This window comes from Streptomyces antarcticus (genome assembly GCF_026627255.1).
Lineage (GTDB): Bacteria > Actinomycetota > Actinomycetes > Streptomycetales > Streptomycetaceae > Streptomyces > Streptomyces antarcticus.
The window spans coordinates 253592-309191 of the sequence record NZ_JAPNLM010000004.1 but is presented as its reverse complement, the minus strand read 5'-3'; the positions used below and the strand labels follow the sequence as shown (position 1 = coordinate 309191).

Annotated in this window: 52 protein-coding genes, 2 pseudogenes and 1 riboswitch (2 of these 55 cut by a window edge); of the genes and pseudogenes, 23 read left to right on the top strand and 31 right to left on the bottom strand. The window is 74.4% G+C overall.

Annotated features, from left to right (window positions below; all coding sequences use genetic code 11):
• The 4 genes and pseudogenes from OTB16_RS09390 to OTB16_RS09375 form a co-directional block, all read right to left on the bottom strand.
• A pseudogene (locus tag OTB16_RS09390) lies at positions 1-233 on the bottom strand (LLM class flavin-dependent oxidoreductase); its annotated part reaches 432 nt to the left of the window's first position; the annotation flags it as partial.
• A gap of 115 nt (positions 234-348) precedes the next feature.
• Positions 349-4353 carry a SpoIIE family protein phosphatase gene (locus OTB16_RS09385; RefSeq protein ID WP_267719521.1) on the bottom strand — a complete coding sequence of 1335 codons (4005 nt, stop codon included), beginning with the start codon at positions 4351-4353 and terminating at the stop codon, positions 349-351.
• 203 nt (positions 4354-4556) lie between these two features.
• A complete protein-coding gene (locus tag OTB16_RS09380; RefSeq protein WP_267719520.1) occupies positions 4557-4877 on the bottom strand; it encodes an STAS domain-containing protein in 321 nt (106 codons plus the stop codon).
• A gap of 54 nt (positions 4878-4931) precedes the next feature.
• Entirely contained in the window at positions 4932-5156 is a 225-nt protein-coding gene (locus OTB16_RS09375; RefSeq protein ID WP_267719519.1) for a DUF6059 family protein, read from the bottom strand.
• Positions 5157-5461: 305 nt separating this feature from the next.
• Between OTB16_RS09375 and OTB16_RS09370 the strand changes: the two genes are divergently transcribed.
• Positions 5462-5785 (top strand): DUF427 domain-containing protein, encoded by a 324-nt coding sequence (locus OTB16_RS09370; RefSeq protein ID WP_267719518.1) that lies wholly within the window; start codon positions 5462-5464, stop codon positions 5783-5785.
• Between the two features lie 131 nt (positions 5786-5916).
• Positions 5917-6315: an SsgA family sporulation/cell division regulator gene (locus OTB16_RS09365; RefSeq protein ID WP_267719517.1), complete on the top strand. Its 399-nt coding sequence runs from the start codon at positions 5917-5919 to the stop codon at positions 6313-6315.
• Between the two features lie 418 nt (positions 6316-6733).
• Here the strand turns inward: OTB16_RS09365 and OTB16_RS09360 are convergent, their stop codons facing one another.
• Positions 6734-7003 carry a hypothetical protein gene (locus tag OTB16_RS09360; RefSeq protein WP_267719516.1) on the bottom strand — a complete coding sequence of 90 codons (270 nt, stop codon included), beginning with the start codon at positions 7001-7003 and terminating at the stop codon, positions 6734-6736.
• Positions 7004-7114: 111 nt separating this feature from the next.
• Positions 7115-8086 (bottom strand): zinc-binding dehydrogenase, encoded by a 972-nt coding sequence (locus tag OTB16_RS09355; protein ID WP_267719515.1) that lies wholly within the window; start codon positions 8084-8086, stop codon positions 7115-7117.
• 248 nt (positions 8087-8334) lie between these two features.
• Between OTB16_RS09355 and OTB16_RS09350 the strand changes: the two genes are divergently transcribed.
• From OTB16_RS09350 to OTB16_RS09340, 3 genes are all read left to right on the top strand, one after another.
• Complete coding sequence (locus OTB16_RS09350) at positions 8335-9831, top strand: MFS transporter (protein ID WP_420717653.1); 1497 nt, start codon at positions 8335-8337, stop codon at positions 9829-9831.
• A gap of 121 nt (positions 9832-9952) precedes the next feature.
• Positions 9953-10711: a response regulator transcription factor gene (locus OTB16_RS09345; RefSeq protein ID WP_267719514.1), complete on the top strand. Its 759-nt coding sequence runs from the start codon at positions 9953-9955 to the stop codon at positions 10709-10711.
• Positions 10708-12177 carry a sensor histidine kinase gene (locus tag OTB16_RS09340; RefSeq protein ID WP_267719513.1) on the top strand — a complete coding sequence of 490 codons (1470 nt, stop codon included), beginning with the start codon at positions 10708-10710 and terminating at the stop codon, positions 12175-12177. The genes OTB16_RS09345 and OTB16_RS09340 overlap by 4 nt, the downstream gene beginning before the upstream one ends.
• A 59-nt stretch (positions 12178-12236) precedes the next feature.
• Here OTB16_RS09340 and OTB16_RS09335 read toward each other — a convergent pair whose 3' ends face one another.
• Positions 12237-13205 carry a TAXI family TRAP transporter solute-binding subunit gene (locus tag OTB16_RS09335; protein ID WP_267719511.1) on the bottom strand — a complete coding sequence of 323 codons (969 nt, stop codon included), beginning with the start codon at positions 13203-13205 and terminating at the stop codon, positions 12237-12239.
• 268 nt (positions 13206-13473) lie between these two features.
• On the opposite strand from OTB16_RS09335, the gene OTB16_RS09330 reads away from it, so the two are divergent.
• Both OTB16_RS09330 and OTB16_RS09325 read left to right on the top strand, forming a co-directional pair.
• A complete protein-coding gene (locus OTB16_RS09330) occupies positions 13474-15201 on the top strand; it encodes a glycosyltransferase family 2 protein (protein ID WP_267719510.1) in 1728 nt (575 codons plus the stop codon).
• A gap of 14 nt (positions 15202-15215) precedes the next feature.
• On the top strand, positions 15216-18254 hold the full coding sequence (locus OTB16_RS09325) for an SGNH hydrolase domain-containing protein (RefSeq protein WP_267719636.1): 3039 nt from the start codon (positions 15216-15218) through the stop codon (positions 18252-18254).
• A gap of 77 nt (positions 18255-18331) precedes the next feature.
• Here OTB16_RS09325 and OTB16_RS09320 read toward each other — a convergent pair whose 3' ends face one another.
• Both OTB16_RS09320 and OTB16_RS09315 read right to left on the bottom strand, forming a co-directional pair.
• Positions 18332-18580, bottom strand: coding sequence for a hypothetical protein (locus OTB16_RS09320; RefSeq protein WP_267719509.1), 249 nt, complete (start codon positions 18578-18580; stop codon positions 18332-18334).
• Positions 18581-18701: 121 nt separating this feature from the next.
• Positions 18702-19088, bottom strand: a complete 387-nt coding sequence (locus tag OTB16_RS09315) for a hypothetical protein (protein ID WP_267719649.1) — start codon at positions 19086-19088, stop codon at positions 18702-18704.
• Between OTB16_RS09315 and OTB16_RS09310 the strand changes: the two are divergent.
• Positions 19051-19377: pseudogene (locus OTB16_RS09310) on the top strand (RNA polymerase sigma factor); the annotation flags it as partial. The gene OTB16_RS09315 and the pseudogene OTB16_RS09310 sit on opposite strands and share 38 nt — an antisense overlap.
• Before the next feature lie 978 nt (positions 19378-20355).
• Here OTB16_RS09310 and OTB16_RS09305 read toward each other — a convergent pair.
• From OTB16_RS09305 to OTB16_RS09260, 10 genes are all read right to left on the bottom strand, one after another.
• On the bottom strand, positions 20356-20553 hold the full coding sequence (locus tag OTB16_RS09305; protein WP_267719508.1) for a hypothetical protein: 198 nt from the start codon (positions 20551-20553) through the stop codon (positions 20356-20358).
• A 690-nt stretch (positions 20554-21243) separates the two neighbouring features.
• Positions 21244-21552, bottom strand: coding sequence for a hypothetical protein (locus OTB16_RS09300; RefSeq protein WP_267719507.1), 309 nt, complete (start codon positions 21550-21552; stop codon positions 21244-21246).
• Between the two features lie 115 nt (positions 21553-21667).
• Positions 21668-22789: a glutamate--cysteine ligase gene (locus tag OTB16_RS09295; RefSeq protein WP_267719506.1), complete on the bottom strand. Its 1122-nt coding sequence runs from the start codon at positions 22787-22789 to the stop codon at positions 21668-21670.
• Positions 22790-23059: 270 nt separating this feature from the next.
• Positions 23060-23374 carry a GNAT family N-acetyltransferase gene (locus tag OTB16_RS09290; RefSeq protein ID WP_267719505.1) on the bottom strand — a complete coding sequence of 105 codons (315 nt, stop codon included), beginning with the start codon at positions 23372-23374 and terminating at the stop codon, positions 23060-23062.
• Between the two features lie 501 nt (positions 23375-23875).
• Positions 23876-24304: a hypothetical protein gene (locus tag OTB16_RS09285; protein ID WP_267719504.1), complete on the bottom strand. Its 429-nt coding sequence runs from the start codon at positions 24302-24304 to the stop codon at positions 23876-23878.
• Between the two features lie 156 nt (positions 24305-24460).
• Positions 24461-24700 (bottom strand): hypothetical protein, encoded by a 240-nt coding sequence (locus OTB16_RS09280; RefSeq protein WP_267719503.1) that lies wholly within the window; start codon positions 24698-24700, stop codon positions 24461-24463.
• 103 nt (positions 24701-24803) lie between these two features.
• The gene (locus OTB16_RS09275; RefSeq protein ID WP_267719502.1) at positions 24804-25196 is read right to left on the bottom strand and encodes a DUF3662 domain-containing protein; all 393 of its coding nucleotides are present in this window, start codon (positions 25194-25196) and stop codon (positions 24804-24806) included.
• Between the two features lie 136 nt (positions 25197-25332).
• Positions 25333-25659: a hypothetical protein gene (locus OTB16_RS09270; RefSeq protein WP_267719501.1), complete on the bottom strand. Its 327-nt coding sequence runs from the start codon at positions 25657-25659 to the stop codon at positions 25333-25335.
• Between the two features lie 64 nt (positions 25660-25723).
• Positions 25724-26782: a vWA domain-containing protein gene (locus OTB16_RS09265; RefSeq protein WP_267719500.1), complete on the bottom strand. Its 1059-nt coding sequence runs from the start codon at positions 26780-26782 to the stop codon at positions 25724-25726.
• Positions 26783-26877: 95 nt separating this feature from the next.
• Positions 26878-28158 carry a cation:proton antiporter gene (locus tag OTB16_RS09260; protein WP_267719499.1) on the bottom strand — a complete coding sequence of 427 codons (1281 nt, stop codon included), beginning with the start codon at positions 28156-28158 and terminating at the stop codon, positions 26878-26880.
• 512 nt (positions 28159-28670) lie between these two features.
• Here OTB16_RS09260 and OTB16_RS09255 point away from each other — a divergent pair.
• The 6 genes from OTB16_RS09255 to OTB16_RS09230 all read left to right on the top strand — a co-directional run bounded on the left by OTB16_RS09255 (position 28671) and on the right by OTB16_RS09230 (position 33120).
• The gene (locus OTB16_RS09255) at positions 28671-28901 is read left to right on the top strand and encodes a hypothetical protein (RefSeq protein WP_267719498.1); all 231 of its coding nucleotides are present in this window, start codon (positions 28671-28673) and stop codon (positions 28899-28901) included.
• 14 nt (positions 28902-28915) lie between these two features.
• Positions 28916-29383: a hypothetical protein gene (locus OTB16_RS09250; RefSeq protein WP_267719497.1), complete on the top strand. Its 468-nt coding sequence runs from the start codon at positions 28916-28918 to the stop codon at positions 29381-29383.
• Between the two features lie 64 nt (positions 29384-29447).
• Positions 29448-29834 (top strand): TraR/DksA family transcriptional regulator, encoded by a 387-nt coding sequence (locus OTB16_RS09245; protein ID WP_267719496.1) that lies wholly within the window; start codon positions 29448-29450, stop codon positions 29832-29834.
• 71 nt (positions 29835-29905) lie between these two features.
• Positions 29906-30086, top strand: a riboswitch (cobalamin riboswitch).
• 30 nt (positions 30087-30116) lie between these two features.
• A complete protein-coding gene (locus OTB16_RS09240) occupies positions 30117-31178 on the top strand; it encodes an ABC transporter substrate-binding protein (protein ID WP_267719495.1) in 1062 nt (353 codons plus the stop codon).
• Positions 31175-32302 (top strand): FecCD family ABC transporter permease, encoded by a 1128-nt coding sequence (locus tag OTB16_RS09235; protein WP_267840813.1) that lies wholly within the window; start codon positions 31175-31177, stop codon positions 32300-32302. The genes OTB16_RS09240 and OTB16_RS09235 overlap by 4 nt, the downstream gene beginning before the upstream one ends.
• Complete coding sequence (locus OTB16_RS09230) at positions 32299-33120, top strand: ABC transporter ATP-binding protein (protein ID WP_267719494.1); 822 nt, start codon at positions 32299-32301, stop codon at positions 33118-33120. Before OTB16_RS09235 ends, OTB16_RS09230 begins: the two co-directional genes overlap by 4 nt.
• Positions 33121-33161: 41 nt before the next feature.
• On the opposite strand, the gene OTB16_RS09225 is transcribed toward OTB16_RS09230, so the two are convergent.
• Positions 33162-33887 (bottom strand): ribonuclease H family protein, encoded by a 726-nt coding sequence (locus OTB16_RS09225; protein WP_267719492.1) that lies wholly within the window; start codon positions 33885-33887, stop codon positions 33162-33164.
• A gap of 279 nt (positions 33888-34166) precedes the next feature.
• Here OTB16_RS09225 and OTB16_RS09220 point away from each other — a divergent pair, with 279 nt between their 5' ends.
• From OTB16_RS09220 to OTB16_RS09210, 3 genes are all read left to right on the top strand, one after another.
• Positions 34167-34652, top strand: a complete 486-nt coding sequence (locus tag OTB16_RS09220; RefSeq protein WP_476470162.1) for a cation:proton antiporter regulatory subunit — start codon at positions 34167-34169, stop codon at positions 34650-34652.
• A 6-nt stretch (positions 34653-34658) separates the two neighbouring features.
• A complete protein-coding gene (locus OTB16_RS09215; protein WP_267719490.1) occupies positions 34659-35903 on the top strand; it encodes a cation:proton antiporter in 1245 nt (414 codons plus the stop codon).
• Between the two features lie 389 nt (positions 35904-36292).
• Complete coding sequence (locus OTB16_RS09210; protein ID WP_267719489.1) at positions 36293-37504, top strand: mannosyltransferase family protein; 1212 nt, start codon at positions 36293-36295, stop codon at positions 37502-37504.
• A 155-nt stretch (positions 37505-37659) separates the two neighbouring features.
• Here the strand turns inward: OTB16_RS09210 and OTB16_RS09205 are convergent, their stop codons facing one another.
• Positions 37660-38490, bottom strand: coding sequence for a LysR substrate-binding domain-containing protein (locus tag OTB16_RS09205; RefSeq protein WP_267719488.1), 831 nt, complete (start codon positions 38488-38490; stop codon positions 37660-37662).
• A 58-nt stretch (positions 38491-38548) separates the two neighbouring features.
• On the opposite strand from OTB16_RS09205, the gene OTB16_RS09200 reads away from it, so the two are divergent.
• A complete protein-coding gene (locus OTB16_RS09200; protein ID WP_267719486.1) occupies positions 38549-38953 on the top strand; it encodes a DUF5997 family protein in 405 nt (134 codons plus the stop codon).
• A gap of 110 nt (positions 38954-39063) precedes the next feature.
• Here the strand turns inward: OTB16_RS09200 and OTB16_RS09195 are convergent, their stop codons facing one another.
• Entirely contained in the window at positions 39064-39645 is a 582-nt protein-coding gene (locus OTB16_RS09195) for a 2'-5' RNA ligase family protein (RefSeq protein ID WP_267719485.1), read from the bottom strand.
• 344 nt (positions 39646-39989) lie between these two features.
• Between OTB16_RS09195 and OTB16_RS09190 the strand changes: the two genes are divergently transcribed.
• Entirely contained in the window at positions 39990-40193 is a 204-nt protein-coding gene (locus OTB16_RS09190) for a cold-shock protein (RefSeq protein WP_267719484.1), read from the top strand.
• Between the two features lie 54 nt (positions 40194-40247).
• On the opposite strand, the gene OTB16_RS09185 is transcribed toward OTB16_RS09190, so the two are convergent.
• From OTB16_RS09185 to OTB16_RS09155, 7 genes are all read right to left on the bottom strand, one after another.
• A complete protein-coding gene (locus tag OTB16_RS09185) occupies positions 40248-42044 on the bottom strand; it encodes a serine/threonine-protein kinase (protein ID WP_267719483.1) in 1797 nt (598 codons plus the stop codon).
• A 130-nt stretch (positions 42045-42174) separates the two neighbouring features.
• On the bottom strand, positions 42175-42906 hold the full coding sequence (locus OTB16_RS09180; RefSeq protein ID WP_267719634.1) for an SDR family NAD(P)-dependent oxidoreductase: 732 nt from the start codon (positions 42904-42906) through the stop codon (positions 42175-42177).
• A gap of 562 nt (positions 42907-43468) precedes the next feature.
• A complete protein-coding gene (locus OTB16_RS09175) occupies positions 43469-44650 on the bottom strand; it encodes an anhydro-N-acetylmuramic acid kinase (protein ID WP_267719482.1) in 1182 nt (393 codons plus the stop codon).
• On the bottom strand, positions 44647-46110 hold the full coding sequence (locus OTB16_RS09170) for an MFS transporter (protein ID WP_267719481.1): 1464 nt from the start codon (positions 46108-46110) through the stop codon (positions 44647-44649). The genes OTB16_RS09175 and OTB16_RS09170 overlap by 4 nt, the downstream gene beginning before the upstream one ends.
• 269 nt (positions 46111-46379) lie before the next feature.
• Positions 46380-47270: an ATP-grasp domain-containing protein gene (locus OTB16_RS09165; protein ID WP_267719480.1), complete on the bottom strand. Its 891-nt coding sequence runs from the start codon at positions 47268-47270 to the stop codon at positions 46380-46382.
• 84 nt (positions 47271-47354) lie between these two features.
• The gene (locus OTB16_RS09160) at positions 47355-48749 is read right to left on the bottom strand and encodes an NADP-dependent succinic semialdehyde dehydrogenase (protein WP_267719479.1); all 1395 of its coding nucleotides are present in this window, start codon (positions 48747-48749) and stop codon (positions 47355-47357) included.
• 125 nt (positions 48750-48874) lie between these two features.
• The gene (locus OTB16_RS09155; protein ID WP_267719478.1) at positions 48875-49606 is read right to left on the bottom strand and encodes an SOS response-associated peptidase; all 732 of its coding nucleotides are present in this window, start codon (positions 49604-49606) and stop codon (positions 48875-48877) included.
• A gap of 166 nt (positions 49607-49772) precedes the next feature.
• Between OTB16_RS09155 and OTB16_RS09150 the strand changes: the two genes are divergently transcribed.
• A complete protein-coding gene (locus OTB16_RS09150; RefSeq protein ID WP_267719477.1) occupies positions 49773-51140 on the top strand; it encodes an NAD(P)/FAD-dependent oxidoreductase in 1368 nt (455 codons plus the stop codon).
• 52 nt (positions 51141-51192) lie between these two features.
• On the opposite strand, the gene OTB16_RS09145 is transcribed toward OTB16_RS09150, so the two are convergent.
• Positions 51193-51432, bottom strand: coding sequence for a chaplin (locus OTB16_RS09145; RefSeq protein WP_267719476.1), 240 nt, complete (start codon positions 51430-51432; stop codon positions 51193-51195).
• 198 nt (positions 51433-51630) lie between these two features.
• Here OTB16_RS09145 and OTB16_RS09140 point away from each other — a divergent pair, with 198 nt between their 5' ends.
• A complete protein-coding gene (locus tag OTB16_RS09140; protein ID WP_267719475.1) occupies positions 51631-52251 on the top strand; it encodes an L-threonylcarbamoyladenylate synthase in 621 nt (206 codons plus the stop codon).
• Between the two features lie 125 nt (positions 52252-52376).
• Here the strand turns inward: OTB16_RS09140 and OTB16_RS09135 are convergent, their stop codons facing one another.
• The gene (locus OTB16_RS09135; RefSeq protein WP_267719474.1) at positions 52377-53762 is read right to left on the bottom strand and encodes a L,D-transpeptidase; all 1386 of its coding nucleotides are present in this window, start codon (positions 53760-53762) and stop codon (positions 52377-52379) included.
• Between the two features lie 335 nt (positions 53763-54097).
• Here OTB16_RS09135 and OTB16_RS09130 point away from each other — a divergent pair, with 335 nt between their 5' ends.
• A complete protein-coding gene (locus OTB16_RS09130) occupies positions 54098-55039 on the top strand; it encodes an endonuclease/exonuclease/phosphatase family protein (RefSeq protein ID WP_267719473.1) in 942 nt (313 codons plus the stop codon).
• 412 nt (positions 55040-55451) lie between these two features.
• Positions 55452-55600, top strand: the start of a protein-coding gene (locus OTB16_RS09125; protein WP_267719472.1) for a tyrosine-protein phosphatase. Its footprint extends 619 nt past the window's final position; the window shows 149 of its 768 coding nt (coding positions 1-149); it begins with the start codon at positions 55452-55454; its stop codon lies off the right edge, out of view.

Sequence of the window (55600 nt, the reverse complement as noted above, 5' to 3'; positions counted from 1 at the left end):
CTGGCTGGAGACGAGCAGCGGGTGGCGGCCGAAGATCGGAATCGCGGAGGTGCCGACCTCCAGGCCCGGCACCTCCCGGCCGACGATCGCCGCGAGCTGCGCGGAGTCGGCGCCGAAGTCTGCCCGAACCAGGCGGACCGCAGCCCGGCGGCAGCGGCCTCCCGGGCGAGGAGCATGGTGGCGTCGATCTGGTTCCCGGGGCCGGATGCGTGGAGTGCCGATCCCACAGTCATGTCATGGAGAACGGCGGTCGGCCCGGCCCATTCCTGCTCTCGTGTGACGGTTTCCTGTGAGGTGTGTGTACGGGCGCGGTGCGTGCGCGGGCGGCCGCACGGACGCGGTCCGGCGTCACTCCGGCACCGCTTCCCCGCCGGGCGGGCGGTGTTCGCCGGGTCGGCGAGGAAACCGGTGGCCGGAGCGGTAGACGAGGAGGGCCACGTCGTCCTCGTGGTGCTCGTCACCGAGCAGGGCGGTGCAGATGTGGTCGGCGACGAGATCGGGTGCCAGTCTCAAGGCCCCCTTGAGGGCGGTGGCCGCCCGGTCGATGCCGACGTTGATGACCTCACCCCGGCGCTCGACCAGACCGTCCGTGTAGAGCAGGACGGTGGAGTCGTCGGGGATCGCGGCCGTCGCCTCAGGGCGTTCTCGGCCGGTGACGACGGCGAGCGGCACGGACTGGGCGGCGTAGAGCCGGTGGACGGTTCCGTCCGGTTCGGCGACGAGGCCGGGCATGTGGCCGGCGCTGCTGTAGCGCGCGCTCCGGGCCTCCGGGTCGATCACCGCGCAGAAGACGGTGGTGCAGAAGGCCCCGGGGAGCAGTGCGGCGAACCGGTCCAGGGCCGTCAGGACCCCGGCCGGGCCGTTGTTCTCCAGCAGCAGGGCCCTGGCCGCGCTGCGGAGCTGCCCCATGGTGGTGGCGGCGGACAGGCCGCTGCCGACCACGTCGCCGACCACCACGCCGTAGCGGCGGCCGGGCAGTTCGAGGACGTCGTACCAGTCTCCCCCCACCTCCAGGGTGGAACTGGCGGGTTCGTAGCGGACGGCGAACCCCGCGGGCAGGTCGGCCGGACCCAGGATCGCGCGCTGGAGGGCGAGGGCGACCTGACGGTGCTCGTCGTTGACCCGCGCGCGGCCCAGCGCCCGCTGCAGATGGCCGGTGAGCTGGACCATCAGGGTGCGGTCGGCGAGGGTGAAGGGGCGCGGGCGGTCGAATTCGAGCCACAGCAGCGCGTGGTCGGCGCCGTCGTACAGGGGTGCGCCGACGGCGGTCACCGTCGTCGGGGATCCGGTCGGGGATCCGGTCGGGGTCCCGTGACCGGCGGTGGTGAACAGGGTCCCGGCGCGGGCGTGTTCGGCGGCGGCGCCGGGCGGCAGGGCGGGGCCCGAGGGATGCTCCGGGCCGGTGGTGGCGGTGAGGCCGGGCACCTCCGCCGGTCCCTCGGTGCCGGGGCTCCCGGAGGGGGCGTACCGCAGGAGGGACACGCGCTCCGCCTGCCAGCAGTCGCGGAACTCGGCCAGGCCGACCCGCACCACGTGCGCGCAGTCGTCGACTCCGGCGAGGAGTCCCGCCAACCGGGCCACCGCGGCGTCGCGTTCGGCGGTGAGGTGCTGCGCGGTGACGTCGCGCAGGGTGCCGACCAGGAGATGCGTCCCGCTGTCGCCGTTCCGGTCGTGCAGGCTGTCCAGGGCGACGTCGACCCACAGGCGGTGCCCGTCCCGGTGGCGCAGGGGCAGCACGAAGCGTCCGTGTCCGTGGGCCCGGACGGTCTCCAGGGCGGCCTCCACGAGGGCGTACCCCTCCGGGTCCTGGTCGGCGGTCGGCCACCAGGGGTGCGGGACGGGCCAGGGCAGGTGCGGCGCCTCGTAGCCGAGGAGCTGGGTGAAAGCCGCGTTGACCTCGATGACGGCGTGGTCGGCCCGTGCGACGAAGAAGCCGTCCTGCATGGCGTTGACCAGGGCGGTGCGCCATGCGGACTCGTGGTTGCGCAGGCGTGCCAGGTTCAGGTTCGAGCGGACCCGGGCCAGCAGGTCGGTGGAGGAGAACGGTTTGGCCAGGTAGTCGTCGGCCCCGGCGGCGAGTCCCTCGGCCGCGGCGGCCTCCCCGGCACGGGCGGACAGGAACACCAGCGGGGTGCGGGCCGTCGCCGGATCGGCGCGCAGGGCGCGCAGGAGGGCGAAGCCGTCCAGGCCGGGCATCATGACGTCGGCGAGGACGAGGTCGGGCCGCAGGCGGCGGGCCTGGCGCAGTGCCTCGTGCCCGTCGGCGGCCACGACGACCCGGTATCCGGGCTCCAGCAGGCTGGCCAGATAGGTGCGGAGGTCGGCGTTGTCCTCGGCGATGAGCACGGTGTCGCTCCCATCCTCGCCGTCGGGCACGGGCGGCCCGGCGCCGGCGCCCCCGCGGAAGACCGGGTCCGGGGTGTGGTCCGGGGCGGGCACCGCGGTGGGCGCGGGGGCCGGAGCCGGCGCGGGGACCGGGGCGGCAGCCGGAGCACCCCACTGGGCGACCTCGGCGACGTAGTCCTCGACGACGGTGCCCGCGGGCGCGTTCAGGGCCGGTTCCCCGGTCGGGTGCGCGGGGACGCGGACGGTGAAGGCGGTTCCCCCGCCCGGGCGGCCGGCGGCCTCGACGCCGCCCCCGTGGAGTTCGGCCAGTTCCCTGACCAGGGCCAGCCCGACGCCCGAACCCTCGTGGGACCGGCCGGCCGCCCCGCCCACCTGCCGGAACCGCTCGAAGACGTACGCGAGTTCCTCGGGCGGGATGCCCATGCCGGTGTCGGCCACCTCCAGTTCGGCCCATCCGTCCCGGATCCGCAGCGCGACCCGGATCTCTCCGTCCGGCGTGAACTTGACCGCGTTGGACAGCAGGTTGAGCAGGATCCGCTCCCACAGGACGGGGTCGACGAGCACGGCTCCCCGGTCCGCGGGGCAGTCGACGGTGAACCGGAGCCGCATCCGTTCCACGGCCGGCGCGAAGGATCCGGCGATGCCGCGCGTCAGCGCGCCGAGTTCCACCGCGACGGGTTCCAGGACCAGTCGGCCGGCCTCCAGGCGGCTGAAGTCGAGCAGGGTGTCGACCATCCGGCGCAGCCGCCCTGCGTTGCGGTGGATGATCTCCAGGCGTTCGCGGTGGGCTGGCGGGAGGGGGTACCGGGTGTCGGCGAGGGCGTCCTGGGCGGGTCCCGCGATCAGGGTCAGCGGGGTGCGCAGTTCGTGGCTGACCCCGGTGAAGAACTTGGTCTTGGCCCGGTCGAGCTCCGCCAGTTCCTCGGCCCGCCGCAGCTGGGCGGCCATGGCCCCGGCGTCGGAGACGGCCGCCGCCAGGTGGCTGGCCGCGAGGTTCAGGAAGCCCCGGTAGGCGTCGTCCAGCACCAAGTCGGGGCTGACTCCGAGGACCACCGCCCCGCGCGGCCGCTCGCCCGCCGTCGTGACGAGGGGCAGGACCACCGCGGCGTCGGCGGGCGCGCCGTCCGGCGGCGGCGCCCATCCCGGCACCGGTCCGGCCAGTCCCGTACGGGTTCCCGTGACTCCGGCGGAGACGGCCTGCCAGATCCAGGCGCCCCCGGCGGCGTCGTGTTCCGCGGACGCGGAGACCGTGCGCGGCAGCGGGCCCGAGAGAGGCGGCGGGGCGGCGTCAGGGTCGCCCAGACCGTACGAGGCCACGGCCCGGGCCCGGCCGCCGTCCTCGTCCAGCACGTAGACGACGCCGAAGGGCACGTCGTCGCGGTGGGCGTCGAGGACACGCACCGCGGCCGCGCAGGCCTCCGCGACATCGGAGATCCGCGCGGACCGGGCCTCGCCGAGTTCGCGCAGCGTCCGCAGCCGGCGCGTGCCGAGTACCTGGCCGGTGGTCTCGGTGACGACGGTGAACACTCCGCCGATCCCGCCGCCGGCCACGGGGATGGCGCTGTAGGCGAAGGTGAAGTAGACCGCCTCGTCGAAACCGTGGCGGCGCAGCGTCAGCCGGAGGTCCTCGTGGTGGGTGGATTCGCCCCGCGCCATGACGTTGCCGATCATGCTGCCGACGACCGGCCAGGCATCGGCCCAGACCGTCGCGCAGGGTTCGCCCAGAGCGGGGTGCTTGGCGCCGAGGATGGGTACGAAGGCGTCGTTGTAGATCATCGCCAGGTCGGGGCCCCACATGACGAGCATGGGGAAGGGCGAGTTCAGACACACGCCGACGGCGGTGCGCAGCTCCGGGCACCACGTGTCGACCGGACCCAGGACGGTGGTGTTCCACGGGGCGTCCGCCATCAGCCGGTTGAGCGCGCTGTCCGGATCCACCGCGAGGAGCTCCCGCGGGAACCGGGGCGGGTCCTCGTGCCGCTGGGCGCCGGGCACCTCACCCTCCACGGCGTCCGCCTCCCCTCATGTCCGCGTTCACGGCGTTCTGGTACTCCCTGCCAGGTCACGGGGGCGGAGCCGAGTCAATCGGACCCTGGGCTCGTGGGCAAGCCGGGGCGGACGGCGCCGACTCGCGTACGGCGCCTGGCGCCTCCCGCAGAGCGCCTCCCCCAGAGCGCCTCCCGCGGCGCGGCGCCGCCCTCGCGGCGGGGTCAGGACCGCGGGGCTCCCGCGCGCGCCGCCTGGACCGTGGGGAACAGCCGCAGGACGTCCTCGACGCAGACCAGCTGGAACAGTCGGGCCACCACGGGGGACGGCGCGGCGATCCGCAGGTCGACCCGCTGGTTCGTGGTGAGCATCAGGCGCAGGAAGGAGGAGTCGCTGAAGGTGATGCCGCTGGCATCCAGGATCACCGCGCGGTGCGCGGCCGCGGCGGATTCGATCTCGGCGGTCAGCGTGCCGATGGTGTCGGCGTCCAGATCGCCGTGCGGGGCGACGACGGGCAGGGCGGGGAGGTCTGCGCTTGTCGGCATGCGCCGATTATGTCGAAGATCCGCTTCGGCGGCCGCCCGGACCGGGGGAACGCGTCACGGCCGGCCCGGCAGCTCCTTGCGGAGCATCAGTTCGCGCTCGGTCAGCGGATCGCCGGGGCCGAGGCGCTCGGAATGACCGGGCGGCGGTCCGGGCGCCGGCCGCGGCGAGTTGACCCGCTTCATGGAGAAGCTGGGGATGAGCATGCGGCGCTGCACCTCATGATCGGGCGGGTCCATGCCGACGAGCGCGACGAGCTTCGCGGCGGCCCTCCAGGGCACCAGCACCGGAAAGTCGGGCGGGGACCGGTCGGAGGAGAGCCGGGGGCCAACCAGCAGCTGCCGCGTCTCCGCCTACCCGGTGACGGCCCACGCGGTGCGCCCGTCGTAGAGCCGGACCCGCGCGAGCGGTCCTTCCTTCCCCAACTCCTCGTATCCGGGCCGCGGGGCCGCGGGGCGGCGGGGCCGTGGGGCCGTGGGGCCGTGGGGCCGTGGGGCCGTGGGGCCGTGGGGCCGTGGGGCCGTGGGGCCGTGGGGCCGTGGGGCCGTGGGGGAAGAATTCTCCGGCCGTGCGCGCTGAGGGACGTATGACACGTGGACACGACATCACCATCGAGCAGGGCACCGAGCACGTGCGCGTCGTGAAGGACGGGCAGGTCCTGGCCGAGAGCCGGCGGCCCCTGGTGCTGCGCGAGACGGGCTGCCCGCCCCGGTACTACCTGCCGCCCGAGGACGTCCGCACCGACCTGCTGACCTCGTCCGACGGCCGCACGCACTGTCCGTTCAAGGGGGACGCCGGATATTGGTCCGTGCCCGGGGCCACTGACCTCGTCTGGGCGTACGCGGACCCGAAACCGGGCGTCGCCGCGATCAAGGACCACTTCTGCTTCTACGACACCGAGATCGTCTGACCCGGCCGCGGCGGCGCGCGTCGGACCTCGGTGCCGGAGTTCGTTCGGACAGCGCAGCGTGCGCTCGCCGAGACGGGGCATACGGGGGCGGACGAGTAGCCCAGTCCCGGAGGCCCGCCTTGCTGTCCCGAGTGTCCGCTCTGATCGCCGTACGCCTGAACGACGCGGACGGGGACGAAGTACCGCTCCTCGGCCGCTTCTCCTACGACAGCGCCGACCCGTACGCCGTGCGGGCACAGTTCTTCGCCGGGCAAACGGTCCTGCCGTACTGGTGCTTCGACCGCCAGATGCTGGCCGAGGGCCTCCAGCGCCCGGTGGGCGAGGGAGACGTCACCTTCCGACCGCAGCGGACGGCCGGCGGCGAGGAGATCCGCGTCGGCCTGCGCGACTCCGCCGGAGGGCAGGGCGTGGTCCTCCTCGTGAACGCCCGCGCGGTCAAGGGCTTCCTCGAGGAGACGTACGCCGTCACCGCACCGGGCTCCGAGACCTTCGACGCCGACGGGTTCCTCGAGGACCTCCTGGCCCGCTGACCGCCCCCGGCCGCGCCCCTCCGCCTGTGCGCGGGGGCGTGGCCGGGGGCCGACCGGCCCCCCTAGTCAGGAGGCTCCTGGGCCCCGGCACCTCCGGAACCGGCTCCCGTGCCCGTGCCCTCCTCCGTCGCCTTCTCCGCCCCCTTCTCCTCGGCTTCGTCGGGCCGTGGCCCGTCGGACCCGGCGCCCGGAAGGTCGGGAGCGCCTGAACCGGCCGGAGGCAGGTCCGGGGTCACGGCGTCGCGTTTCTCCGGTACGGGAGCCGGAAGTTCCGGCTCTGAAGCGCTGGACATGGCGGTTCTCCTCGCTCGGTTCCCATCGGTGGTACTGGGCTGCGTCTGCCCCGCTCCGGGCGAGGAAACCCCTGCTCCTCACGGGCGTGCCGGGCCGGGTCCGGGGCCGGCCCCGGGCCCTGGGGTCATCCCCCGAGCCGGCGCCCCGTCGCAGCGAGGGTCTCGGCGAGGACGCGCACGGCCTTCGGGCCCACTCCGTGCATCGCCAGCAGTTCGGCGCCCGTCACCTCGTCGCCCTCGGCCGGCGGGAGGCGCAGCCGGACGCGTCCGTCCTGGTCCGCCGAAGCGAGCCACGTGTCCCACACGGTGAAGGAGACCAGGCCGGCGGAGGTGACGCGCTCGCTGGTACCCGGGAGGGAGAGAGCGGTCCTGCGAAGCTGGGCGAGGGTGGTCATACGTCACTCTGACACGCCGGCCGGGGCCCGCGTCCGGCGCTCCGCGCCCGTCCCCCGCCCGTTCGCGTTACATCCCCTGTGCCCCGCATTCCGCTGCGGGGCCGTCCCGCGTCAGACGGTGAGCACCGCCTTGCCCAGCAGCTTCCGTGACTCGATCGCCTCGTGGGCCGCGGCCGCCCGCTCCAGCGGGAACGTGCCGCCGATCACCGGGTGGAGATCGCCCCTGGCCGCCGACCGGAGGACCTCACCGGCGAGCGCGGCGTGCCGCGGAGCCGTCAACTGGACGTCCCCGATGCCGAGCAGCCGTACGCCCCTGGCTTCCGCGCCCGCCCGGTCCACCGGGGCGAAGCCGCCCGTGGGGGCGCCGTGGGCCGAGAACCGGCCGCCGTCCGCGACGAGGGAGAACGCGGCCAGGCCGATCTCACCGCCCACCCCGTCCAGGACGACGTCCGCTCCCCCGCCCCCGAGCTCCCGGCGGGCCCGCTCCACCCAGTCGGGCGCGGCCGCGTCGATGACGGCGTCCGCGCCCAGCTCCCGTACCAGGGCGGTCTTGTGCTCGCCGCGCGCCACGCCGACGACCCGCGCGCCCGCCGCCTTCGCCAGCTGGACCAGTACGGTGCCCATGCCGCCCGACGCGCCCACGACCAGCACCTGTTCCCCGGCGCGGAGGGCCGTGGTGGCCAGCAGCTCCGTCGCCGTCACGCCGTCGTGCACCAGGGCGGCCGCGTCCGTGAGGGAGACCTCGTCCGGCACCGCGGCCAGGGCCTCGACCGGGGCCACGGCCAGCTCCGCGTAACCGCCTGTGGAGCCGATCGAGGCGATGACGCGGCGGCCGGCCCACGCCGGGTCCACGCCCTCGCCGGTGGCGCGGACGGTCCCGGCGATGCCGCCGCCCGGGACGTACGGCGGGGTGATCGGGAAGAACCCCTGGCCCCAACCGGCGCGCACCTGCGTCTCCACGAAGATCGTGTCCACGGCCGCCACGGCGACCAGCACCTGGCCCGGCCCCGCCACGGGGTCCGGCAGCTCCACCGGAACCAGTACCTCCGGGCCGCCGAACTCCCTCGCCTGTGTCGCACGCATAGCGCTCGTCCCTCCGCCCGGGCCTCCGGTCTCTCCGGTGCCCGTGCCAGGAGTCTCCAACGTCAAGCGCGGTTGAGGTCAAGCGGCCGCCGACCACGCAGGGGGACTTCCTTAACGGGACGTTAGATCTGTCGGCCCGGCCTTGTCCGGGTGCGGGGACGACCCGATGCTCTGGTTGCCGCCCGCCCGGCGCCGCGGTGCCGGGTGCGCCTCCGTCCCGCACCACCAGCTTTCCGTCTGGAGCCGCCATGCCTCCGTCCGCCGCCAAGCCACCCGTCCCGCCGCCCTCCCCGACGCCCGCCCCGTCGCCGGTCCCGCCGTCCGCCCGCTCATCCGCGGAGGAGCGCAAGAAGCGCCGCCTGGCGCTGATCGGCGGGTCGCTCGGGAACCTCGTCGAGTGGTACGACTGGTTCGTCTACGCCAGTTTCGCGATCTACTTCGCCGACTCCTTCTTCCCCGGTGACAATCCGACCACGCAGCTGATGAACACGGCGGGGATCTTCGCCGTGGGCTTCCTGATGCGCCCCGTCGGCGGCTGGATCCTCGGCCGCGCGGCCGACCGGCACGGCCGCAAGAGCGCCCTGACGCTCACCGTCACCATGATGTCGGTGGCCGCCCTCCTGATCGCCGTCGCTCCGACCTACGGCCAGGCCGGATACTTCGGCGCGCTGGTGCTGCTGCTGGCGCGGCTGCTCCAGGGGCTGAGCATCGGCGGCGAGTACGCGGCCAGTGCCACGTACCTCACCGAGGCGTCGGCCCGCGACCGGCGGGGGCTCGGTTCGTCGTTCCAGTACGTGTCGATGACCTGCGGCCAGCTGCTCGGGCTCGGCATCCTGATCACGATGCAGCACACGCTCACCACCGACCAGCTGGAGAGCTGGGGATGGCGGATCCCGTTCCTCCTTGGGGCACTGTTCGCGGTGGTCGTCTTCTGGCTGCGGCGCCGGCTCCAGGAGACCGACGCGTTCCGGGAAGAGGCGGCCTCGGCCGGCGCCCACGACGACAGCGCGCGCGGCACGCTGAAGGCCCTGTGGCAGTACCGGCGACAGGCGGGCCTGGTCATGGCGCTGACCCTCGGCGGCACCGTGGCGTACTACACGTACACCACTTACCTCACCAAGTACCTCGTCGGCAGCGCGGGCATGGAGAAGACGACCGCCACCCTGGTCAGCTTCACCGCGCTGACGCTCTTCGCCGTACTCCAGCCGTTCGCCGGGATGCTGTCGGACCGCATCGGCCGCCGCCCCCTGCTCATCACCTTCGCGGTGGGCTGCACGGTCGGCACGTACCCGATCATGACCGCCCTCGGCTCGGCGTCCTCGTACTGGTCCGCCCTGGGGCTGTCCGTGCTGGCCCTGGTGATCGTCACCGGCTACACCTCGATCAACGCGGCGGTCAAGGCCGAGCTGTTCCCGACCCGGGTGCGCGCCCTCGGCGTGGCGCTGCCGTACGCCATCGCCAACGCGCTGTTCGGCGGCACGGCGGAGTACGTCGCGCTGTGGTTCAAGAGCAGCGGCCGCGAGTCGATGTTCTTCTGGTACGTCTCCGGGTGCGCGCTGGTGTCCCTCGTGACCTACGTACTGATGCCCGACACCCGCGATGTCGCGCTCACGCGTGCCGAGGCGGGGGCCGAGGCCGGGGACGGCGCCGGGGCCGCGGCCGGGGACGAGGCCGACGCGGGCCGACCCGGTGGCGGTCCCGGCCAGGACCGGCCGGCGACGGCTCCCGCCGAGTCGGCCCGCTGATCCGGCCGGGTGACCCGGGACGGCCGCTCCCCTAAACTGCTGTCCCGGGACACGGGGCAAGCCGCGCGGGTCACACACCACGAACCGGGCGTCACGAGCCGGGCGTCACGAGGAACTGTCTATGCACGCGCTTCTCGTCGAGGACGACGACCGCATGGCCCAGGCCCTCGCCACGGCGCTCGCCCGGCGCGGGCACACCGTCCGCAGGGTCGGGCGCGCCCTGGACGCCCTGCGGCACGCCCGCGAGGCCGAGTTCGTCCTGCTCGACCTGGGCCTGCCCGACCTGGACGGCCTCGAACTGCTGCGGCTCCTGCGTACGGTCTGCGACGCGCCGCTCATCGTGGTGACCGCGCGCTGCGAGGAGCGCGACATCGTGCAGGGGCTGCGGGCGGGCGCCGACGACTACGTCGTCAAGCCGTTCCGGATGGCGGAGTTGATCGCCCGCATCGACACCGTGCGCCGCCGGACGGACGCCCGGTCCGGCCGCTCGGGAAGCGGGCCCGCGGACGGCGCCGGCCGTCCCGTGCGCTCCGGCGACGTCGAAGTCGACCTGGCGGGACGTACGGTCACGGTGGCCGGGGCCGGGATCCGGTTGACCCGGCGCGAGTTCGACGTACTGGCGCACCTCGCGGCGCGTCCCGACGAGGTCCACTCGCGTGCGGAGATCCTGGACCGGATCTGGGGTGACGCCTTCCTCGCCGCCTCCCGCTCGCTGGACGTCCACGTGGCGGGCATCCGCGCCAAGACGGGCCGCTCCGGACTGGTGCGCACGGTCCGCGGGTTCGGCTACCAGCTCGGCTCCCCGGCCCCGCCCGACGAGCGGGACGTACGGCGTGCCGGGCACGGCGTACCGGACGGCCCACCGGGCGGCGGGCGGTGAGGCGCAGGCTGCTCGCCGTGCTGACGGTCCTGATGGGGGTGTCGGCGCTGCTGCTCTGCGTCCCCCTGGCCGACGCCTACGCCCGGGGGCGCACCGAACACCTGCTCTTGCAACGGCGTTCGGAAGCCGTACGGTTCGCCGACCTGGCCGACCGGATGCGCACCGGCGCCGACCGTGCGGAGCTGTCCGCCGAGATCAGCCGTTACGCGCAGCTGTACGGAGCCGGGGTGGCCGTGGTCGACACGGAGGGAACGACGGTGGCCCGGGCCGGGCCCGGGTCCTCCGGGGAAGCCGGAACCGCCCCCGTGCCGGGAGCCGCCCCCGCGCCGGGAACCTCCGATCCGCCTGGGGCGGATGCCCCCGAAGCCCCGGCGGACGCCTCCGCCGCGGTGTCGGACGCCCGTCGCCGGGCGCTGACCGGCCGGTCCACCGACCGGCTGCCCGTCATCCGCCCGTGGGGGCCGAAGACCGTCGTGCTCGCCGAGCCGGTGGGCCGGGACGAGCGGGTCAGCGGAGCGGTCCTGATGACCGTTCCCACCGGCGCGGCACGCCGGGACGTGACGGTGCGCTGGGCGTTCATCGCCGGGGCGGCGGTCGCCGCCTTCGCGGCGGCGGCCCTGGTGGCGGCGGGGATCTCCCGGTGGCTGATGCGGCCGGTCCTCGATCTGGACCGGGCGGTGGAGGGGCTCACCGCCGGCAGCCTCGGGGTGCGGGCCGCCTCCGATACGGGACCGCCGGAACTGCGCCGTCTGCGGCGGCACTTCAACACCATGGCGGAGGCGGTGGCCGCGTCCATCGGACGTCAGCGCGACTTCGTGGCGGACGCCTCCCACCAGCTGCGCAATCCGCTCGCCACGCTCGTGCTCCAGCTGGAGAACGTCGAGCCGCACATCGAGCCCGGTCCCGGCCGGACCGAACACTCGCGCGCCCTGGACGAGGCGGAGCGCCTGGAGGAGCTGCTCGACGGGCTGCTGGCCCTCGCACGGGTGGAGTCGGGCACGGCGGAGCGGGGAGATCAGGACGTGGCCCGGGCGGTCCACGAGCGGGTCACCGCCTGGGCCCCGGTCTTCCGTGACGCCGGACTGGAGCTGACGGCCTCGTGCCGGCCGGAGGGCCTCCGGGCCCGGTCCCTGCCCGACGCGGCCGGCCGCATCCTGGACGCGCTCCTCGACAACGCGGTCAAGTTCGTGCCGCGCGGCGGCCGCGTGTCGGTGCGCGCGACCCACGGCGCGGACGGATCTGCCGTGGTACGGGTCGCCGACGACGGACCGGGGGTTCCCGAGGAGCAACTGTCCGTGATCGTACGGCGCTTCGCGCGCTCCCCCGCCCACCAGAACGTCCACGGCAGCGGGCTGGGGCTGGCCATCGCCGACGAGATCGCCCGCGCCAGCGGCGGCCGGCTCGACGTCGGCGGCAACGCGCCGCACGGCCTGGCCGTGGAGTTCCGGCTCCCGCCACCCCCGTGACCGCCCCACCCCGGCGCCCCCGCGCCACCCAGCTGCCGCCCCGTCCTTCCCGCGACCGCTCAGCCGTACACGGACCGGTAGTGGTCGACCGCGCCCGGGTGGAGGGGAACGCCCCCGGTGGAGATGGCGAACCGGGGTTCCAGCCGGGCCCCGGCCGTCACCTCCCGCAGCAGGTCGCGCCACCGGCCGAACAGCACCCGCAGCAGCTCCCGTACGGCATCGTCCGGCACGTCCGCACGCGCCAGGAGGTAGTTGCCGACCCCGATGGTGCCCACCGGTTCGGTCATCCCGTACGCCCCCGCCGGAAGCGTGACCGCCTGGTACACGGGGCCGTACCGCTCCCGCAGCGCCCCCACGTAGCCGTCCAGCGGCAGCATCCGCAGCGGGAACGCGCGCGCGAGCGCCGACAGGGCCGGCGTGGGCACGCCGCCGGACCAGAACAGCGCGTCAGCCGAGCCCTCGCGCAGCGCGCCCACCGACGCGTCGAGACCCAGGTGCCGTTCGCGGACCGGCGTGCGGCCGCCGTCCGGTCCGGCCGCCCGCAACACCCGGTCCGCCACCACCTGTACCCCCGACCCCGTGGCCCCCGCGGCGACCGTGCGGCCGGCGAGGTCCGCCACCGATCGCACCGGCCCCCGTGCCGGAACGACGAGGTGCGTGTGGTTCACGTAGACCCGGGCCAGCGCCGTCACCGCAGCGGGACGGGAGAAGGGCTCGCGCCCCGTGACCGCACCCTCGGCCACGTCCGCCATGGCGAGCGCCAGGTCGACGGAACCCTCTTCAAGCCTCCGCAGGTTGTCCACGCTCGCCGCCGTACCGACCGCGGCGATCTCCAGCGGGCCGCCGCCCGCCGCGACGGCCTGCGCCAAGGCCCTGCCGAACGCGTTGTACGGACCGCCCTGCGGTCCGGTGGCCAGGCGCAGCCGCCGCGCGGGGCCGTCGCCCGCCGAACACCCGGACAGCGCCGCGGCGAGGGCGCCGAGTCCGGCGCCCACGGCCCGCCTGCGGTTCCACTGCGCGCTGCTCACGGCGGAAGCGTAACCACCCCGCGCGCCCACCGCGGGCACCCCGGTGCGCAAGACTTCCGGACCTGTTCACCCGCGCGTGGCCCGCACCCTCCCGGACCGGTCGGGTACTGCCGGTCGAATGACGTCGGGGCAGAGGTCTGGACCATGCCGGACTCGCCAATTCCGTGTCTCATTCCGCCCGTTGCCCCACTCTCGCGCAAGTGGTCTATACCTTTGGCATTAGGGTGGGCCATCTGAAACAGGCACATACACAGCCGTGGGGGGCTTTATGACCGTGCATCACCTTCCGCAACCTCCATCCGACGAAGAGCTCTACTGGTACTTCGGCCCGCAACGCCGCTGGGTCCTGGTCAGTACCTCGCTCGCCTTCGTGTTCACGGCGGCGACCATGTTCACCTTCGCGCTGCGGACCCCGGCCCTGTGGGCCTTCCTCGCCGTCCTCGGCCTCAACGTCGTGGCCCTCGCCCTCTCCTCCGTCAACAGCCTGCGCCAGCGCCGGCTGACCCGGCAGTCGCACGAGGTGCTCGTGCACGCCTGGAGGCCCGCCGACCTGCCGTCCGTCGACCTGTACCTGCCCACTTGCGGCGAACCCCTCCCCGTGCTGGCCAACGCCTACCGCGCGGTCGCGGCCGTCGACTGGCCCGGCGCGCTCACCGTCTGGATCCTCGACGACGCCGACCGTCCCGAAGTCGCCGCGCTGGCCGCCTCGTACGGCTACGCGTACGTCGTGCGCCCCGACCGCGGCCACCTGAAGAAGGCCGGCAACCTGAACCACGCGCTCACCCTCAGCGGCGCCGAGTTCATCGCCATCCTGGACGCGGACTTCGCGCCGAGGCCGGACTTCCTGCGCCACCTCGTCCCGTACCTGGCCGACCCCGCCGTCGGCATCGTGCAGAGCCCGCAGTGCTTCGACACCGACGAGACCATGGACTGGATCCAGCGGGCCGCCGGCTCCGCCCAGGAATGGTTCTTCCGCTGGATCCAGCCGTCCAGGGACGCCAGCGACGCCGCCATCTGCTGCGGCAGCAACGCCGTCTACCGGCGCACCGCCATCGACCTCGCCGGCGGCTTCGCCCGGCTCGACCACAGCGAGGACCTGTACACCGGACTCGCCCTCCACGAGCAGGGGTTCCGCACCCTGTACGTACCGGTGCTGGTGGCCAAGGGCACCTCCCCCGACGAGGTCACGTCCTTCGTGAACCAGCAGTACCGGTGGGCGATGGGCAACCTCCACCTGCTCGGCACGCCCGTCCTCAAGCGCATGCGCGCGCCCTGGCGGATGCGGCTGTGCTTCTACGAGGGCATCGTCGGATACCTGACCACGGCGGTGAACACCTTCGCCGCGCCGCTGCCGCCGCTGGTGATGATGTTCTGGTACCCCGACCACATCCGGCCCTGGCACGTGCTGCCGCTGCTGGCCCCGCTGTGGCTCTGGCACGTGCTGCTGCCCCGGATCAGCCGGACCCGCTGGCGCGTGGAGGTGATCCGGGCGAACGTCCTGACGAGCGTGGCCGCCGCCACCGCGTTCCTGCACACGCTCCGGGGCCGCAGCGCCGCCTGGGTGCCCACCGGCGCACGGAGCGCGGCGGCTCCCGGCGGAATGGCGCGCCGGGTGGTGGCCGTCTCCCTGGTCTGGCTCGTCCTCTCCAACGGCGCGGCCGCCGCGGGCCTCGCGCTGGCCGTGGCCCGCAACGGCTGGGAGCCCAACTGGGGCCTGCTCCTCTACCTCCTGGTGCAGTGCCAGATCAACGTCCCGCTGATCCGGGACCTGACGGCCGAACTGCGCCCCGCCGCACGGGCCCGCCGCGCGGCGGCCCTCGCGGTCCGGCACCCGGCCGCCGAACCCCTGCGCACCCGCGTACGGGCGGCCCTGCGTTCCCGTACCGGCATGCTCCCCCGCCGCTGGCCCGAGACCCTCGCCGCCTCGGCGGTCCTCCTGCTCACCGGCCTGCTGGCATCCGGGTGGGTCAACCCGATGCTCCCGTGGCTGAGTTGAAAGGCTCCATCACCATGCCGTTCCCCGTGGCTCCCGGCCCGCGTCCCCTGCGGGGGCGCGCCGCCCAGCCGCCCGGCCCTCCGGCGTCCGGATCCCGCTCCGGCGGCGAGTCCGGACCCAGCCCGCACCGGTCCGCATTCCGCCCCGACATCGAGGGGCTGCGCGCGGTCGCCGTCCTCGCGGTCCTCGCCTTCCACGCCGGGATACCCGGTACGGCGGGCGGTTTCGTCGGCGTGGACGTCTTCTTCGTCATCTCCGGCTACCTGATCACCGGGCTGCTGGTCCGGGAAGCGGTCACCACCGGCCGGATCCGGCTCGGCGACTTCTTCTCCCGGCGCGCCCGCCGGCTGCTGCCGTCCGCGGCCGTGGTGCTCGGCGCGGTGGCGGTGGCCGGAGCCTGGCTGACCGTGCCCCTGCGCCGCGCCGACCTGGAGTACGACGTCGTCGCGGCCGCGCTGTCCGCCGCGAACTGGCGGTTCGTCTCCCAGCAGACCGACTACCTCGCCGCCGGCCACGGCCAGAGCCCGCTGCTGCACTTCTGGTCCCTCGCCGTCGAGGAGCAGTTCTACCTGTTCTGGGCCCCGCTGCTGGCGGTGATCGTGCTCTGCGCGGCCAGGGCGGTCCGGCGCGGCCGGGCCGTGCGCTCCGCCGTGGCGCTCGTCGCGGCGCCGCTGGTCCTCGGCTCGTTCGCCCTGTCCCTGTACTGGACGGGCCACTCCGTGTCGCTCGCGTACCTCGGAACGCCCTCGCGGGTCTGGCAGTTCGGCGTCGGTGCGCTCCTCGCGCTGCTGCCCTGGCACCTGATGCGCGGCCCGCGTCCGCTGCGGCTGCTCTGCGGCTGGGCCGGCGCCGCGGCGATCGGCTGGTGCGTGGTGTCGTACGACGCCTCCACCCCGTACCCCGGCCTCGCGGCACTCGTGCCGACCCTGGCCACCGCCGCCGTCATCCTCGCCGCGATACCCGGCCGGGGCGAGCGCGACGTCCAGGGCGCGTACGGCGTCGGGCGGCTGCTGGCGGGCCGGGCGCCCCGTGCGCTCGGGCGGCTCTCCTACAACCTCTACCTGTGGCACTGGCCGGTGCTCGTCCTGGCCGAGGCCCGCTTCGGGGCGCTCGGCTGGCCCGCGAAGACCGGGCTGACGCTCGCGGCCGTCCTGCCCGCCCTCGCCACCATGCGCTGGGTCGAGCAGCCGCTGCGGCGCAGCCGTACGGTCTCCGAACTCCCCCGGCGCGGCCTGTCGGTGGGCGTCTCGGCCATCGTGCTGCCGGTCGTGCTCGCGCTGGTCGTCGGCAGTACGACGCTGCACCTGCTCGGACCGGCCACCCCGGGCGACATGAAGGGCCTGCCCCCGGGCGCCGCCTCCGGCCCCACCCTGCTGGCCCGAACTGCCGGTGCGCCACTGGCGGACGGCCCCGTGGTGCCCAGTCCCGTCCAGGCGCGCAAGGACTTCCCGCCGGACGCGCCGTGCGAGGTCGCCCCGGCCGTGACCAGCAGCCCCGACTGCCTGTTCGGCGCGGTGAACAGCCCCGACCGGATCGTGCTGCTCGGCGACTCGCACGCCGGCCAGTGGTTCTCCCCGATGCTGGCGCTGGCCGCCGAGCGGGGCTGGGCCCTGCAGGAGCTGGTGAAGCAGGGCTGCCCGCTGGCCCGGCTGGAGGTGCACAGCCCCCAGCTCGGACGCGCCTACCGGGAGTGCGACACCTGGCGGGCGGACGCCCTGGAGCGGCTGCGGCAGCAGCCGAAGCCCCGGCTCATCGTGATCGCCTCGCTGAACCGGTACACCGCCGACGCGAAGCTCCTGGCCGAGGGCTGGGAGAAGACCCTGGAGCAGCTGCGGGCCCTGGGGGCACCGATCGTCTACATCGAGGACACCCCGGTTCCGGGTACGGACGTCCCGGCGTGCGTGTCCGGCAGCCCCGACTCCCCCGACGCCTGCGCGTTCAGCCGCGCGGACTCCCGGCAGCCCGATCCGCTGGCCCCGCGCATCGCGTCCGGCGCGCTGCCCGGCGTACGGAGCATCAGCGTGAACCCGGTGCTGTGCCCGGGCGACGGCCCGACCTGCCCGGCCGTGGTGGACCGGATCCTGCTCTACCGGGACGACGCCCACCTGACCAACGTGGCGGCGGTCGTCCTGACGCCCCGGCTGGAGCGGCTGCTCACGGAGTCCGGCGCCCTCCCGGCGCGGTCCCCGGCCGCGACGCCCACGCCCGGCACGTCCGGAACGGCCGCCGCAGACGGGTGGACCCGGCTGCTGCGGGACGACTTCGACGGTCCGGCGGGCAGCGCCCCGTCCCCCGCCGACTGGATCCACGACACCGGCACCTGCTACCCGGGCTGCCCCGCGCCGCAGTGGGGCACCGGCGAGATCGAGACCATGACCGACTCCACCGACAACGTGCGGCTCGACGGGAAGGGCGCCCTGGAGATCGTCCCCACCCGGAAGGACGGCGCGTGGAGTTCGGGGCGCATCGAGACGAAGCGCTCGGACTTCGCCGCGCCCCCCGGAGGGACGCTGCGCATCGAGGCCTCGATCGCGCTGCCCGACGTCACCGGGGCCGCGGCCGCGGGCTACTGGCCGGCGTTCTGGACGCTGGGGGCGCCGCTGCGCGACGGGTACACGGGCTGGCCGGGTGTCGGGGAACTCGACGTCATGGAGTCGGTGAACGGGCGGGACACCGTCTTCGGCTCCATGCACTGCGGCGTCCTCGACGGCGGCCCGTGCGCGGAGCCGGTGGGCCTGACCTCGGGCCCGCAGCCGTGCCCGGGCTGCCGCACGGCGTTCCACTCGTACGCCGTCGAGGTCGACCGCACACCCGGCGCGGAGGAGGTGCGCTGGTACCTGGACGGACGCGTGTACCACCGGGTGTCCGGGGACCGGATGGACGCCGGAACCTGGAAGCGGGCCGTGGACCACGGGGTGTTCCTCATCCTCAACGTGGCCATGGGCGGCAAGCTCCCGGAGGCCGACGGTGCGACCGTGGGGCCCGCGACCGAACCGGGCCGTCCGATGCGGGTCGACCACGTCACCGTCTCGACCCGGGCGGGTACCGGCTAGCGGGCCCGGACAGGCGCAAACGCCGCAGGGGCAGCCGACGCGGTCGCGTCGGCTGCCCCTGCGGTGCTGTCCGGGTGTCAGCCACGGCCGACGAAGTGACCGAACTCCGCGTAGTCCCGCTCGCCCTCGCCGGAGCACGTCGAGGTCCAGACGGGACCGAACCGCGCCGGAACGGCGGCCGCCGACGAGCAGGTGAACGCGAAGCTCGAGTGCCCGCCGGAGAAGGCCTCGCCCTCGACACCCTCGTTGGCCAGGGAGGCGCCGGCGCCTCCGAGCAGGACGCCCGCGGCCAGGACGGAGACGGTGAGGGCAGAGCGCATGCGCATGACTACTCCAATGGATCTTTGGAAGACGCGCCGGGAAGGACGCGTCGGCCGGTTCAACGTCACGGAACGTCACGAGAAACGGCGCGCCACTCCAATGGCCGATCGAAGGCGACAGGTGGGCTCATCGCACCGCACGCGGGGGCGGTGAACTCCCGCCCGCGCGCATGGACCGCCGGCCGCCTGCCGTGAAGCGCACTTCCGCCGCCAGGGGTTGCGGGGCCATGACGGTACGGGCCTCCGGCAGGACCGTCCCGGACAGGACGGCCAGGAGCCGGTCGGGTGACGCTGTGTCATCCAGGACCACGCGGATCCTGAGGCAGGGGTGCGCCTTCGTCCCGTGCAGGGTGGTGCGGGCGGCGCGGACTCCGGGCAGTGCGCGGAGGCGGCCGGTCACCGCGGCCGTGAGGGCGCCGGAGTCCAGTGCGGTTCCCGGCGCGGGCAGCGGCAGCCGCCGCACGGTGCGGCGGCCCTGGATGCACCGGATCGTGACCAACCGCTGTGTGAACACACTGCGCTCCCGGCGGCCCGTGGCCGACCTCGACGAGGTGCCCGAGCAGCCCGCGCCCGATCACCTGAACTCCCCCGCACGCGCGGCGGAGTCCCAGGCCGCGGTCCGCGCGCTGGGAGAGGCGATGGCCCTCCTCTCGCCGGAACAGCGCGCCTGCTGGGTCCTGCGGGAGATCGAGACGATGCCGTACGAGACGATCGCGGAGATGGCCGGAATCAGCCAGGAAGCCGTACGGGCCAGAGTCTTTCGTGCTCGGCGCTGTCTGACGGAGGCGATGGGCGCATGGCGATGGACGAACCCGAGTACGCCCCGGACACCGGGGACGACGGACTCCTGCCCTGCGGCAGGGATCTCGCGACCCTGTGGGACCGGTGGCAGCAGGGCCCGCGGGGCGCCGCCGACCCGCACACGGCCGACTGCCCGCACTGTGCCCCCGCCCTCGCGGATCTCGCACGGCTGCGCGACGTCGTGCGCCGCGACGGCGAGGAGACCGGTACCGACTGGCAGGCGGACGCGTCCCGGCTCGCCTCGGACGTCATGGACGTCGTACGCCTCGAACTGCGGCCCGGCCGTACCCTCGCACTGGGCGACGCGGACGAGGACGCCTGGACCACGAGGCCGTCGCCGCCCGCGCCTTCCGCGCCGCGGCCGAGCGCGTCCCGGGCGTCGGGGCGGGAAGCTGCCGCGTCGGCCCCGAACCCGGCCCCGGACACCGGCCCGGGTACGGATCGAGGTCACCGTCGGCGCGGCCCGCGACCTGCAACGGACCGCGGACCGGATCCGCCGTCAGATCGGGGAGGCCGCCCGGCAGGAGCTGGGCATGCGGATCACCTCCGTCGACGTGGTCGTCACCGACCTCCACCACGAATCCCCCGATGAGGACCCGCGATGACGAAGGCGAACAGCGGCGGACCGTCGCCGTCCCCGGCCGTGATCGGCGAGGCCGTGCTCGGCGTACGGGGCGTGGCGTTCCTGCGGCCCGCGCTCGGCGCGCGCCTGCGCTCCGCCGTCGCCGCGGCGACGGCGGCAAGCCCGGGACACGCGGCGTCCGCGCCCCGCCACGCGTCGGGAGTCAAGATCAGCGCCGCTTCCGGTGACCGGGCGGCGGCCGTCGACGTCCACGTCGTCCTGCTGCGCGGGTACCGCGCCCTCGACGTGACGCGTGCCGTCCGGGAGGCGGTGCCGCACGTCGTACCCGGACGCGGCGCGGACGATCCCGGTACACGTCATCGTGACCGGGATCGTGTGAGCCGCGCCGCCCGGCGGTTCAGCCCGCGGCGCCCGGCAGGTACGCGTCCAGCAGTACGAGGACCAGGACCCACCCCGCGAAGGTCGCGGCGACCGCGCCCACCCGGGGCAGCCACCCGCACGCCGGCGTCCCGCCCGCCACCGGCGGCATCCGGTCCGCGGGGCCCCCTGCGCGGGCGCGCTCGCCGGTGCCCCGGCGGCCGGGGAGCCGGGGCACGGCGGCACGTCGGACCGGGGGCTGCGGCTGGCGGGCAGCACGGCGGCGGGCCGGGCCACGGCAGGCGGGGCGGCGGCGGGCGGAGCAGCGGCAGGCGGAGCAGCGACAGGCAGGGAGGCCGCCGGCGGGGCGGCGGGCCGGGGCCCGAGGTCGGCGCGCTGGGCGAGGCCCTGGAGGAAGCGCCGGTAGGCGTCGCGGCGTTGTCCCGTCGGCTCGCTCCGCCCCGACTCCCAGGAGCGGACGGTGGCCGCCCGCACGCCGAAGGCGACGGCCACCTGCTGCGGGGTGAGGCCCCACAGTTCGCGGAGCCTGCGTCGTTCACCCGGCGCGGGAAGGGCGTTCTGGGCGGTCTCCCGGGCCGACAGCCGGGACATCGTGCGCGAAGTCGTCATACCCGTATGACAATCCACCCGCATCTTCGTGACGGGCACGGTCCGGAGATCACCCGTATGCGGGACCGGACGGCCACGGCTGCGCGTGGCCCCGGTTCGGCGCCGGGGCCACGGGGGGCGACGGACGGTTCGGGGCCGTCCGTCGCCTCACAGGCGGTGCTCCCCGACTGGTTCGAGCGCCCGCCGGTTCACGACCGTAGCCGTGCCCGCCGGATCGCGGCGCCGAACCCTCGTGTGGGTGACGGCCGCATCACGGGCGGCCGGGCGTTCGGGCGTACGGGGGCGTACGGGGCGAGCCCTACGCCAGCCGCCACAGCGGAGCCGCCCGCCGCGGGTACACGGTCGCGCCCGGTGTGCCGAGCAGAGACCTGGCCTCCGGGGCGGTCAGGCCGAGTTCCTCGGTGGTCCTGCGCGAGGTGACGTACGCGAGGCCGTCGGCGGGCAGGTCGCCTTTCCAGGCCGTGAACCGGGCCAGTACGGTCGCGGCGTCGCGGGACGCGCGGGACGCGCGGAGCGCGAGCGGCGTGTGCGGCCTGTGCGGCCTGTGCGGCGTACGCGCCGGCCCGGAACGTGGCGAACGTATCCGGGGCTGGCTCCGCAGACCCACTGGGTGGAACCATGAGATTCCCGGCCCCCGCGCGGGCGCGTCCGTGGGTGCGCACCAAGCCGCGTTCGGCGCGCGGGGGCTCCGCGGCGGTGACCGGCCCCTCTCCGGGGCTCCGTCAGCCGGCCGGTGGCGTCGTGAGCCGCGCGCACCGCGTGACCACGGCCTCGAGGTCCCCTTCGGTACGCAGCAGTTCGCGCTGGACGCGTGCCCCGTTGCCGCGCTCCATGAGGCGGGCGATGCCCTCCCGGACGCGTTCGTCGTCGCCGTGGTCGGCCAGGGCTTCGCGGACGTGGGCGTAGAGCGCCTCGACGGCTCCGGCGGGAGAGGTCTCCCGCATCGTGCGCGGGTGCAGGAGCGGGCCGTCCAGGCCCGAGCGGCCGGCCCGCCACGAGGCCAGCCGCAGCAGGCTCGTGCTGATCGCGGCCGGTGGCCGCCCGTCCCGCCACTCGCGGGCGGCGGTCTCGACCAGGCCGCGTACCAGGGCCGCCAGCAGGACCGGAGTGAACGCCTCGAGGCACACGTCCGCGACCCTGACCTCCACCGTCGGGTAGGCGGCGGACAGCCGGGCGTCGAACCAGATCATGCCCTCGTCGCGCAGCACGCCGGTGTCGACCATGGCGCGGACCTGCTCGTGATAGCGGTCGGCGGACCCGAAGACATCCGTGGCTCCGGCTGACGGCAGCCGGTTCCAGACCCGGCTGCGGTAGCTGCCGTAGCCGCTGTCCTGGCCCTGCCAGAACGGCGAGTTCGCGCTCATCGCCGTCAGCACGGGCAGCCAGGGGCGGATCCGGTCCAGGACCGCGACGCCTTCCTCGTCCGACTCCACCGACACGTGAACGTGACAGCCGCAGGTCAGCTGTTCCTGCGCGGTCAGGCCGAACTGCTCGCCCACCCACTCGTAGCGCCTGCCCGCGCTCATCGACGGCCGGACGGGCAGCGGGGAGGTGCCGAGGGCGGCCACCAGCGCCCCGGCGGACGCCGCGTGCCGGGCAGCCTCCGCCCGCCACCGGGTGATCTCCTCCAGGAGCTCGCCCATCTCCGTCACCGGCTTGGTGGCGAACTCCAGCTGCTCCTCGTGCAACTCCTTCTCGAAGGTGTGGGCAGGCGCCCCACCCCTGCCCGGCAGGTGTCCGGCGGACCGGTCCGCGGCCGCCAGCACGACCCCCGACAGGGCCAGCGGCTCGCCACTGCGGGCGTCCACCAGCAACAGTTCCTCTTCCACGCCCACGCTTCGCACATCGCCCCAATCGGTCTTACGTCTCGTGCAGTACCGCCCCTGCCCCCTCGCACGGTCACTCATGCGGGAACGGGTCGGTGCGGCACGGGCCGGATCACGGCCGGGGGCGTCCGGTCGGGCCGGGGCAACCGCCGGCAGGTGCCGCGGCGTGTACGGGACGCCCGGCGCACCGGAGGGCTGCCGGGACGCTTCCAGACGACGGGGATCTCGTTCCCGCGGGGACGAAGCGGTCGCCCGAGTCCTCGACGGGCCGGATCGGCCGGGAGCCGCTCAGAGGCCGAACTCCGCGCGGCGCGCCTCGGGCACCAGGTCCGCGTACTCCGGGTGCTTGCCGATCCACCCTCGGATGAACGGGCAGTACGGCAGGACGTCCAGGCTCCGCGCCCGGGCGTCGTCGAGGGCGCCGCGGGCGAGGAGCCCGCCCAGGCCGCGACCGGCGAAGCGCGGGTCGGTCTCGGTGTGGGTGAAGGCGATCCCGCCCCCGGAGAGGGAGTAGTCGGCGAAGCCCGCCGTCTCGGTGCCGTCCTCGCCGGCGAGGATCTCGTAACGGGACTTCTCGGGGCGGTCCACCACGCGTCGTTCCATGCCTGCTGCTCCTGCTGCCGTTGGTCGAGGGGGTGTGGGACGGATTCTGCCAGGGGCCGACCGGCCGACCGGCCGCCCCTCGTCGCCTGCACCGGCGCGCCGCCTGAAGAGGCCGAACTCCAGGTCGCGCGCCCTTATGGCACCAGTGCCGGGTGACGGTCCTCGCCGCTCGCGGCGGAGGCGGCGGTGAACCGGGCGTGCACGGGAGCGAGCGCGGGTGACGCGGGCCATCCGTCGACCGCGCGAGGAACTGCCAGTACCGCTACGCGTCGGCGGTGGCGGTGCCCCTCAGACGGGCCGGAGCCGGCGGCGCAGATCGCTTCCGCCCGCGCGCTCGGAGGCGTGGGCGTAGGGGCCGACCGGTGTGCCGCCAGGGGATGCGCCGTTGGCGGAGGCCGGCAGGAGGACGGCGGACACGGCTCTCGGCGTGCGCCCGCGGCACCGGAGACCCGGCGTGACGTGCGTCAGATCCGCTCACGGTCCGGCGTCCCGGGCCGGCCGTCAGAGTTCCGCGCGGGTCGCGGACTGGGCGGCGCGTACGGCGACGTTCGCCGCGTCCTGTACGAGCGGCGCGGTTTCGCGGCCGCCGTCGGTCAGGGTCCACCCGCACAGTGCCGCCCAGGCCAGGGCCGCCGAGGCCGCCTTGGCGCGCTCGGAACGCCGGGCCAGGAAGGTACCGAAGAGCAGGGCGTCCCCCGCGTCGACCGCGACCCGGCACAGTACGGCCGTACGCAGCGCGGCGCCCGCGGGGACCGTCACCATCGCGGCGCCGATGACCGCGTCCCGGACTCCCAGCGCCCGGATCAGCAGCGCGGAGGAACCGTGCTCGGGCAGCCCGCAGGGGCGGGCGAGAACGCGGGGGCTACAGGCGACCGCCACGCCGTATCCGAGGGTGGCCACGCCCATGGCCCTGGCCGCTGCGGTACGCATTTCGGATCACTCCGTTCGCTGGGCCCGGCCCGCCGGACGCGGGCTCGGTGCCGGGGCCCGCCTACCCCCGCCGACGGCGCCGAATCGCCGCGCCCGGGCTGACCGGGACGGGGCCCGGCCGGGGAAGGGAAGGGCGGGAGCGGGTACTCCGCGCTGTCAGCGGCCCCCGGAGTCCGACCGCTGTGACGTGTCCGGGCGGGCCTGCTCCTCGCGTCCGACGCCTGGCCCCTGTCGCTTGGCCGAGCTGCCCCCGGCATCCTCGTCGCCCTCGCTCGTCGGCGAGCGCCGTACGACGGCGTCGTCCGCCTGCTCGCGGGCCTCGCGGTCGCCGCTCTCGCCCACGGCCTCGGACGGTGTGGTCCGCGGGTGGCGGGGGGCCTTCTCGTGGTCTGCCATCTCGTCCTCCTTCTTCGGTCATGCTGTCGTCAGGCGACTACCCCGCCCCAGCGCCCTCAGACGCGTCGGCCGCCCGGCTCTCCTTTGCGAGCCGGCCGACGGATCAGTCGGGGAACGCGGTCGCCCTGATGTGCGGCATGGGCGCGCTGGAGATCCGGTACCGGGAGCCGGGCTCGAGCTCCGCGGGCCGGAGCCGGACCGCCAGGGGCCCGGCCCATTCGTAGCCGTGGTTTTCCCCGTGTCGTACGAGCGCATCGGTGAGCTGCAGCCCGATTCTCCGGGCGTGCCGGGCGATCTTCCGGTAGACGTCCGGGGGCAGGTCGATCTCGTAGGCGTTGGGCGCGATCACGCGGCAGCGGCTGCACACCACGGCCCGCTCGTCGCACTCGCGCTGCAGCGCCTGGACCAGTTCGACGGGCTCGCGGTGGCGGATCCGGTCCATGAGCGCGTCCTGCCAGCGCTCGACTGCGTCCTCCCAGCGACTCAAGGCATTCATGGTGCGCGTCTGCCCTCGGTACGCCGCCTTAGCCGGTACGAAGCCCGTTCCCGAGCCCGTTCCCGAGCTTGTTCCCGAGCTTGTTCCCGAGCTTGTTCCCGAGCCCGTTCCACGGCCGCGGACGCCGTACTTCCCGTCAGCCGGCAGCAGTTGTGCGACCGCCGGCGGACCGGGCGGCCGCGACCTTGGCCGGCCGCGCCCCGGAGCGGGCACGGCGGGCCGCCACGCGCAGCCGCAGCGCCACCCGATGGCGCCAGAGCGACGCGACGGTGAAGGACAGCAGGCCGCCGAACACGGCCAGGAGCATGAGGGAGACCCACATCCGGCGGCTTCCCGGATGCTGCCCGCCCTCCCAGGCGGCTCCCGCCGCCCAGAGGACGAGTCCCGCGGCGTACACGGTGCGGATGCGGCGCAGCTGCCGGACGGCGCGCGGGGCAAGGGGGGCGGGCCTCATCGATTCCATGGCGAGCGACTACCCCGAACCCGCGCCCGCTACCGGCACGGTTCGAAACACCTTCCCGTACGTCTCAGAGCATGATGAGCAGACGCGTCTTCGGCTTCAGCTTCCGGTTGACCGAACGGCTCTGGACGTAGACCTCCAGCTGGGGATTGCTCCCCGCCTTCACCGAGACGGTCCCCCGGACGCCCGTGCCGAACAGAAGACTGCGTGCCGCGTCCCCCGTGTACGCGCGGTCGGTGTCCTTCTCCACCACGATGACTTCCTTGTCCGGCTGCACCTGCACGCGGGTGCCCAACTGGTAGTAGCACGAGCCGCGTTCGTACGTGACGCCCGGATGCGAGTCGACGAAGGACCGTATCTCCGTTTCCGTGTCGACCTTCAGGAGCCGGTACTTGTCGGCCGGGACCGGCTCGAGGTTCGCCCGCACGTCGTCGATCGACAGGTCCTGGCCGACCGCGAACAGGTTCTTCGTACCGCGCACACCCTTCTCGCGGCCGCGCAGGAAGCTGGTGGCGGCGGCGCGCACCGTGCCGATCGCCTCCTTCACCCCCTCCTGGGAATCCGCGTCCCATATGGCGATGTTTCCGGCCGGGAAACCGTAGTTCTGGGCGGTTCGCTTCGCCAGGGAGTTCGGGACGAGGATCGCGGAAGTCCAGTGGTCCGGGAGTGCCCCCATCCGTGCCGCGATCCTGTCGAGCCAGGGGCCGAGGACCGTCATGTCGCCGTCGTGCCGCCTAGAGCCTCCGGAGGCGTTCTCCTCGCCGTCCGTCACCACGATCTGGAGGAAACTGTGCTCGCCGTACTCCTCCCAGATGTGGTCCAGGTCGTCCAGGGATTTCAGCGAGGCTTCGATGAGGGCGGTGGCGCCGTTGTTGACCTTGTACAGGCCCCGCATGGACGGCAGGTGCTTCACGTCCATGTCCCAGACGAGGTTTTCCACCCTGTGGTCGAAAGAGTAGAGGCTGATCCGGGTCTCATGACCGAGCTTGTCCGACTCCGCTTTCAAACCAGCCACGAACTCGTCCACGACGCGAATGAGTTGGCTCTCGTGCGGGCGCATGGAACCCGAAGCGTCCACGACCAGCGCGACGTGATTCACCTTGTGCTGGATTCTTTTTGCGGACATGTTCCTGCTCCTTCTCCACGGCTCCCCGAGTGATGTATCCACACTATGGGGAGCCACTGACAACGGAGCCTTACGGACGATCACCCGGAATTCCCTCAGCCCGCCCGCCCCGGGGCCGGGTCGCCGCCAGAGCCCTCCGCGTCGTCGAGCCGTGCCGTGACGGGGGTGGCCGCGACACCGTGCAGGAGTACCGAGAGCAGCACGGTGAAGGTGACCACGGCCCACAACTCCCGCGCCGGGGCCGCGAAGTCCGCCTCGCCCAGCGCGTACGCCAGGTAGAAGAAGGAGCCGATGCCCCGGATGCCGAAGACGGCGATGGCGGCCCGTTCCCTGCCCGTGGCCGCGCCCCGCGCCTGGACGGCCCATCCCACGGCCGGGCGGATCACCAGGAAGAGCAGCAGTCCCAGGAGGGCTCCGCGCCAGGTCAGGGCCGCGAGGCCGCCGTCGGCGATGAAGCCGCCGACGAGGAAGAGGACGACCGCGGTGAGGAGCCGCTCTATCTGGTCGGTGAAGGCGTGCATGACGCGGTGGTAGCCGTGGTCGCGTTCGGCGCCGCGGATCGTGCAGGCGGCCACGAACACGGCGAGGAACCCGTAGCCGTGGAGCAGCTCGGTCAGCCCGTACGCGGTGAAGGTCGCGGCGAGGGCGACGAAGCCCTCGCGGTGTTCGGAGAGCCGCAGCGCCTTCCAGGAGGCCTGGAAGAACATCCAGCCGAGCAGTCGGCCGACGACCACCCCCACCAGCAGCCCCACCGTGCTGCGTACGAGTACGTCGCTCCAGGCCCAATGCCAGAGCCCCTCCGTGGACCAGCCGGTCGCGGAGGACGCCGTGAGGGCGATGGCGGCCAGGACGAAGGGGAAGGCGAGTCCGTCGTTGAGGCCGGCCTCGCTGGTCAGCGCGAAGCGGACCTCGTCCTCGTCGTCCTTCTCGTCGGTCGGCTCACCCACGCGCACTTCGGCGGCCAGGACCGGGTCCGTGGGCGCGAGAGCGGCGGCCACCAGCAGCGCGACGGCCGGAGGCCATCCCAGGAGCCACCCCGCGGCGGCCGCCGTGAGCAGGATGGTGAGCGGCATGGCCAGACCCAGCAGCCGCCACGTAGTCGACCAGGCCCGCAGGCCCGGCGGCCGGTTGATGGCCAGCCCCGCACCCATCAGCGCCACCACGACACAGGCCTCCGTGAGGTGCTCCACCACACCCCGGTGCCGGACGGGGTCGAGCTCCGGGAGCACGTCCAGCGGCAGCAGGAACACCAGGAATCCGGCGGCGAGGAACACCATGGGCAGGGACACGGGCCGTTTCGCCAGAGCCGTCGGCAGCACCGCCGCGCAGAGGGCTCCCAGCCCCGCGCATGCGTACACCACGTCGATTCCCGTCAATCCGACCACCACTCCTGTACGTGTGCGTATCGATCGTCACTCGCCTACCCGATCCGGGTCGCGGAACCTCGCCGGACCGACCCCTGCCAGGTCAGGCGGGGCGACCGCAGAAGGGAGCGCGAGTGCCGTGGCAAGGGATCGGCTCCTCGTGGTGCCCGGTGTTTCCGAAGTGCCGGTCCCGGTGGAACTCGGGGCGTCCTCGAGAACAAATTCCGCCGGTAAACCGGGTGACGCCGGGGATTTCCCCGCCGCCCTTCCCTTTTCCCCATTCCATGCCGTGATTCGATGCCGTGCGCGGCGGATTACGTGTTCCGCTCGAGCTCCGCCTGCCCCGCACCCGGAGACTCATTCACGCGCACCCGTTCGGCCCGCCACCTGCCAAATTGGGGGAGCGGCCCGCGGGCGTGCTTTGCTCGTCCTCGCGTGGGCACACTCCACGGGACCCGCGGTACGACATCCGGGCACCTGGCCGCCGCCGGTCAGGGCCGGGTGCGAACGAGGAGGAGAGCTTCATGGCAGACGACCGCCAGTCCGCTCGGCGCGGCCCCGAAGGCCCCGCCGACATGGACGACACCGACGACACCGGCGTCGCCGGGCAGAACCGCGACGCGCTCGCCACGAGCGATGAGGACGCGTTCGCCGCGAGCGATAAGAACGAGCTCCTCGACGAGGACGCCAAGAATATCCTCGAGGGACGCCGGCACCCCCTCAAGGACCTCGATCCGGAACAGGTCGGCAAGTAGGGAGGCGGGGCGCGATGGCGAACGCACGGATCAGCCCTGGGCGGCGCTGGGCGGAGGACCTGTCCGCGCCCCGGCGGGCGGCGCGGGGAGCCGTCCGCTCCCTGCCCCGGCCGTCAGAACTCGGCCCCCGCCTGCGGAAGTGGACCCGGGCCGCCGTTGCCCGCGGCGGGCCCCACGGCCGGACCGCGGGCGGCGTCGCCGTGTGCGCGACCGCCGGGGAGCCGCGGTCGTACGCCGGGCGGTCCGGCGCCGCCGGGGCGGCGGTCACCGGCCGGGCGCCGTGCGCGGACGCCCTGCCCGACGGCGCCGACGGCCGGCGCGAGCGGGCCCGCCGGGCGGTCGCGTCCCACACCAGCGGGCGCGACGGCCTGGCCGCGCTCCTGGACATGCTGGCCCTGCACCCCGGGCAGGACAGGACCCAGGAACGGGACGACACCGCTCCCGGCGCCGCCGGGGACCTCCCCGCCTCCGACGACGGATAGGGCTCACGTCCGCGACGCGCGTACGCCGGGGAATGCGCGCACGGGCGGCGGCGTTATCGCACACATGGACGATTCGGCCCGTGGTGAGCCCTCTCGGTACGGATACGCGTCCGCCCGCGCGCGGCTGGCCGCGGACCGCGCCGACACCCTCGCGCGGACCGCGGCGCTGATCCGCGACTTCGACGGGATCGTCGCGGCGAACGCCCTGGTGGCGGTGGACGACGAGCACGACCCCGAGGGTTCGAGCACCGCCTTCGAGCGGGCCCACGTCGCCGCCCTGCTGGCCCGAGCGCGAGAACACCTGGACGACGTCGACCAGGCACAGGAACGGCTCGTCCGCGGGGACTACGGGCGGTGCGAGAGGTGCGGCGAACCGATCCCGGCGGAGCGCATGGAGGCACGCCCGACCGCCACCACGTGCGTGCCCTGCGCTCCCTCCGGCCCCCGCTGACGCGGACACCGGGGCAGGGGCGGGCGGGGTGCGCGGTGCTCCGCGGCATACCCTTTGTGCCGCCGGGCCGACGGAACGTAATATCACCTGGTCATCACCGCGACGGGAGACAGGAAGCCGGTGCGATTCCGGCACGGTCCCGCCACTGTGACCGGGGAGTACCCCCCTTGTGCGAGCTGCCGCGCCCGTCGCGGCAGGGCAGGGGGACGAGGACCCGGGAGTCAGGACACTGGCCTGTCGCGGGCCCGATCCGAGGAGCGCGGACTCCGCAGGAGGCTCTACGTGTACGACGTCATGCCCCGCCCCCCTTTCTCTCCCCCGTCCGCCCGGCGCCGCCGCGCCCTGCGCGCGGCCGCCGCGGCCCTGGCCCTGTCCACCGCCGTACTGACCGGCTGCGGTACGCCGAAGGACGGTCCCGACACCGCGCAACCGTCCGGCACTCCGGGCTCGTCCGGCGCGCCGGCGCAGGGGTTCCCCGTCACGGTCGACAACTGCGGCACGCGGACCACGTACGACAAGGCGCCCGCCCGCGTCGTCACCATCCACCAGCACCCCGCCGAACTGATGCTGTCGCTCGGGCTGAAGGACCGGATGGTCGGCACCGCGTTCCCCGACTCGGCCGTCCTGCCCGAGTTGAAGAAGGACTTCGAGGCCGTTCCGGAGCTGGCGGAGAAGGAACCCTCCTTCGAGGCCGTCCTCGACGCCGATCCCGACTTCGTCTACGGCGGCTACGGCAGCGCGTTCGCCGAGAAGGAGGGCCGCTCCCGCAAGGCGTTCGGCGACGCCGGCATCAACACCTACCTGAACCGCGAATACTGCGGGAAGAAGCAGGTGACCATGGAGGACACCTACGACGAGATCCGGACCGTCGCCGGCGTCTTCGGCATCGCGGAACGGGGCGACAAGCTGGTCGCCGACCTCCGGGGACGCGTCAGCAGGACCACCGAAGCGGTCAAGGACGCACCCGTCGTACCAGTCTTCGTCTACGACAGCGGCGACAAGTCGGCGTTCACCGCGGGCGGCAAGGGCCTCGGCACGGAGATCATCAAACTCGCCGGCGGACGGAACGTCTTCGCGGACCTCGACGATGTCTTCGGTGACGTCTCCTGGGAGCAGGTCGTCGACCGGAAGCCGGAGGTGATCGCCATCTACGACTACGCGGGCACCGGCAGCGTCGAGCAGAAGAAGGAGTTCCTCCTCTCCCAGCCCGCGCTCGCCGACGTACCGGCGATCAAGAACAAGCGGTTCGTGGTGGTGCCGCTGACCTCGACCCTGGTCGGCGTCAGGCCACCGTACGCCGTCGAGGAGCTGGCGCGCGGGCTGCACCCCGAGCGGCTCCGGTGACCGCCGCCTCGCCCTCACCCGCCAAAGCGGCTCCCCCCGCTCTCCCCGCCGGACGCGACGTCCGCGGCGCGGACCGGCCGCGGCGCTGGTCCTTCGTCGTGACCCTCACGGTCCTCGGCGGCCTGCTCCTGGCCTCCGCCACCGCGGGCATGGCCATCGGGTCGGTGCACGTGCCGCCCGGTGACGTGTGGGGCATCGTGACGCACGCGCTGGGCGCCGACCGGTCCGAGCCGGCCTGGTCACGGGCGCGGGAGACGATCGTGCTGGACGTACGGGCCCCGCGGGTGCTCCTCGGAGCGGTGACCGGCGCCGGGCTCGCCGTGATCGGGACCGCCATGCAGGCCTTGGTCCGCAACCCGCTCGCGGAGCCGTACCTGCTGGGAGTCTCGTCCGGGGCCTCCCTGGGCGCCGTCGCGGTGATCGTCTTCGGCGTGAGCCTGTTCGGCCCGCTGTCGCTGTCGGTCGCCGCCTTCGCCGGCGCGCTGCTGACGCTGCTGCTGGTCTATTCGACGGCCCGCGCCGGCGGGCGCATCACCTCGGTACGGCTGGTGCTGTCGGGCGTGGCGATGGCAGCGGTCCTCACGGCGTTGACGAACATGCTGCTGCTGACCTCCGGCCGGGGCAACGAGGCTCGGGCCGTCCTGGCCTGGACCCTGGGGGGACTGGGCGGCGTCCAGTGGGACACCCTGTGGCTGCCGGGCGCGGCCCTGCTCCTGGGCATCGCCGTCCTCCTGGTCCAGGCACGCTCGCTGAACCTGCTGCTGGCCGGCGAGGAGGCCGCGACGAGCATGGGGCTGGACGTGGCCCGGTTCCGGGGCCGGATGTTCGTCCTGCTGTCGCTGGTGACCGGTGTCCTGGTCGCCGCGGCGGGGCCCATCGGGTTCGTGGGGCTGATGCTGCCGCACGTCGTGCGCCTCTTCGTCGGCGGCGACCACCGCCGTGTGCTTCCGGCGGCCGCGCTCGCCGGCGCGGTGTTCCTGGTCTGGGCCGACATCGCGGCGCGGACCGTCGCCGCGCCCATGGAGATCCCCGTGGGAGTGCTGACGGCGCTCTGCGGCGGGCCGTTCTTCCTGTGGATGATGCGCCGCGACGCCCGCCGCGCCACGAGCCGAGGAGTGGCATGAGCGGCGCCGAACTGACCGTCGAGGCAGTCACCCTCACCGCCGGCGCACACCACCTGGTGCGTGACGTGTCGCTGACCGCCCGTCCCGGAGAGGTGGTCGGCCTGGTCGGGCCCAACGGCAGCGGCAAGTCCAGCCTCCTGCGCACGGTCTACCGCGTGCTGCGGCCCGACGCCGGCAGCGTGCGCGTGGACGGCGCGGACGCCTGGACCCTGCCGGTACGGCGGCTCTCCCGCACCGTGGCCGCCGTGGTGCAGGACGCGGGCGCCGACTTCGACCTGACCGTACGGGAGGTGGTCTCGATGGGCCGCACCCCGCACAAGCGGCTGCTCGACGGCGACAGCGCCGAGGACGCCTCGATCGTCGCGTGGGCCCTCGACGCAGTGGATGCGACCGCACTGGCCGACCGCTCCTTCGACCGGCTCTCCGGCGGCGAACGCCAACGCGTGCTCATCGCGCGTGCGCTGGCCCAGCAGCCCGCCCTGCTGGTGCTCGACGAACCGACCAACCACCTCGACATCCGGCACCAGTTGGAGGTGCTCGGGCTGCTGCGGCAGCTGCCCGCCACGGTCCTCGTGGCCCTGCACGACCTGAACCTCGCCGCGTACTACTGCGACCGGCTCTACGTCCTGTGCGACGGGGCGGTGACCGCCTCCGGACCGCCCGGGGAAGTGCTGACGGCAGAGCTCCTGGCCGACGTGTACGGGGTGGCGGCCGAAGTCGGCGTGCACCCGCGGACGGGCGCGGCCCAGGTGTCCTTCCTCCCGGGGGCCCCGGCCGCCCGGGCCGGCGCGGGGGTGGGGGACTCCGCCGGGCCGTGAGCGTACGGAAGCGCTACGGGCCGCGCGGTGCGCGGGCGGCCCTACGCCTCCGGCCCGGCCGTGCCGACCGCGTTGGCGGCGGCGCAGTCCGGGTGGCCCCAGCGCTTGCCGTTGTTGGCGATCAGCTCACCGGCCGCGTACGTCTTCCCGCACGGGCAGGTTCCCGGGAACTTGGCCTTGATCGACCGCGGTTGTCCGCTCCCCGCCGACGCCCCGGCCGACGGCTTCGCGCGCGCCGGCGCCCCCTTGGCACGCGAGGGCGTGCTGCGGGCCGGTGCGGGTTGCGGCATGTCCGCGTCGCCGAGGGCGGTCCCGGCGGCCTGCTGGGAGACGGCGGCGGCGCTCGCGGCCTGGTCCGCGATCGCGTTCAGGTGGTCGCCGTCCGCGCGGTGGGCCGGCACGTACACGAACGTCACGTCTCGGTCCCCGAGCAGCAGGTCGATCGCCTCGACGAGCTCGCGGTTGGCGACGGGCTGGCCCGACGACGTCTTCCACCCGTTGCGCTTCCAGGCCGGAAGCCACTGCGTGACGGCCTTCATGGCGTACTGGGAGTCCATGCGCACCTCCACGGAGGCGCCCGGGACCACGGCTTCCAGGAGACGCTGCAGGGCGGTCAGTTCCCCGACGTTGTTCGTGGCGCGGCCCAGCGGCCCGGCCTCCCAGCGTTCGGGGCGGCCTTCCGCGTCGGCGATGACCCAGGCCCAGGCGGCGGGCCCCGGGTTCCCCTTGGCCGCTCCGTCACAGGCGGCGATGATGCGATCAGACATCCCCCGATCATGCCCCATCCGCGGTCCGGCAGATACCCACCCGATCGGGGCCCGCGGGCCGAGCGGGCCCGACGCGGCACAAGTCGGTGACGGGGCCGGGGAGCAGGAGGACCGCCGGCCAACCCTGCCGGTCGGGCCCGGGCTTGTCCATCCGTGCCGGCACCCACACCCCCTCCCCGTTCCAGGATGACACCATGGACCCGCGCCCGCGGCGGTTCCCGCCGCGTACCGGCCCGGCGACGCACCACAAGTCGAACAGATCAAGAGGGGGACAGAGCTGTGCCTGCTCCACGGATGAGCACCACACCGCTGCCCGGCATCGGTGTCCAGTACGACCTCACGACCCGGGAACACCGGCACATGTCGGTGGTCGCGCACCGGGACGGAACCCGGACGGTCAACGTCTACCGCTCCGACGACCCCGACGCCTGCGCCCAGTCGCTGCACCTGACGGGCGCGGAGACGGCCTCGCTGATCGACGCGCTGATGCCGGCGCACCACAGCCCGAACGTCCTGCACACCACCGACCTCGGGCTGGTCGCCGAACGGATCGAGCTGTCCGCGCACTCGCACTGGAACGGACGGGTGCTGGGCGAGACCCGGATGCGCACCGAGACCGGGGTCTCGGTGGTGGCCGTGCTGCGCCGTGCCGAGGCCCGGCCCTCGCCCGCGCCGGACTTCCGGCTCGCCGGCGGGGACACCCTCATCGTGATCGGCACCCGCGAGGGCGTCGACGCGGCGGCCACGATACTCGGACGGGAGTGACCGCCTGTGCACTCTGCTCTCTTCCTCATCGAGTTCGGCGCGATCATCCTCGGCCTGGGTCTGCTGGGCCGACTGGCCGGCCGCTTCCGCTTCTCCCCGATCCCCCTGTACCTGCTGGCCGGTCTGGCGTTCGGCACGGGCGGGCTGCTGCCGCTGGGCGCCAGTGAGGAGTTCGTCGCGATCGGCGCCGAGATCGGCGTCATCCTGCTCCTGCTGATGCTGGGCCTGGAGTACACCGCCAGCGACCTGGTGTCGAACCTCAAGACCCAGTACCCGGCCGGTCTGGTCGACTTCGCCCTGAACGCCGTACCGGGTGCGGTGGCCGCGCTGCTGATGGGCTGGGGCCCGGTCGCCGCCGTGGTCCTGGCCGGAGTCACCTGGATCTCGTCCTCCGGCGTCATCGCCAAGGTCATGGGGGACCTCGGCCGCGTCGGCAACCGCGAGACCCCGGTGATCCTCAGCATCCTGGTCCTCGAGGACCTGGCCATGGCCGTCTACCTGCCGATCATCACCGCGCTGCTCGCCGGTGTGAGCCTGGCCGCGGGCAGCCTCACCCTGGCCATCGCGCTCGGTGTCGCGGGCGCCGTGCTCTTCGTGGCGGTCCGGTACGGGCGGCTGATCTCCCGGTTCGTCTCCAGCGACGACCCCGAGAAGCTCCTGCTCGTCGTGCTCGGCCTGACCCTGCTGGTGGCCGGCGTCGCACAGCAGCTCCAGGTGTCCGCCGCGGTCGGCGCGTTCCTGGTCGGCATCGCCCTCTCCGGGGAGGTCGCCGAGGGCACGCACACACTGCTCAGCCCGCTGCGCGACCTGTTCGCCGCCGTGTTCTTCGTCTTCTTCGGCCTGCACACCGACCCGGCCAGCATCCCGCCCGTCCTGTTGCCGGCGCTCGCGCTCGCCGTGGTCACCGCGGGTACGAAGATCGCGACCGGGTACTGGGCCGCGAAGCGGGCCGGGATCGGGGTCAAGGGGCGCTGGCGGGCCGGCGGCACGCTGGTCGCCCGCGGCGAGTTCTCCATCGTCATCGCGGGGCTCGCCGTCACGGCGGGCATCGAACCGGCGCTGGGCCCCCTCGCCACCGCGTACGTCCTCATCCTGGTGGTGGTCGGTCCGCTGACCGCGCGCTACACCGAGCCCGTGGCCGCCTGGGTCTCCGCGCGGCGCGCGCCCCCGGCGCCCGTGCCCGCGGCCGTGCCGTCTCCGGCCAAGTCCCCCGAGGCGGTCCAGGACCAGGACCCGGCCGGCCGGACCTGATCCACTGACGGCGGCCGCCGGCCGCCGGCCCCGGCCCCGGGAGCCGGGAGCCGGGACGGCAGAGCGGGACCGGTGGGGCGTGCGGTGAAGACCGCACGCCCCACCGGTGCGTCCGGGACCGGGAGGGCCGCGTGTCCCTCCGAGGACCGTGTGACGCCACTCACAAGGCTTCTCGGCATCCGACGTCAACCGGTCTGCCCACCGGAACCGCGCTGGACACGGAGCCCTCCTCGACCCCCTCGAACCACGTCACCCGGTAACCCGGTGCACTCCCCGCAACCCTGATAGCCCCATCGGCCCCGGTAACCCCGGAGGCACCCGCACCACCACAGCGCCCGCGCACCCCCGGTCGGCGGTCCGGCGCGCCCTCAGCCGATCAGGAGATCCCCATGTCCGTTTCCGCACCGCCCCGGCCCGTCGGGGTCGCGCCCGCCCCCGCCCTGGGCGGACGGCCGGTGGGCCGCCGCGTCCCGCGGCTGGACCCCGCCGACCGCGAGGTGCTGTGGCTGTACGCGCTGACCCGCACCGGACTCTGGATCACCGCCTGGGCCGTGCGCTGGCTGTTCCCCTCCAGCGGCGAGAGCCGCGAGCCGGCCCCGCTGCTCGCGCCCTGGCAGCAGTGGGACTGGCAGCACTACCCGTCGATAGCCAGGGACGGCTACTTCCCGGGCGGCGCCGGCCCCTGGACGGCGGGCTGGGACAACCGGGAGGCGTTCTTCCCCGGCTTCCCCCTCACCCTGCGCGCCGTGCACACGGTCGTACCCCACTGGACCACGGCCGGGGTGCTGATCTCCTTCGTCGCCGGGGGCGCGGCCGTCCTGGCCCTCGCGCGGATCGCCCGCCACCAGCTGCGCGACCTGGACGCGGGCCGCCGTACGGTGATGTTCTTCCTGCTCTCGCCCTGCGCGGTGTTCCTCGCCGCCGGGTACACGGAGGCGCTGTTCCTGGCCCTGGCCCTGCCCGCCTGGCTCGCGGCGCAGCGCGGGAACTGGCGGGCCGCCGCGGTGCTGACCTGCCTGGCCTGCTCGGTCCGGGTCACCGGGCTCTTCCTGGCGGCCGCGCTCGTCCTCCACTTCGTCCTGACCGCGAAGGGCCGGGCCGCCTGGCGCTCCGCCCCCTGGCTGCTCCTGCCCGCGCTCGCCCCGGTGCTGTACGCCTGGTTCCTGTCGGCCCGTACCGGGGACTGGATGGCCTGGAAGCACGCCCAGGAACGCGGCTGGTACCGGGACTTCCACACGCCCTGGGAAGCCTGGTCCCACACGTGGGAGGCCGCCTTCCAGCGCACCCAGGCCACCGGGTACGCGGTGATGTGGCAGGCCGAACTGCTCGCGATGGTGACCGGCCTCGTGCTGCTGGTCGTACTGGTGCGGGGGCGCCGGCTGCCCGAGGCGCTCTACACGGCCCTGACCCTGTGGGCGCTGGGGACCTCGTACTGGTTCACGTCGGTCCCCCGCTCCACCCTCCTGTGGTGGCCGCTGTGGATCGCGCTGGCCGGGTGGAGCCTGCGCCGTCCACGGGTGCAGGCGGCGTACGTGTACGTGGTCGCACCGGTCGGCGTGATCGTGGCCGTCACGTTCCTGACCGGCCGCTGGGCGGGCTGACCCCGGCCGCGGACCCCGCCGTGTCCGTACGCGCACGGCCGCGGACCCCGCCGTGCGCGTACCGACGGGTGCGGGGCGGGCCCCGGCCGTCCGGAACCCGCCCCGCACCCGTCCGTACGCGTGTGCGGAATTACGCGTGTACGGAATCCCGTGGTCTACGACCGGCCGCGGGGCTTGCCCCGCTTGGCCCCGCCCTTGGCCGCGCCCGCGCCGCCGGAACCGCCCCGGGCGTTCTTGCCGGCCGGCTTCCCGGACCGGCCGCCGGCCGACTTGCCGGCCGTCGCCTTGCCGCCCCCCGAGGTCCTGCCGCCGGCCGCCTTGCCCTGGGCGCCGCCCGCCGCGGCGCGCTTGCCCTTCGGCTGCGGCGGCGTCGGCGGGCGGCCGCGGGTGCTGTTGACGGTCCGCCCGCGGACGATCCCGATGAACTCCTCCACCAGGTCGGTGGTTTCCTCCTGCGGCCACGACAGCCCGACGCGCGACTCCGGAACGTCCGAGACCGGCCGGTAGGTGAGGTCCCGGCGGTGGTGCAGCCTGGCGAGCGACTGCGGGACGACCAGTACGCCCACGCCCGCCGCCACCAGCTCGACGGCGTCCTCGGTGGTCTCGGGGCGCTCGATCGCGGGGCGTCCCGGCGGGTTCTCCCAGTCCAGGGTGTCGTCCAGGGGGTGCAGCACCAGCTCGTCGGCCAGATCGGCGGCGGACACCTGCTCGACCGCCGCGATGACGTGGTCCTTCGGGATCACCACGACCGTGGTCTCGGTGTAGAGCGGGATGGCACTGAGGTCCTCGCGGTCGACGGGCAGCCGTACGAACCCGGCGTCGGCGCCGCCCGCCCGAAGGACGCCGAAGGCCTCGTCGACCGCCACCGCGACGAGGGTCAGCGGGACGTCGGGCAGCCGCTCGTTCCAGATCCGGACCCATTTGGTGGGTGTCACGCCCGGAACGTAGGCGAGCCGGAACGATTGGGTTACTTCCGAGCCTGTCACCCGGCCAGATTACCCGGCGTGGTCAGAGGTACCGCACACGCTCGATACTCTTGACTCCATGACGTCGCACCAGAGCCCCCAGACGATGAAGCCCGCGACCGCGGCGAAGAAGCTGGGCGTGTACCTCGAGGCCACCCCCGCAGAGTTCCAGGAGGGTGTCGTCTCGCGCACCGAGCTGGGTGCGCTGCAGTCCGACCCGCCCCAGTGGCTGCAGGACCTGCGGCGCAACGGCCCGCACCCCCGGCCCGTGGTCGCCGCGAAGCTGGGCGTCTCCATCGCGGGCCTCGCCCGCGGCGGGGTCACCGAGGCCCTCACCACCGAGCAGATCGAGGCCCTGAAGACCGAGGGTCCCGAGTGGCTGGAGAAGGAGCGCGCCACGCAGGCCGATGTCCGCAAGGAGACGGTCCGCATCAAGGAGAAGAACGCGGAGCGCGCGGCGAAGGCCGAGCAGAAGGACGCCTGACCCTCCCCGGAAGGCCGGACGCACAGGACGCACGGAGGGGCGGCCGGAGCTTCACGAGCTCCGGCCGCCCCTCTCGCGCGTTCCGGGGCCGGGGCGGCGGACAGCCGGTCTCAGGTGGTCTCCGCGGGTACGGAGCCCGGACGTCCGGGGGGAGCCGCCTCCCGCCGGCCGAGGGGGAAGACCGCACGCTCCCGCCACGCCGTTCCGTCGTGGGCCATCAGTACGACCGAGGAGACGTGGGACGCGATGGGCAGCCGGCCGAGGAGGCCGGCTTCGATCTCGTCCGCGGCGGCCTCGTCCTGCCCCTGGGCGATGGTCAGGTGCGGGATGATCTCGGTGAACCGGCCTCCGTACGGCGGGGCTTCGGGCCAGCGGGCGGCGACGGCCTCCGTGAGCGCCCGCAGCGGGGCGGCCGGCTCGGGGACGAGGTACAGGACCTCGGGGAGCCGTCCGCACTCGCGGAAGCGCAGATCGAAGGCGCGGTGGCCGGCCACGATCCCGGTCAGGGCGGCGATCACGTCCGCGTCGAGGCGGCTCTCGTCGAGGAAGGGGAAGAGGACGGTGACATGGGCCGGTACGCCGTCGTGCGCCGAGGGGTCGAGCCGTTCGCGCCACGCGCGGACGGCAGGTTCGGCCTCCGGGACCCGCACGATGAGGCCCGTCTGTCCTGCCTGAAACGTCTGAGAGCTCATCGCCTGCCCGGTGTGCGCGTGGAGGGGGACGGTGGTGCCGCCGTCGTGCGGACGGTACCGAGCGTACGGCCCCGAGTCGGTCCGCACCGGCGGACCGGCGGGTGCGCCGCTCCCCGCACGAGCGTGCCGGCGGCGTGCGGTCCGGGCACCCGCGCCACTCGCCGGGTTCCTACCGGATGGGGTGGATCTGTGCGGTCCGCGGCCCGGAGGATCCCACAAGACCGTTCCGTGCGGGTGTAGTTGGTGTCATCCACGGGGAGGACTGGGGTCGGGCGGCCCGTGAGGCGGGCGCGCCCGCGGCGGCCCGGTCCCGGGCCGCTCGCTGAATGATCAGAGGGGCGAGCATGGCCAGTGGCACCGTGAAGTGGTTCAACTCCGAAAAGGGCTTCGGCTTCATCGCCCAGGACGGGGGCGGACCGGACGTCTTCGCCCACTACTCCAACATCTCCGGCAACGGATACCGCGAACTGACCGAGGGCGAAACGGTGTCGTTCGACATCACGCAGGGCCAGAAGGGCCCGCAGGCGGAGAACATCATCCGCGCCTGAGCTCCCCCTGTCGTCGGCGGGCCCGCACCGGTGGTGCGGGCCCGCCGTCACGCCTTACGGGGTGGGGGCGGCGTTGCGCCAGACCGTCACGTCGAGGGTGAGGTACTTGCTGGGCGAGTCCTCCGGCGAGAACCCCTGGACCGTTACCAGGCCGAGGTGCCCCGTACCGGTGGTGACGCAGACCTGGCGGCCCTTGGACAGCTTGTTCACGTAGACGTTCTGGGTGAACCGGGTGTCCGCGCGGCACGCGGCGAGCGAGCCCTCCTGCCCCGGATCCAGGAGGACCAGGTTCCCGCCGGAGGTCTCGGCGTCGAGGTACCCGCCCGTGTCGTAGGAGAGCTCGTATCCGCCGTCCTCGCCCTGTTGCGGCCGGACCTCCTCCCCGAGGGTCAGGTGGTATCCGGCGGTGAGGTTGATGCCCTTGTAGTCGGCGGGCTTCGGATCGGCCTTCGGCTCTGCCGCCCTCGACGAGCCGGTGTCCTGCTTCGAGTCGGTCGTCCGTCCGCCGGCGTCCGGCTGGCCCTGCGACCGGCCCTGGTTGTCGAACACGGAGTACGCCGTCCCCGCCACCACGATCGCCAGGACCACCGCGGCGGCGACGGCGAGGACCGGCCCGCGGCGGGGTCCCGCGCCGTTCGGCGGTACGGGGTACGGCTGCGGGTGCGGGTGCGTGGGGAACTGTGTCGGGGCGTAGGCGTGCGGGTGGCCGGGGGCCGGCATCGGCGCCGGAGCGGCGGGGTGCCGGGGGCGGGGCGGCTCGTACCCCTGGGGCGTGGGCGGGCCGAAGCCGGACGGCGGCGTGGCCGGCGCCGCGGACACGGTAGGCGCGTACCCCGGGGGCGGTGTGGCGGGCGCGACCGGTGTGGTGGGCGAGTACGCGACGGAGGGGGCCGAGGACGGCGGCGGCGGGGTCTGTACCGGGGCGGGGGCGGCCGCACGTACGGTGATGTCCGCGGCGACCGGGGCCGGCAGCCAGTCCTCGGGACGGCGCAGCACGGTCTCCGCGTTGGCGGACTGGCACAGGCCGATGACCTCGGCGACCGAGGGCCTGGCCGAGGGATCCTTGGCGAGGCAGCGGGTGACCAGCTCGGTCAGCCGGTCCGGGACTCCGGTGAGGTCGGGCTCCTCGTGGACGATCCGGTAGAGCACGCCGTGTGAGGTGCCCTCGCCGAAGGCCGGGGAGCCCGTCGCCGCGTACGCCGCGACCTGGCCGAGCGCGAAGATGTCGGTGGCGGGGGTCACCCGGTGCCCGGCGGCCTGCTCGGGGGCCATGAACGCGGGGGTGCCGATGGTGACGCCGCTGCCGGTGAGCGAGGTGGCGTCGGCGGCGAAGGCGATGCCGAAGTCGATGACGCGGGGGCCGTCCGCGGCGAGCAGCACGTTGGACGGCTTGAGGTCGCGGTGCACGATGCCCGCGCCGTGGATGACGTGGAGGGCCTCGGCCATGCCCGCGACGAGCAGCAGGACCGCCTCGACGGGCAGCGCGCCGTGCGCGACGACGGCGTCGGAGAGCGAGGGGCCCGGTACGTAGGCGGTGGCCAGCCAGGGCTGCGCGCCTGCCGTGTCGGCGTCGATCACCGGGGCCGTGAACAGCCCCTGTACGCGCTGCGCCGACTGCACTTCCTGGGCGAACCGGCGGCGGAACTCGGGGTCTTCACCGAACTCCGGCCGGATCACCTTGATGGCCACGGGCCGTCCGCCGGGCGTGTACGACAGGTACACCTTTCCCATGCCGCCCGCGCCGAGCTTGGCGGCCAGACGGTATCCGGCGATGGTGGTCGGGTCGTCCCCCGCGAGCGGCTGGAAGATCTGTGGGGCGTTGCCGCCCCGGTCCGGCTGCTGACCGTTCATCAACTCGTGTCTCCCCCGCAGAACGCCGTATCGATCGGCACCCTATCCAAGGACGACGACGCCCCGCAGGCCGGACCATTCCCACCGCCGTCCGGTGGTCACGGCGCCCGGCACCCCGGCCGGAGACGGCCTACAGGCCACCGGCGACCCGCAGGACCGCGCCCGTCGTGTACGAGGCGTCGGCGGAGAGCAGCCAGGACACGGCGCCGGCGATCTCGTACGGCTCTCCGGCCCGGCCCATCGGGATGTGCGGCGCCACCTGGGCCGGGCGCTGCGGGTCCTCGTGGAAGTCGGTCCACACGGTGCCCGGGGCGACGCAGTTGACGCGGATGCCGTCGGCGGCGACCTCTTTGGACAGTCCCACGGTGATGGCGTCGACGGCGGCCTTGGCGGCGGCGTAGTGCACGTACTGGCCGGGGGCGCCGAGGGTGGCCGCGGCCGAGGAGATGTTGACGACGGCCCCGCCGCCGGTGCGCGCCATGTCGCGGACGGCGCGCCGGGCACAGAGGAGGTAGCCGAGCACGTTGACGTCGAGGGAGCGGCGGATGCCGGCCGCGTCGGCTTCGGCCAAGGGGCCGTTGGGGCCGCTGACACCGGCGTTGTTGACGAGGCCGGTGACGGGGCCGAGGCGGGCGGCGGTGTCGAAGAGGTGGTCGACCGCGGCCTCGTCGGCGGTGTCGACGCGGACGGCGGTACAGCGGCGGCCCGCGTCCCGGACGGTCCCGGCCACCTTGCCGGCGGCCTCGGCGTCGGAGTGGTAGCCGAGGACGATGTCGTGGCCGTCTGCCGCGAGGCGCGCGCAGATCGCGGCGCCGATGCCGCGGCTGCCGCCCGTGACGACGGTGACGGGCTGCTGGTGCACGGGGTGCTGGTGCACGGAATGCCTCCGTCCGCTGACGTCCCGCCCCGGCCGGGCGTGATCGCCCGCTCATCGTACGACCGGGCCCGCACCGTCACGCCGTCGCGCCGTCTCACCGTCTCGCCGTCGCGCCGTCTCGCCGGAGCCCATACGGGGTCAGGCGGAGTGAGGCGGGGCGCGGACGCACAGACCCCCGACCCGGTCGGCGCCCGGCAGCTGCGCGGACAGCTTCCCGGGGGCGATGAGTTTGCATCGGCCCTGCCGCCGGAGGGGACCAGGCAGGCCGCGAGGGTGGTCTCGCCGCCTCGTATGGCGGTGACGATCGAGCAGTTGGCCGAGTCGGCCACGGGCCGGGGCAGATCGGCCAGGCAGTCCGGGGCGGGCATCGTCGAAGAGGCCGAGGGGGTGTCGCCGAAGTCGTTCCGTACGCCCGAGGGCGGGCCGTGCGGTGTCCGGTGCGTGCGTGCCGGGCGTCGCACGGCAGGAGCGAGTTCGACGGCACCCCCCAGGGCAGCGCGCGTGTCCGTACGCCGACAGCGGCGCCGGCCGGGGGCTCGGGCCGTCCTCACCCCCGGCCCACCACGAGGGAGAGCGGTGCACGGGCGGGGACCGGGGGCAGCCGCAGCGGGCGCCGGCCGGGGGTGAGCGAGCCGAGCACGCGCGGACCGCGCGCCCCGGTGCACTCGGGGGCGTTGCCGGGGAGGCCGTGCAGGGTGAGGAAACCGAGGACGGCGAAGGCGTAGGCCTCCTTCTCGGCGGCGGGCAGTCCGAGCGCGCCGGAGTCCAGCAGGGCCGTACCGGCGGCCAGTTCCTCGCGGAGCATCGACATCAGGACGGGATTGCGGGTGCCGCCGCCGGAGGCGACGACCTCGGTGGCGCCGAGCGGACGCAGCGCGTCGGCGACGGTGCGGGCGGTGAGCCGGGTGAGGGTGGCGAGGAGGTCGGGCGGTGTGAGGGAGTCGAAGCCGTCGAGGGCCGTGCGCAGGTAGCCGGAGTGGAACAGCTCCTTGCCGGTCGTCTTGGGGGCGGGCAGCCGGTAGTACGGCTCGTCGAGCAGCCGCCGCAGGAGCGCGGGAACGACCCGGCCGCGGGCGGCGAGGGCGCCGTCCGCGTCGTAGCCGGCGCGCCCCGAGGTCGCCGCGTGGACGGCGGCGTCCATCAGGGCGTTGCCGGGGCCGGTGTCGAAGGCGACCGCCGGGCCCGTCGCGGGGAGGGCGGTGAGGTTGGCGATGCCGCCGATGTTCAGGGCGGTGGGGACTCCGGGGCGCCCGCGCAGCAGCATCGTGTCGATCAGGCTGACGAGCGGGGCGCCCTGGCCGCCGGCGGCGACGTCGCCGGGGCGGAAGTCGGAGACGACGGGGCAGCCGGTGGCTTCGGCGATCCAGGCGGGCCGGCCGAGCTGGAGGGTGCCGTGGACCCGGCCTCCGGAGGCCCAGTGGTAGACGGTCTGCCCGTGTGAGGCGATCAGCTCGGCTCGGCCCCCGCACAGTTCACGGTCGGCGCGGACGGCGAGCGCGGCGAAGGCCTGTCCGATGCGGGTGTCGAGCCGGCACACGTCGGCCATCGTGGTGGGCGAGGGAGGCAGGGCCGCGGCGAGCGCGCGGCGCAGGGCGTCTTCGTACGGGGCGCTGACCATGCCGAGCGGGACCAGCCGCAGGGTGTCGCCCGCGCCGTCGAGCGTGAGTTCGGCGGCTGCGGCGTCGACGGCGTCGTGGGAGGTGCCCGACATCAGGCCGACGACCTTCACCGCAGCGGCACGAGGTGGTCGTCGCCGCGCAGGGTCGCCAGGGCCGCGGCGCTGAGGGCGCAGGCGCCGGCGGCGTAGTAGGCGGGGATGTCGGTGGAGCCGGTGAGGTCGGTCAGGGCGGTGATCACGAGCCCCGCGCAGCCGGCGAAGACCGCGTTGGCGAGGGCGTACGCCACCCCGAGCCCGGTGCACCGCACGCGTGCGGGGAACATCTCGGCGAGCATGGCGGGCCCGGGACCGGCGAGCAGTCCGACCGTCGCACCCGCGCAGACCAGGGCGGCGGCCTTGGCGGGGGTGGAGGTGCCGGGGTCCTGGAGGACGTGGAGCAGGGGGAGGGCGAACAGGGCGACGGCGAGGGCGCCGCAGAGCATGACGGGGCGGCGGCCGACCCGGTCGCTGAGCGCTCCGGCGGGGAGGATCGACGCGGCGAAGCCGAGGTTGGCGAACGTGGTGGCGATCAGGGCCTCCTGGAAGGACGCGCCGAGCGTGGACTGGAGGTAGGAGGGCAGGACGACGAGGAAGGTGTAGCCGGCCGCCGACCAGCCGGTGATCCGCCCGATGCCGAGGACGACGGCGCGGGCGGTCGATCCGGCGGCGGGGCGAGCGCCGGAGCCGCCGAGGCAGGGAGCGGCGGCCGAGGGGGTACGGGGCCACGCCGTACGCCAGGGCCGCCCCGCACGCCCCGGCCGCGCCGTACGCCCGGGCCGTTCCGCACCCCCGGTCCCTTCCGCCGCCCCGGGCCGGACCGCCACGCCGGGCCGGACCGCTGCCCCGGGCGCCGCCGCAGGGCCCTGCGGTTCCACCAGTCCGGTGCGCAGCCGCAGGACGGCCAGGCCGAGCGGCAGGGCGAGCAGGAACGGCACGCGCCAGCCCCACTCGTGCAGGGCGGCCGGGGAGAGGACCGTGGCCAGCAGCGCGGCCGTCCCGGCACCGGCGAGCAGCCCGAGCGCGACGGTGAACGACTGCCAGGCGCCGTAGCGGCCGCGTCGCCCGGGCGGCGCGCATTCGGTCATCAGGGCCACGGCGCCGCCGAACTCCCCTCCGGCCGAGAGGCCTTGGAGGGCGCGCAGCAGGGTGAGCAGCCACGGGGCGGCCGCGCCGGCCGTCGCCTGGGTCGGAAGCAGGCCGATCAGGGTGGTGGCACACGTCATCAGGCCGATGACGAGGACCAGGACGGGACGGCGGCCGACGCGGTCGCCGAGCCGGCCGAACAGCAGGGCGCCGACGGGTCGGAAGAAGAAGGCCAGCGCGAAGGAGGCGTACGTGGCGATAAGCGGCCCGGCGCCACCGCTGCCGGAGGCCGTGGCGGGGGTGAAGAAGTGGGCGGCGATGACCGTGGCGAAGCAGCCGTACACGCCGAACTCGTACCACTCGACGAAGTTGCCGGCCGAGCCCGCGAGCAGCGCCCGGCGCGGGCGGGTGGCGGTGGGCGGCGCGGGGCTCGCCAGGGAGGGGGTCACCCGTGCTGGCTGCCCGCTCCGGGCGGCCGGGATGCCCCGCGGGGCCCGGGTTCAGCAGATCGGCCCCGGTGCGCCGGCCCCGTACCGCGCCGTGGTGCGCGCCCGGCCTCCGCCCCGGGAACGGCCCGCCGGCCGCCCCGTCGCCGCCGGTCGGCCCCGCGCCCCGACAGCCCACGCCTGCCCCGCGCCCCGGACGCCCCGGACGCCCCGGACGCCCCGAGAGCCTCCGACCGCACCCCACCGGCCCCGACCGCTCTGCCCTACCCCGCCTACCCCGCGGCCTCGACCGGCGCGGCCGCCCGGACCGCCTCCGCGAAGTGCCGCGGCCCCTGCGGGGCATACCGCAGGAAGAGGTTGGGCTCGATGAGCTCCAGTTCCATCACCACGGGTTCCCCGTCCCCGCCCAGTGCCAGGTCGACCCGGGCGAACACCGGCGCGCCCGGGGCGGGCACCGCCGCCAGGGCCTCGCGCGCCGTGCGGAGTTCCGCGTCGGTCGGCTGGTAGGCGGTGACGCCGGGGTGGGCGACGCGGAAGTTGTCGATCACCCCGGCCTCGGTGAGCAGCGGCCCCTTGCGGATCGCGTGGCTGTACGCGCCGCCGAGGAACACCAGCGCCCGTTCCCCCTCCTGCACCCGGCGCAGGTACGGCTGGACCATCACCGTGCGGCCCCGGTCCAGGAGCATCCGGGCGTGGCGTGCGGCGTCCGCGTGCCGGCCGGGCTCGTAGCGGGCTGTGTCCCGTGCTCCGGCGGACACGGCGGGCTTGACCACCACTCCCCCGGGCCGGTCGAAGTCCGCCTCGCCGTACGGTCCGCCCGGTTCCAGGAAGCGGGTCGGCACGACGCGGACTCCGCGTGCGGCGAGGTCGGCCAGGTAGCGCTTGTCACTGTTCCAGCGCACCACGGGGGCCGGGTTCCACAGGCGGGTGGCTCCGGCCGTCGCGTCGGCCCAGGCCAGGAACTCGCCGATCCGCTCCGCGTAGTCCCAGGTCGACCGGATGACCGCCAGGTCGAAGCCGTCCCACGACGTGCGGGGGTCGTCCCAGGCCACCGCCCGCGCCGCCAGCCCGTCGGCGCGCAGTGCCTCCGCGATCAGCGGGAGGTCGGCGTCGTGTGCGACGCCCTCACCGCTCGTCACCACCGCGACTTTGACGGCCCGCATCGCCCGCTCCCCTCGTCGTGCGCCGGACGACTCCCGGCGCACGTCCGATCGTACGAAGAGACGCGCGGCGGCCGGGCTCCGGCCTCAGGCGCCCGCCCGCCAGACCGTGGTCGCGTTGCAGAACTCGCGGATGCCGTGCCCGGACAGCTCGCGGCCGTACCCGGAGCGCTTGACGCCGCCGAAGGGCAGTGCGGGATGGGAGGCGGTCATGCCGTTGACGAAGACCCCGCCGGCCTGGATGTCTCGTACGCAGGCGTCCACTTCCTCGTCGCTGGCGGTCCAGACGCTGGAGCTCAGACCGAAGGGGGTGTGGTTGGCGCGTTCGATCGCCTCCTCCAGGCTGCCGACGCGGTAGAGCGTGGCAACCGGCCCGAACGTCTCCTCCTGGTCGATGCGCATGGAGGCGGTGACGTCGGCGAGGACCGTGGGCTCGTGGAACCAGCCCGCGTCCAGCCCTTGGGGCCGGCCGCCCCCGCACAGGACGGCGGCGCCGTGGCGGACGGCGTCCTCGACGAGTTCCTCGAGGTCGGCGCGGCCCTGTTCGGTGGCGAGGGGGCCGACGTCGGTGGCCTCGTCCATCGGGTCGCCCACGGTGAGCGCGGACATGGCGGCGGTGAACCCGGCGGCGAACTCGTCGTACACGTCGGTGTGGACGATGAACCGCTTCGAGGCGATGCACGACTGGCCGTTGTTCTGCACGCGCGCGGTGACGGCGGTCTTGACGGCCCGGGCGACGTCCGCGGAGGGCAGCACGACGAACGGGTCGCTGCCGCCCAGTTCCAGGACGGTCTTCTTGACCTCGTCGCCGGCCACGGCGGCGACCGCCCGCCCGGCCGGCTCGCTGCCGGTCAGTGTCGCGGCGGCGACCCGGGGGTCGCGCAGCACCCGCTCCACGCCGTCGGAGCCGATCAGCAGGGTCTGGAAGCAGCCCCGGGGGAATCCGGCCCGGTGGAACAGGTCCCCGAGGTAGAGCGCTGTCTGGGGCACGTTGGAGGCGTGCTTGAGGAGGCCCGTGTTCCCGGCCATCAGCGCGGGTGCGGCGAACCGTACGACCTGCCAGAGCGGGAAGTTCCACGGCATGACGGCGAGGACCACCCCCAGCGGCCGGTAGCGGACCAGTACGGAGTCGGCGCCGGAGTCGCGGACGTCGCTCTCGGCGGGGTGCTCGTCGGCGAGCAGCGATGCGGCGTGCGCGGCGTACCAGCGCATGGCCTTCACGCACTTGGCGGCTTCCGCGCGGGCCGCGGCCAGTGGTTTGCCCATCTCGGTGGTCATGGTCCGGGCGATGTCCTCGTTGTCCGCCTCCAGGAGGTCGGCGGCCGCGAGCAGGAGCGCGGACCGCTCGGCGAATCCGGTGGTGCGGTAGTCGGCGAACGTCGCGGCGGCCTCGGCGAGGCACTGCTCGACCTCGTCGGGGCCCTGGGCCCGGAAGGTGCGCAGGGTCTCGCCTGTGGCGGGATTCACGGTGGCGATGGGCATGGCTCGGTTCCTCCCTGGGGGCGGGCTCGCCTCACGACCCTCCCCCGGTGGCCGCCGGGCCGCAACGCGAGCGCGGTACGCCAAGTACGGCGCGTGAGCGGGACGGGCCCGGTCACGCCGCCCGGTCACGACGGGGCGTGCAGCAGCTCGGGGCCGTTGTTGCGGACGTCGTTGACGGCGGTGGAGACGGCGCGCACGTTCAGGCGCCCCGCGGCCGGTGTGCCGAGCAGGGCGCGGAGCTCGTCCGGGTCCTGGTGCGTGGGGTCGAGCCAGGTCTCGTAGTCGGCCGGCGCGATGGCGAGCGGCATGCGGGGGTGGACGCGGCCGGCCGCGTCCACGGCCTCCGTGGTGATGATCGTGCAGGTGGTCCACCAGGCCGCCGGATCGTCGTCGTCCGTCACCGCCTTGTCGCGCCAGAACTCGTAGAGGCCCGCCATGGCCAGCACCGAGGAATCCTCGGGCGTGATGAAGTACGGCTGCTTGTACGCCTTCGCCGCGTCCGTGGCCGGGACGGGCTCCCACTCGTAGAACCCGTCCGCGGGAAGCAGGCAGCGGCGTTTGGCGAAGGCGCGTCGGTAGGCCGGCTTCTCGTGCACGGTCTCGGCACGCGCGTTGATCATCTTGGCTCCGGTGTCCGGGCGCTTCGCCCAGGAGGGGACCAGCCCCCAGCGCAGCGGCCGCAGGCCGCGCTCCACGACGCCGCTCTCGCGATCGGGGCGCTCCAGGACGGCCCACACCGGGTCGGTCGGAGCGACGTTCCAGCTGGGCGCCAGGGTTTCCGCGGGGTCCCATCGGGTGACCCCGAACAGGTCGGCGAGGTCGCCCGGGCCGCGGGTGGAGGCGTATCGGCCGCACATGCCTTCCACTGTCCCACGGGTCCTGGCGGTGGGCCGTGGAAACGGGGAATCCGAGGCCGTATACGCGGCCGTCCGGGTTTCCCGTGTGCAGAGCGCTCCGGACGGGGAAGGGGCGCGGTGACCGGTCCGGCCCGATCACCGGGCCGCCCGAGAGAGGACGGACACCGTGACACGACCGAGGATTCTCGTGGTGGGCGCCGGCTTCGCCGGAGTGGAGTGCGTCCGCAGGCTGGAGCGCCGGCTGACACCGCAGGAGGCGGACATCTCCCTGGTCACGCCGACCTCCTACCAGCTGTACCTTCCGCTGCTCCCGCAGGTGGCGTCCGGGGTGCTGACCCCGCAGTCCATCGCCGTCTCGCTGCGGCGCAGCCGCCGGCACCGGACCCGGATCGTGCCCGGCGGCGCGATCGGCGTGGATCCGGTGGCGAAGGTCTGCGTCATCCGCACGATCACCGGCGAGGTGACCGAGCGGGAGTACGACCACCTGGTGCTGGCGCCCGGCAGCGTCACCCGTACGTTCGACATCCCCGGGCTCACCGAGCACGCGCGGGGCATGAAGACCCTCGCCGAGGCCGCCTACCTGCGCGACCACGTCATCGCGCAGCTGGACCTGGCCGACGCGAGCCAGGACGAGGCGGAGCGCGCGTCCCGGCTGTGCTTCATCGTGGTCGGCGGAGGATACGCGGGCACGGAGACGGCCGCCTGCCTGCAGCGGCTGACCCATCAGGCGGTGAAGCGCTACCCGCGCCTCGACCCCCGGCAGATCAGCTGGCACCTGCTGGACCTGGCTCCCAAGCTGATGCCCGAGCTCGGCGACTCCCTCGGAAAGGCCGCCCTGGAGATCCTGCGGCGGCGCGGGATCGAGGTGTCCCTCGGGGTGAGCGTGGCGAAGGCGGGACCGGAGGAGGTGACCCTGACGGACGGGCGGGTGCTGCCGAGCCGGACGCTGATCTGGACGGCCGGAGTGGCCGCGAGCCCGCTGGTCGCGACCCTGGACGCGGAGACCGAGCGGGGCCGGCTGGTGGTGACCCCCGAGCTGACCGTGCCCGGGGCTCCCGGGGTCTTCGCCCTGGGCGACGCCGCCGCCGTACCGGACCTCGCGTCGGGCAAGGACGGCGCGATCTGCCCGCCGACGGCGCAACATGCGCTGCGGCAGGGGCGCACGCTCGCCGACAACCTGATCGCGACGCTGCGGCGGCAGCCGCTGCGGCCCTACTCCCACCGGGACCTGGGGCTCGTCGTCGACCTCGGCGGCACGGACGCCGTGTCCAAGCCGCTGGGCATCCCGCTGCGCGGCCTTCCGGCGCAGGCGGTGGCCCGCGGGTACCACTGGTCGGCGCTGCGGACGAACGTCGCCAAGACCAGGGTGCTGACGAACTGGATGCTGAACGCGGTGGCCGGGGACGACTTCGTCCGTACCGGTTTCCAGCGGACGCGGCCGCCGAGCCTGCGGGATTTCGAGTACACGGACTCCTACCTGACGCCCGCCGAGGTGCGGGCCCACACGGCGGCCCTGCGGGCGGCCGCGGGGTGAGGGCGCCCGGCCCGCCCCCGCCGGTGGCGGGGGCGGGCCGGGACGCGCTCGGTCAGGCGTTGACGCAGGTGTTGCCGAAGGCCGGGTTCAGCAGGCCGATCACGTTGACGCTGTTGCCGCAGACGTTGATCGGGATGTGCACCGGGATCTGGACGACGTTGCCCGAGAGGACACCCGGCGAGCCGATGGCGACGCCCTCGGCGACGGAGTCCGCCGAGGCCGCGGACGCCCCGCCCAGGACCACGAGGCCGGCTGCCAGGGCAAGGCCCGCACTCTTCCAAACACGCGACACGTGACTTCTCCTCGCTACTGCCGTGGCGGCGCCTGAGCACCGCACGGCCTCGGCAGGGGCCGACACCGTACCTTCGGCGGCCGGGGCGGGCCGGGCCGGGACCCTGCGGCCCCTTTCCCCCGAACGAAGGCCGTCGGCTCCTCTGTTCGGCGGCAGTCGGCGTGCCGGGGAGTGCGCCGGGTCCCGTAGGCTCGGCGGATGGCGAAGTACTTCGACGTTCACCCCGACAACCCCCAGCAGCGCACCATCGGTGGCGTGGCTGACCTCATCCGCTCCGGCGCGCTCGTCGCGTACCCGACGGACTCCTGTTTCGCGCTGGGCTGCGCGCTCGGCAACCGCGACGGCATCAACCGGATCCGGTCGATCCGGAACCTGGACGACCGTCACCACTTCACCCTGGTGTGCCAGAACTTCGCACAGCTGGGCCAGTTCGTGAACTTCGACAACGACGTCTTCCGCGCGATCAAGGCGGCGACTCCGGGGAGCTACACCTTCATCCTCCCGGCGACGAAGGAGGTGCCGCGCCAGCTGCTGCACCCCAAGAAGAAGACGGTCGGCGTCCGCATCCCGGACCACGTCGTCACGCAGGCCCTGCTCGCGGAGCTCGGCGAGCCGCTGCTCTCCAGCACCCTGCTGCTGCCCGACGAGGACGAGCCCCTGACCCAGGGCTGGGAGATCAAGGAACGGCTCGACCACGTGGTGGACGCCGTGGTCGACTCCGGCGACTGCGGCACTCAGCCGACCACGGTCGTGGACTTCTCCAGCGGCGAGGCCGAGATCGTGCGGCGCGGGGCCGGCGACCCGTCCCGGTTCGAGTAGCCCGGACGAGCCCCGCCGCCGGGGGCCCCGGCGGCGGGCACGCACGCAGGCCCGTGCCGGCACCGCCCGGGCCCCCTACAGGCCCCGTCCTGCGGCTGCGCCGGGTACGTGCCCGGTCCGCCCGTTCAGGTCGTGGGGTGCAGCCGGGCCGGTGCGGGTGGCCGGTTCGGCCGGCGGGTGTCCTCGCCGGCCAAGGCGCTGCCCGCGAGCCAGGTGTCCCAGTCCACGTTCCAGTCCCCGAAGCCGTTGGCGAAGGGGTCCATCTGCTCGCCCCCGCTGTTGACCACCTCCACGACGTCCCCCTCGCGGACCGTGTGGAAGAACCAGGCCGCGTCCTGCGTGCTCATGCCCGTACAGCCGTGGCTGACGTTCTCCTCGCCCTGCGCCTCGACCGACCAGGGCGCGGCGTGGACGTACTCCCCGCTCCACGTCACCCGGGTCGCGTAGAGGACGGGCAGGTCGTAGAACTCCTTGGTGCCGCGCTTGATGCCGATGGAGTCCCCGCGCATGCGGACCTTGTACTCCTTGCGCAGCACGACCTTGATGCCGCTGCGGGTCAGGAAACCGGCCTTGCCCGTGGTGACGGGGATCGTCCTGACGACCTGCCCGTTGCGGCGCACCGTCATCTCGTGGGCCGCGGCGTCGGTGACGGCCTCGACGCGGTCCCCGACGGTGAACGCGACACCCTCGGAGGGACCCCCGTAGAGGTCCGCGCCGACCTGCACCCCGTCGAGTCCGCTGCGCACCCTGACCACCGCGTGGGCGGGCCAGTACGCGCGCGGCCGGTAGTGCAGGGTCGATTCGTCGACCCAGTGCCAGGCCCCCTCGACCTGCGGCTCGGACGTCACCTGGAGCGCCTGTTCCAGCCGGGCGCGCGCCAGGAGGTCTCCGGCGGGGACCGGGCGGCTGAGGGCGGCCGTCACGATCTGCCCAGCGCCGTACGTTCCCGGGCGGGGTCCGAAGTCGACCATCAGCCGGCCCCCGTCGGCGGGCGGCGCGGTCCGGAAGTGCAGGATCGCGGCGACGGGGGTCCCGGCCGCGTCCTGCGCCCCGACCCGCAGGGTGTACGCCTCTCCGGCCCGCAGCGGCTCCGTGTTCAGCCAGCGCCGGCCCTCCTGGGTCAGCTCCCCGGCCAGGTGGCGGCCTCGGCCGTCCCGTACGGTCACGTCGGTGAGCAGGCCTTGGTCCGCCAGGCCGATCTCCAGCGGCGCTCCCGCGTCGGTGGGCAGCGCGTCCGCCCGGGCGGCGCGGGCGGCGTCCCCGAGCGGCGGCCTGCGCAGTACGGACGCCACCCCGGCGGCCGTGGCCAGCACCCGCTGCTCCCGCCAGCGCTTGCACAGCGCGGGCCGGAAGGTGTGCACGGCGCACCAGCCGTCGGCCTCCCGGGTCCCGTCGTCCAGCGCCCTGCCGACCAGCAGGGTGACCGCCGCTTCCCGGTGCGGGCCGCCGGGGGCGCCGTCCGTGCCGTCCGGTCCGGGGGCGCGACCCGGGGCCGCCGCGACGAGCAGCATGACCCCCGTGGCGGCGGCCGCGGCGCCCCAGGCCCGGGTGGGACGCGGCCGACCCCTCCCAGCACCTTGCGTTCGTTGCGCTCGTTGCGTTCGTGACATGGCCACGCAGCACTCCCAGATCTCACACGGCCGGATGGCAGCATCAAAACGATCGGGAGCCAAAATGATGATCATGAACTCGGCCTTGCGGCCGAACGGGCCCGCCAAGAGAACTCGTACGGAGCACTCGCGGGCCGCCCGGCGGGCACCGGGCCTCGGGAACCCGATCACCGGCCCGCGCGTCGTAAGCGGCGGTCGAGATATCCGAAGCAGCCGAGCGGGGCGGGGGCGAGGGCATGCGGGGCGGATGGTCCTGGACGAGAGGGCGGGCGCTCGCGGCGTCCGCCCTGCTGACGGCGGGCCTGCTGGGGTTCCACTCCGCCGTGCCGAACGCCGCGGGCCGCCCTGGAAGCCTGATGGAGGCGTTCCTGCCCTGGCTCGGGCTCGCGGTCGTGGTGCTGGCCGGACTGGCCCTGTGGCGCCGCTCGGCGGCCGCGGCCGTGGCCGTGGCGCTGCCGGCGGCCGTGTGGGCGTACCTCTTCGGCGGGCTGCTGCTTCCGGCGGAGCGGGCGGAGACCGACATCGTGACGGTCCAGCACAACGTCAGCGACGAGAACCCCGACCCCGCGGGCACCGCGCGGGCCCTGGTCGCGGCCGAACCCGGGCTGATCGCCCTGGAGGAGCTGACGCCCGCCGCGCTGCCCGCGTACGCGTCGGTCCTGGCGGCCGACTACCCCCACCACGCGGTCGAGGGCACCGTCGGACTCTGGTCGAAGTACCCGCTGACGGACGTGCGGCGCCTCGCCATCCGGCCGCGGGGCATCGGCGAGGACTGGAACCGGGGGCTGCGCTCCTCGGTCCGTACCCCGCACGGCGAGATCGCCGTGTACGTGGCCCACCTGCCCTCGGTCCGCCTCGGGGTACGCGGTTTCGGCTCCGTGCTCCGGGACGAGAGCGCCGGGCTGCTGGGCGCGGCCGTCGCGGCCGAGCGGCTGGACACGGTGATCCTGCTCGGCGACCTGAACGGCACGGTGGACGACCGCGGGCTCGCCCCGCTCACCTCGCGGCTGGACGTCCCGCGCCGGGGCCTCGCCTTCAGCTGGCCCGCGGCGTTCCCCGTCGCGCGCATCGATCAGGTGCTGGCCCGCTCGGCGACCGTACGGGACGTCCGGACCCTCCCCGCCACGGGCAGCGACCACCTCCCGGTAGCCGCCCGCGTCCGACTCGGCCGCCCGTAACCGCGGCCTGTACCCACTCCCGCCCCGGGTGAGCGCGGCGCTCTCGCGTACCTTCCCGGAACCGGTCAGCGTGCGCGGGGGGTACGGGAGGGCCATCTTCCGCACTCCGCCGGCCGACACCCCGCGGCGCTGGACGACGTGGCCCACCACCCGGCCCCCGCGCGCCTCTACCTCGGCGGAGACCTCCGCCATGAGCGCGGCAAACGCCCTCTCCTTCGCGGAGAAGAAGCCCGCGAGCACGACGTCCGCGCCCGGGACGACCGGGGCGGGGGCGGGGGGCGTTGCGCCCGGCCCCGTCGCGTCCTCGCCGCCGGGCCGGGTGGAGGTCGCGTCTCCGGTACGTGTGCACGCCACACACTCCAGGCGGGCCCCCGACGAAGGGCGCGGCGGTTTTCCTCGTAGGGTGCCGGGGATGAACCGACACGTGTCTTTCGAACGGCTCCACAACTTCCGCGACCTGGGCGGCTATCCGACCGCGGACGGCCGAACGGTGCGGTGGGGGCGGCTGTTCCGGGCCGACTCGCTCGGCAAACTGGAGGGCGGCGACTGGGAGCGCTTCCT

Coding starts and splice junctions, on each gene's coding strand:
- OTB16_RS09380 (WP_267719520.1), bottom strand. CDS start 4,877: ATGCCGACAAGCGCAGACCTCCCCGCCCTGCCCGTCGTCGCCCCGCAC.
- OTB16_RS09370 (WP_267719518.1), top strand. CDS start 5,462: ATGACACGTGGACACGACATCACCATCGAGCAGGGCACCGAGCACGTG.
- OTB16_RS09360 (WP_267719516.1), bottom strand. CDS start 7,003: ATGACCACCCTCGCCCAGCTTCGCAGGACCGCTCTCTCCCTCCCGGGT.
- OTB16_RS09355 (WP_267719515.1), bottom strand. CDS start 8,086: ATGCGTGCGACACAGGCGAGGGAGTTCGGCGGCCCGGAGGTACTGGTT.
- OTB16_RS09350 (WP_420717653.1), top strand. CDS start 8,335: ATGCCTCCGTCCGCCGCCAAGCCACCCGTCCCGCCGCCCTCCCCGACG.
- OTB16_RS09345 (WP_267719514.1), top strand. CDS start 9,953: ATGCACGCGCTTCTCGTCGAGGACGACGACCGCATGGCCCAGGCCCTC.
- OTB16_RS09330 (WP_267719510.1), top strand. CDS start 13,474: ATGACCGTGCATCACCTTCCGCAACCTCCATCCGACGAAGAGCTCTAC.
- OTB16_RS09325 (WP_267719636.1), top strand. CDS start 15,216: ATGCCGTTCCCCGTGGCTCCCGGCCCGCGTCCCCTGCGGGGGCGCGCC.
- OTB16_RS09320 (WP_267719509.1), bottom strand. CDS start 18,580: ATGCGCATGCGCTCTGCCCTCACCGTCTCCGTCCTGGCCGCGGGCGTC.
- OTB16_RS09290 (WP_267719505.1), bottom strand. CDS start 23,374: ATGGAACGACGCGTGGTGGACCGCCCCGAGAAGTCCCGTTACGAGATC.
- OTB16_RS09285 (WP_267719504.1), bottom strand. CDS start 24,304: ATGCGTACCGCAGCGGCCAGGGCCATGGGCGTGGCCACCCTCGGATAC.
- OTB16_RS09280 (WP_267719503.1), bottom strand. CDS start 24,700: ATGGCAGACCACGAGAAGGCCCCCCGCCACCCGCGGACCACACCGTCC.
- OTB16_RS09275 (WP_267719502.1), bottom strand. CDS start 25,196: ATGAATGCCTTGAGTCGCTGGGAGGACGCAGTCGAGCGCTGGCAGGAC.
- OTB16_RS09270 (WP_267719501.1), bottom strand. CDS start 25,659: ATGGAATCGATGAGGCCCGCCCCCCTTGCCCCGCGCGCCGTCCGGCAG.
- OTB16_RS09265 (WP_267719500.1), bottom strand. CDS start 26,782: ATGTCCGCAAAAAGAATCCAGCACAAGGTGAATCACGTCGCGCTGGTC.
- OTB16_RS09255 (WP_267719498.1), top strand. CDS start 28,671: ATGGCAGACGACCGCCAGTCCGCTCGGCGCGGCCCCGAAGGCCCCGCC.
- OTB16_RS09250 (WP_267719497.1), top strand. CDS start 28,916: ATGGCGAACGCACGGATCAGCCCTGGGCGGCGCTGGGCGGAGGACCTG.
- OTB16_RS09245 (WP_267719496.1), top strand. CDS start 29,448: ATGGACGATTCGGCCCGTGGTGAGCCCTCTCGGTACGGATACGCGTCC.
- OTB16_RS09230 (WP_267719494.1), top strand. CDS start 32,299: ATGAGCGGCGCCGAACTGACCGTCGAGGCAGTCACCCTCACCGCCGGC.
- OTB16_RS09225 (WP_267719492.1), bottom strand. CDS start 33,887: ATGTCTGATCGCATCATCGCCGCCTGTGACGGAGCGGCCAAGGGGAAC.
- OTB16_RS09210 (WP_267719489.1), top strand. CDS start 36,293: ATGTCCGTTTCCGCACCGCCCCGGCCCGTCGGGGTCGCGCCCGCCCCC.
- OTB16_RS09200 (WP_267719486.1), top strand. CDS start 38,549: ATGACGTCGCACCAGAGCCCCCAGACGATGAAGCCCGCGACCGCGGCG.
- OTB16_RS09195 (WP_267719485.1), bottom strand. CDS start 39,645: ATGAGCTCTCAGACGTTTCAGGCAGGACAGACGGGCCTCATCGTGCGG.
- OTB16_RS09190 (WP_267719484.1), top strand. CDS start 39,990: ATGGCCAGTGGCACCGTGAAGTGGTTCAACTCCGAAAAGGGCTTCGGC.
- OTB16_RS09185 (WP_267719483.1), bottom strand. CDS start 42,044: ATGAACGGTCAGCAGCCGGACCGGGGCGGCAACGCCCCACAGATCTTC.
- OTB16_RS09165 (WP_267719480.1), bottom strand. CDS start 47,270: ATGCGGGCCGTCAAAGTCGCGGTGGTGACGAGCGGTGAGGGCGTCGCA.
- OTB16_RS09160 (WP_267719479.1), bottom strand. CDS start 48,749: ATGCCCATCGCCACCGTGAATCCCGCCACAGGCGAGACCCTGCGCACC.
- OTB16_RS09155 (WP_267719478.1), bottom strand. CDS start 49,606: ATGTGCGGCCGATACGCCTCCACCCGCGGCCCGGGCGACCTCGCCGAC.
- OTB16_RS09140 (WP_267719475.1), top strand. CDS start 51,631: ATGGCGAAGTACTTCGACGTTCACCCCGACAACCCCCAGCAGCGCACC.
- OTB16_RS09135 (WP_267719474.1), bottom strand. CDS start 53,762: ATGCTGCTCGTCGCGGCGGCCCCGGGTCGCGCCCCCGGACCGGACGGC.
- OTB16_RS09130 (WP_267719473.1), top strand. CDS start 54,098: ATGCGGGGCGGATGGTCCTGGACGAGAGGGCGGGCGCTCGCGGCGTCC.